General features: G+C 65.7%; 62 protein-coding genes, 2 tRNA genes and 2 pseudogenes (1 of these 66 only partly in view). 55 read left to right on the plus strand and 11 right to left on the minus strand.

The genetic code is table 11. From position 1 onward, the window contains the following. From ACYVHH_RS15475 to ACYVHH_RS15555, 17 genes are all read left to right on the plus strand, one after another. The coding region (locus tag ACYVHH_RS15475; protein WP_460566092.1) for an EF-Tu C-terminal domain-related protein at nt 1-104 on the plus strand (104 nt) is incomplete at its 5' end. 13 nt (nt 105-117) lie between these two features. Next, nucleotides 118-193, plus strand: a tRNA-Trp gene (locus ACYVHH_RS15480). Nucleotides 194-315: 122 nt separating this feature from the next. Next, nucleotides 316-696, plus strand: coding sequence for a preprotein translocase subunit SecE (secE, locus tag ACYVHH_RS15485; protein WP_460566095.1), 381 nt, complete (start codon nt 316-318; stop codon nt 694-696). A gap of 2 nt (nt 697-698) precedes the next feature. Next, nucleotides 699-1,277, plus strand: coding sequence for a transcription termination/antitermination protein NusG (gene nusG, locus ACYVHH_RS15490; RefSeq protein WP_460566096.1), 579 nt, complete (start codon nt 699-701; stop codon nt 1,275-1,277). A gap of 206 nt (nt 1,278-1,483) precedes the next feature. Then, nucleotides 1,484-1,915: a 50S ribosomal protein L11 gene (gene rplK, locus ACYVHH_RS15495; protein ID WP_070400499.1), complete on the plus strand. Its 432-nt coding sequence runs from the start codon at nt 1,484-1,486 to the stop codon at nt 1,913-1,915. Nucleotide 1,916: 1 nt separating this feature from the next. Then, nucleotides 1,917-2,612 (plus strand): 50S ribosomal protein L1, encoded by a 696-nt coding sequence (rplA, locus tag ACYVHH_RS15500; protein ID WP_460566097.1) that lies wholly within the window; start codon nt 1,917-1,919, stop codon nt 2,610-2,612. 237 nt (nt 2,613-2,849) lie between these two features. Then, on the plus strand, nt 2,850-3,350 hold the full coding sequence (rplJ, locus tag ACYVHH_RS15505) for a 50S ribosomal protein L10 (RefSeq protein WP_460566098.1): 501 nt from the start codon (nt 2,850-2,852) through the stop codon (nt 3,348-3,350). Nucleotides 3,351-3,390: 40 nt separating this feature from the next. After that, nucleotides 3,391-3,768, plus strand: coding sequence for a 50S ribosomal protein L7/L12 (gene rplL / locus ACYVHH_RS15510; RefSeq protein WP_460566099.1), 378 nt, complete (start codon nt 3,391-3,393; stop codon nt 3,766-3,768). 277 nt (nt 3,769-4,045) lie between these two features. Continuing rightward, nucleotides 4,046-8,161, plus strand: coding sequence for a DNA-directed RNA polymerase subunit beta (gene rpoB / locus ACYVHH_RS15515; RefSeq protein ID WP_460566100.1), 4,116 nt, complete (start codon nt 4,046-4,048; stop codon nt 8,159-8,161). A gap of 26 nt (nt 8,162-8,187) precedes the next feature. Continuing rightward, nucleotides 8,188-12,402 carry a DNA-directed RNA polymerase subunit beta' gene (rpoC, locus tag ACYVHH_RS15520; protein WP_460566101.1) on the plus strand — a complete coding sequence of 1,405 codons (4,215 nt, stop codon included), beginning with the start codon at nt 8,188-8,190 and terminating at the stop codon, nt 12,400-12,402. Between the two features lie 162 nt (nt 12,403-12,564). After that, nucleotides 12,565-13,158 (plus strand): LemA family protein, encoded by a 594-nt coding sequence (locus tag ACYVHH_RS15525; protein WP_460566102.1) that lies wholly within the window; start codon nt 12,565-12,567, stop codon nt 13,156-13,158. A gap of 8 nt (nt 13,159-13,166) precedes the next feature. Continuing rightward, nucleotides 13,167-14,186: a M48 family metalloprotease gene (locus ACYVHH_RS15530; RefSeq protein ID WP_460566103.1), complete on the plus strand. Its 1,020-nt coding sequence runs from the start codon at nt 13,167-13,169 to the stop codon at nt 14,184-14,186. Further along, nucleotides 14,161-15,492 carry a 16S rRNA (cytosine(967)-C(5))-methyltransferase RsmB gene (gene rsmB / locus ACYVHH_RS15535; RefSeq protein WP_460566104.1) on the plus strand — a complete coding sequence of 444 codons (1,332 nt, stop codon included), beginning with the start codon at nt 14,161-14,163 and terminating at the stop codon, nt 15,490-15,492. The genes ACYVHH_RS15530 and rsmB overlap by 26 nt, the downstream gene beginning before the upstream one ends. A 61-nt stretch (nt 15,493-15,553) precedes the next feature. Then, nucleotides 15,554-16,132 carry a DUF4390 domain-containing protein gene (locus ACYVHH_RS15540; protein WP_460566105.1) on the plus strand — a complete coding sequence of 193 codons (579 nt, stop codon included), beginning with the start codon at nt 15,554-15,556 and terminating at the stop codon, nt 16,130-16,132. Next, nucleotides 16,129-18,399 (plus strand): sensor histidine kinase, encoded by a 2,271-nt coding sequence (locus ACYVHH_RS15545; RefSeq protein ID WP_460566106.1) that lies wholly within the window; start codon nt 16,129-16,131, stop codon nt 18,397-18,399. Before ACYVHH_RS15540 ends, ACYVHH_RS15545 begins: the two co-directional genes overlap by 4 nt. A gap of 30 nt (nt 18,400-18,429) precedes the next feature. Further along, nucleotides 18,430-19,107 (plus strand): response regulator, encoded by a 678-nt coding sequence (locus tag ACYVHH_RS15550; protein ID WP_460566107.1) that lies wholly within the window; start codon nt 18,430-18,432, stop codon nt 19,105-19,107. A gap of 32 nt (nt 19,108-19,139) precedes the next feature. Continuing rightward, nucleotides 19,140-19,215, plus strand: a tRNA-Phe gene (locus tag ACYVHH_RS15555). Between the two features lie 264 nt (nt 19,216-19,479). On the opposite strand, the gene ACYVHH_RS15560 is transcribed toward ACYVHH_RS15555, so the two are convergent. Both ACYVHH_RS15560 and ACYVHH_RS15565 read right to left on the minus strand, forming a co-directional pair. Beyond that, the gene (locus ACYVHH_RS15560; RefSeq protein WP_019559508.1) at nt 19,480-20,445 is read right to left on the minus strand and encodes a hypothetical protein; all 966 of its coding nucleotides are present in this window, start codon (nt 20,443-20,445) and stop codon (nt 19,480-19,482) included. 1 nt (nt 20,446) lies between these two features. Further along, nucleotides 20,447-21,682: a hypothetical protein gene (locus ACYVHH_RS15565; protein WP_019559507.1), complete on the minus strand. Its 1,236-nt coding sequence runs from the start codon at nt 21,680-21,682 to the stop codon at nt 20,447-20,449. Between the two features lie 245 nt (nt 21,683-21,927). Between ACYVHH_RS15565 and ACYVHH_RS15570 the strand changes: the two genes are divergently transcribed. From ACYVHH_RS15570 to ACYVHH_RS15590, 5 genes are all read left to right on the plus strand, one after another. Continuing rightward, nucleotides 21,928-22,275, plus strand: coding sequence for a helix-turn-helix domain-containing protein (locus tag ACYVHH_RS15570; RefSeq protein WP_115044230.1), 348 nt, complete (start codon nt 21,928-21,930; stop codon nt 22,273-22,275). Beyond that, on the plus strand, nt 22,272-23,201 hold the full coding sequence (locus tag ACYVHH_RS15575; RefSeq protein WP_460566108.1) for an ImmA/IrrE family metallo-endopeptidase: 930 nt from the start codon (nt 22,272-22,274) through the stop codon (nt 23,199-23,201). Before ACYVHH_RS15570 ends, ACYVHH_RS15575 begins: the two co-directional genes overlap by 4 nt. 317 nt (nt 23,202-23,518) lie before the next feature. After that, complete coding sequence (locus ACYVHH_RS15580; RefSeq protein WP_460566109.1) at nt 23,519-23,992, plus strand: DUF2924 domain-containing protein; 474 nt, start codon at nt 23,519-23,521, stop codon at nt 23,990-23,992. Between the two features lie 50 nt (nt 23,993-24,042). Further along, the gene (locus ACYVHH_RS15585; protein WP_460566110.1) at nt 24,043-25,419 is read left to right on the plus strand and encodes a recombinase family protein; all 1,377 of its coding nucleotides are present in this window, start codon (nt 24,043-24,045) and stop codon (nt 25,417-25,419) included. Further along, nucleotides 25,416-25,904 carry a hypothetical protein gene (locus ACYVHH_RS15590; protein ID WP_143969674.1) on the plus strand — a complete coding sequence of 163 codons (489 nt, stop codon included), beginning with the start codon at nt 25,416-25,418 and terminating at the stop codon, nt 25,902-25,904. Before ACYVHH_RS15585 ends, ACYVHH_RS15590 begins: the two co-directional genes overlap by 4 nt. A 4-nt stretch (nt 25,905-25,908) precedes the next feature. Here the strand turns inward: ACYVHH_RS15590 and ACYVHH_RS15595 are convergent. Then, nucleotides 25,909-26,434 (minus strand): annotated as a pseudogene (locus tag ACYVHH_RS15595) (transposase zinc-binding domain-containing protein); the annotation flags it as partial. A gap of 183 nt (nt 26,435-26,617) precedes the next feature. Between ACYVHH_RS15595 and ACYVHH_RS15600 the strand changes: the two are divergent. Continuing rightward, complete coding sequence (locus ACYVHH_RS15600; RefSeq protein WP_460566145.1) at nt 26,618-26,833, plus strand: G5 domain-containing protein; 216 nt, start codon at nt 26,618-26,620, stop codon at nt 26,831-26,833. Nucleotides 26,834-27,122: 289 nt separating this feature from the next. Here ACYVHH_RS15600 and msrA read toward each other — a convergent pair whose 3' ends face one another. Further along, entirely contained in the window at nt 27,123-28,244 is a 1,122-nt protein-coding gene (msrA, locus tag ACYVHH_RS15605) for a peptide-methionine (S)-S-oxide reductase MsrA (RefSeq protein WP_460566111.1), read from the minus strand. Nucleotides 28,245-28,619: 375 nt separating this feature from the next. After that, nucleotides 28,620-29,477: pseudogene (locus ACYVHH_RS15610) on the minus strand (transposase); the annotation flags it as partial. Nucleotides 29,478-29,655: 178 nt separating this feature from the next. Here ACYVHH_RS15610 and ACYVHH_RS15615 point away from each other — a divergent pair. From ACYVHH_RS15615 to ACYVHH_RS15690, 16 genes are all read left to right on the plus strand, one after another. Next, nucleotides 29,656-29,919, plus strand: coding sequence for a helix-turn-helix transcriptional regulator (locus ACYVHH_RS15615; protein WP_008648927.1), 264 nt, complete (start codon nt 29,656-29,658; stop codon nt 29,917-29,919). Between the two features lie 11 nt (nt 29,920-29,930). Then, complete coding sequence (locus tag ACYVHH_RS15620) at nt 29,931-30,410, plus strand: hypothetical protein (RefSeq protein WP_460566112.1); 480 nt, start codon at nt 29,931-29,933, stop codon at nt 30,408-30,410. Between the two features lie 292 nt (nt 30,411-30,702). Next, complete coding sequence (locus tag ACYVHH_RS15625; RefSeq protein WP_083460479.1) at nt 30,703-31,308, plus strand: hypothetical protein; 606 nt, start codon at nt 30,703-30,705, stop codon at nt 31,306-31,308. Between the two features lie 10 nt (nt 31,309-31,318). Further along, the gene (locus ACYVHH_RS15630) at nt 31,319-32,173 is read left to right on the plus strand and encodes an ATP-binding protein (protein WP_054284889.1); all 855 of its coding nucleotides are present in this window, start codon (nt 31,319-31,321) and stop codon (nt 32,171-32,173) included. A 6-nt stretch (nt 32,174-32,179) separates the two neighbouring features. Further along, entirely contained in the window at nt 32,180-32,806 is a 627-nt protein-coding gene (locus tag ACYVHH_RS15635) for a hypothetical protein (protein ID WP_460566113.1), read from the plus strand. Between the two features lie 18 nt (nt 32,807-32,824). Beyond that, complete coding sequence (locus tag ACYVHH_RS15640; RefSeq protein WP_460566114.1) at nt 32,825-33,328, plus strand: DUF6511 domain-containing protein; 504 nt, start codon at nt 32,825-32,827, stop codon at nt 33,326-33,328. Beyond that, a complete protein-coding gene (locus ACYVHH_RS15645) occupies nt 33,325-34,071 on the plus strand; it encodes a hypothetical protein (RefSeq protein WP_460566115.1) in 747 nt (248 codons plus the stop codon). The genes ACYVHH_RS15640 and ACYVHH_RS15645 overlap by 4 nt, the downstream gene beginning before the upstream one ends. Next, on the plus strand, nt 34,038-34,322 hold the full coding sequence (locus tag ACYVHH_RS15650) for a helix-turn-helix domain-containing protein (protein ID WP_460566116.1): 285 nt from the start codon (nt 34,038-34,040) through the stop codon (nt 34,320-34,322). Before ACYVHH_RS15645 ends, ACYVHH_RS15650 begins: the two co-directional genes overlap by 34 nt. After that, the gene (locus ACYVHH_RS15655; RefSeq protein WP_460566117.1) at nt 34,306-36,618 is read left to right on the plus strand and encodes a phage/plasmid primase, P4 family; all 2,313 of its coding nucleotides are present in this window, start codon (nt 34,306-34,308) and stop codon (nt 36,616-36,618) included. The genes ACYVHH_RS15650 and ACYVHH_RS15655 overlap by 17 nt, the downstream gene beginning before the upstream one ends. A gap of 129 nt (nt 36,619-36,747) precedes the next feature. Then, nucleotides 36,748-37,221 carry a crossover junction endodeoxyribonuclease RuvC gene (locus ACYVHH_RS15660; RefSeq protein ID WP_460566118.1) on the plus strand — a complete coding sequence of 158 codons (474 nt, stop codon included), beginning with the start codon at nt 36,748-36,750 and terminating at the stop codon, nt 37,219-37,221. Nucleotide 37,222: 1 nt separating this feature from the next. Next, nucleotides 37,223-37,432, plus strand: a complete 210-nt coding sequence (locus ACYVHH_RS15665) for a hypothetical protein (RefSeq protein WP_460566119.1) — start codon at nt 37,223-37,225, stop codon at nt 37,430-37,432. After that, complete coding sequence (locus ACYVHH_RS15670; protein ID WP_460566120.1) at nt 37,425-37,817, plus strand: DUF6362 family protein; 393 nt, start codon at nt 37,425-37,427, stop codon at nt 37,815-37,817. The genes ACYVHH_RS15665 and ACYVHH_RS15670 overlap by 8 nt, the downstream gene beginning before the upstream one ends. Nucleotides 37,818-38,247: 430 nt before the next feature. Further along, entirely contained in the window at nt 38,248-39,672 is a 1,425-nt protein-coding gene (locus ACYVHH_RS15675; RefSeq protein ID WP_460566121.1) for a site-specific DNA-methyltransferase, read from the plus strand. After that, nucleotides 39,659-40,108: a D-Ala-D-Ala carboxypeptidase family metallohydrolase gene (locus ACYVHH_RS15680; protein ID WP_011886401.1), complete on the plus strand. Its 450-nt coding sequence runs from the start codon at nt 39,659-39,661 to the stop codon at nt 40,106-40,108. The genes ACYVHH_RS15675 and ACYVHH_RS15680 overlap by 14 nt, the downstream gene beginning before the upstream one ends. Then, on the plus strand, nt 40,101-41,363 hold the full coding sequence (locus ACYVHH_RS15685; RefSeq protein ID WP_011886400.1) for a site-specific DNA-methyltransferase: 1,263 nt from the start codon (nt 40,101-40,103) through the stop codon (nt 41,361-41,363). Before ACYVHH_RS15680 ends, ACYVHH_RS15685 begins: the two co-directional genes overlap by 8 nt. After that, a complete protein-coding gene (locus ACYVHH_RS15690) occupies nt 41,360-41,929 on the plus strand; it encodes a group I intron-associated PD-(D/E)XK endonuclease (RefSeq protein WP_011886399.1) in 570 nt (189 codons plus the stop codon). The genes ACYVHH_RS15685 and ACYVHH_RS15690 overlap by 4 nt, the downstream gene beginning before the upstream one ends. A 7-nt stretch (nt 41,930-41,936) precedes the next feature. On the opposite strand, the gene ACYVHH_RS15695 is transcribed toward ACYVHH_RS15690, so the two are convergent. From ACYVHH_RS15695 to ACYVHH_RS15720, 6 genes are all read right to left on the minus strand, one after another. Then, nucleotides 41,937-42,215, minus strand: coding sequence for a type II toxin-antitoxin system RelE/ParE family toxin (locus tag ACYVHH_RS15695; RefSeq protein ID WP_011886398.1), 279 nt, complete (start codon nt 42,213-42,215; stop codon nt 41,937-41,939). Continuing rightward, nucleotides 42,215-42,424, minus strand: coding sequence for a TA system antitoxin ParD family protein (locus tag ACYVHH_RS15700; protein ID WP_011886397.1), 210 nt, complete (start codon nt 42,422-42,424; stop codon nt 42,215-42,217). The genes ACYVHH_RS15695 and ACYVHH_RS15700 overlap by 1 nt, the downstream gene beginning before the upstream one ends. Nucleotides 42,425-42,485: 61 nt before the next feature. Beyond that, on the minus strand, nt 42,486-42,854 hold the full coding sequence (locus ACYVHH_RS15705; protein WP_460566122.1) for a hypothetical protein: 369 nt from the start codon (nt 42,852-42,854) through the stop codon (nt 42,486-42,488). Nucleotides 42,855-42,951: 97 nt separating this feature from the next. Then, on the minus strand, nt 42,952-43,530 hold the full coding sequence (locus ACYVHH_RS15710) for a DUF3489 domain-containing protein (protein WP_460566123.1): 579 nt from the start codon (nt 43,528-43,530) through the stop codon (nt 42,952-42,954). 96 nt (nt 43,531-43,626) lie between these two features. Then, nucleotides 43,627-43,824 carry a DUF6900 domain-containing protein gene (locus ACYVHH_RS15715; protein ID WP_131111594.1) on the minus strand — a complete coding sequence of 66 codons (198 nt, stop codon included), beginning with the start codon at nt 43,822-43,824 and terminating at the stop codon, nt 43,627-43,629. Between the two features lie 92 nt (nt 43,825-43,916). Further along, complete coding sequence (locus tag ACYVHH_RS15720) at nt 43,917-44,183, minus strand: hypothetical protein (RefSeq protein ID WP_131111593.1); 267 nt, start codon at nt 44,181-44,183, stop codon at nt 43,917-43,919. Between the two features lie 107 nt (nt 44,184-44,290). On the opposite strand from ACYVHH_RS15720, the gene ACYVHH_RS15725 reads away from it, so the two are divergent. The 16 genes from ACYVHH_RS15725 to ACYVHH_RS15800 form a co-directional block, all read left to right on the plus strand. Continuing rightward, entirely contained in the window at nt 44,291-44,836 is a 546-nt protein-coding gene (locus ACYVHH_RS15725) for an elements of external origin (protein ID WP_460566124.1), read from the plus strand. Between the two features lie 2 nt (nt 44,837-44,838). Further along, nucleotides 44,839-46,788, plus strand: coding sequence for a phage terminase large subunit family protein (locus tag ACYVHH_RS15730; RefSeq protein WP_460566125.1), 1,950 nt, complete (start codon nt 44,839-44,841; stop codon nt 46,786-46,788). Between the two features lie 36 nt (nt 46,789-46,824). Continuing rightward, entirely contained in the window at nt 46,825-47,316 is a 492-nt protein-coding gene (locus ACYVHH_RS15735) for a hypothetical protein (RefSeq protein WP_460566126.1), read from the plus strand. Further along, complete coding sequence (locus tag ACYVHH_RS15740; protein WP_460566127.1) at nt 47,316-47,708, plus strand: hypothetical protein; 393 nt, start codon at nt 47,316-47,318, stop codon at nt 47,706-47,708. The genes ACYVHH_RS15735 and ACYVHH_RS15740 overlap by 1 nt, the downstream gene beginning before the upstream one ends. Next, nucleotides 47,708-47,929 carry a phage head-tail joining protein gene (locus tag ACYVHH_RS15745; protein ID WP_460566128.1) on the plus strand — a complete coding sequence of 74 codons (222 nt, stop codon included), beginning with the start codon at nt 47,708-47,710 and terminating at the stop codon, nt 47,927-47,929. Before ACYVHH_RS15740 ends, ACYVHH_RS15745 begins: the two co-directional genes overlap by 1 nt. Beyond that, nucleotides 47,929-49,407, plus strand: coding sequence for a phage portal protein (locus ACYVHH_RS15750; protein WP_460566129.1), 1,479 nt, complete (start codon nt 47,929-47,931; stop codon nt 49,405-49,407). Before ACYVHH_RS15745 ends, ACYVHH_RS15750 begins: the two co-directional genes overlap by 1 nt. Nucleotides 49,408-49,412: 5 nt before the next feature. Continuing rightward, the gene (locus ACYVHH_RS15755) at nt 49,413-50,648 is read left to right on the plus strand and encodes a S49 family peptidase (RefSeq protein WP_460566130.1); all 1,236 of its coding nucleotides are present in this window, start codon (nt 49,413-49,415) and stop codon (nt 50,646-50,648) included. Between the two features lie 3 nt (nt 50,649-50,651). Next, on the plus strand, nt 50,652-51,029 hold the full coding sequence (locus tag ACYVHH_RS15760; protein WP_460566131.1) for a head decoration protein: 378 nt from the start codon (nt 50,652-50,654) through the stop codon (nt 51,027-51,029). Between the two features lie 66 nt (nt 51,030-51,095). Next, nucleotides 51,096-52,097, plus strand: a complete 1,002-nt coding sequence (locus ACYVHH_RS15765; RefSeq protein WP_460566132.1) for a major capsid protein — start codon at nt 51,096-51,098, stop codon at nt 52,095-52,097. A 13-nt stretch (nt 52,098-52,110) separates the two neighbouring features. Then, nucleotides 52,111-52,395 carry a head-tail joining protein gene (locus tag ACYVHH_RS15770; RefSeq protein ID WP_460566133.1) on the plus strand — a complete coding sequence of 95 codons (285 nt, stop codon included), beginning with the start codon at nt 52,111-52,113 and terminating at the stop codon, nt 52,393-52,395. Then, a complete protein-coding gene (locus ACYVHH_RS15775) occupies nt 52,392-52,817 on the plus strand; it encodes a hypothetical protein (protein WP_460566134.1) in 426 nt (141 codons plus the stop codon). Before ACYVHH_RS15770 ends, ACYVHH_RS15775 begins: the two co-directional genes overlap by 4 nt. 6 nt (nt 52,818-52,823) lie before the next feature. Further along, nucleotides 52,824-53,045: a DUF7210 family protein gene (locus tag ACYVHH_RS15780; protein WP_460566135.1), complete on the plus strand. Its 222-nt coding sequence runs from the start codon at nt 52,824-52,826 to the stop codon at nt 53,043-53,045. A 2-nt stretch (nt 53,046-53,047) separates the two neighbouring features. Further along, entirely contained in the window at nt 53,048-53,800 is a 753-nt protein-coding gene (locus ACYVHH_RS15785; RefSeq protein ID WP_460566136.1) for a phage tail tube protein, read from the plus strand. 11 nt (nt 53,801-53,811) lie between these two features. After that, entirely contained in the window at nt 53,812-54,234 is a 423-nt protein-coding gene (locus ACYVHH_RS15790) for a DUF6631 family protein (protein ID WP_232301100.1), read from the plus strand. Nucleotides 54,235-54,263: 29 nt separating this feature from the next. Next, entirely contained in the window at nt 54,264-54,428 is a 165-nt protein-coding gene (locus tag ACYVHH_RS15795; RefSeq protein WP_198150902.1) for a hypothetical protein, read from the plus strand. Beyond that, nucleotides 54,425-54,429 carry the start of a DUF6441 family protein gene (locus tag ACYVHH_RS15800; RefSeq protein ID WP_062196784.1) on the plus strand. Its footprint extends 637 nt past the window's final position, so only the first 5 of its 642 coding nucleotides appear in the window; it begins with the start codon at nt 54,425-54,427; its stop codon lies off the right edge, out of view. The genes ACYVHH_RS15795 and ACYVHH_RS15800 overlap by 4 nt, the downstream gene beginning before the upstream one ends.

The following is a 54,429-nucleotide window of genomic DNA, read 5'->3' on the forward strand; positions in this document are numbered from 1 at the left end:
TCAAGCTGATCGCTCCGATCGCCATGGAAGAAGGTCTGCGCTTCGCTATCCGCGAAGGCGGCCGTACCGTGGGCGCCGGCGTGGTTGCCAAGATCATCGACTGATCGTTGATTTCGTAGGGGTATAGCTCAATTGGCAGAGCGTCGGTCTCCAAAACCGAAGGTTGGGGGTTCGATTCCCTCTGCCCCTGCCACCTGATTGGGAAGATCGTCAAAAATCTTCCCGTCACGAGTGGATTCAAGAAGCCCGCCGAAGTCGTAAGACCTCTGGTGGGCTTGCGTTTCTGATGGCGCAAGATTGTTGAGTGCAGGATTCATGGCCACAACTGATGTAGAAACCGTTGGCTCGGGAGCCGACAAAGCCAAGCTCGTCGGCGCGGTGATACTCGCCTTGGCGGGCTTTGTGGCGTTTTACCTGCTGTCGGCCCGGGGGCCTATGGTTCAGTGGGGCGCGCTGCTGCTTGCTCTGGCCGCCGCCGTGGTGGTTTTTGCGGTGTCCGATTCGGGCAAGCGCCTTGCCGCCTACGGCAAGGATTCCGTCAAGGAAGTCAAGAAGGTCGTCTGGCCCACGCGCCGCGAGGCCATCCAGATGACGGCTTATGTGTTCGCCTTCGTGTTCGTGATGGCCCTGTTCTTGTGGTTGACCGACAAGACGCTCGAATGGGTGCTCTACGATCTGGTGCTGGGTTGGAGGTAAAGATGACGGAACAAACGGCAGTCGCTGAAATGAACGCGGCACCCGCTGAGGGCATGCGCTGGTATGTGGTGCATGCCTATTCCGGCATGGAAAAGGCAGCCGAGCGCAACATTCTTGAGCGTGTGCAACGCGCAGGCATGCAGAGCAAGTTCGGTCGCATCCTCGTGCCGACCGAAGAGGTGGTCGAGGTCAAGAACGGCCAGAAGCGCACCACCGAGCGCAAATTCTTCCCAGGCTACGTGCTGGTGGAAATGGTGATGGACGACGAAACCTGGCACCTGGTGAAAAACACCAGCAAGGTGACGGGTTTCGTTGGCGGCGCCCGCAACCGCCCCACCCCCATTTCCGAAGAGGACGTGCAGAAGATCATTGGTCAGATGCAGGAAGGCTCCGACAAGCCGCGTCACAAGGTCGAGTTCGTCATTGGCGAATACGTGCGTGTCAAGGAAGGCCCGTTCACCGACTTCAACGGCACGGTCGAGGAAGTCAACTACGAAAAGAACAAGCTGCGCGTGTCGGTCACGATCTTCGGGCGTGCCACCCCCGTCGAGCTGGAGTTCAATCAAGTCGAGAAGACCTGAGTTTGCGCGGAAGGCGCGCCTGCGTCTTGCGTAGCAGATCGATTTTCAGATAGAATTAAGAGTTTCGCCGGCGCGCGTTGTCGCTCCGGCGTTTTTCGCTGGCGGCATCGGCCCGACGTCAGCGGGTGAATCAAGCGGGTCTTCACCGCGAGGAGGTTGCGTCACCAAACAGGTGGCGGGCCGCATGAACTCGCAGGAGCTTAAACATGGCGAAGAAAATCGTCGGCTTCATCAAGCTGCAAGTGCCAGCTGGTAAGGCCAACCCCTCCCCCCCGATCGGTCCGGCGCTGGGTCAGCGCGGTCTGAACATCATGGAGTTCTGCAAGGCGTTCAACGCCCAGACCCAGGGCGTCGAGCCCGGTCTGCCGCTGCCGGTGGTGATCACCGCCTTCGCGGACAAGAGCTTCACCTTCATCATCAAGACTCCCCCGGCCACGACGCTGATCAAGAAGGCGATCAAGCTGGACAAGGGTTCTTCCGTGCCGAACAAGAACAAGGTTGGCAAGATCACCCGTGCTCAGCTCGAGGAAATCGCCAAGACCAAGATGAAGGACATGACCGCTGCCGATCTGGACGCTGCAGTCAAGACCATCGCTGGTTCCGCCCGTTCCATGGGCGTGATTGTGGAGGGCGTGTGACATGGCCAAGCTGACCAAGAAGCAAAAAGCTTTTGAAGGCAAGGTGGACTCCACCAAGCTGTACCCCCTGACCGAAGCTCTGGCTATCGTCAAGGAGTGCGCAAACGCCAAGTTCGACGAGTCGATCGACGTGGCTGTTCAACTGGGTGTGGATGCGAAGAAATCCGACCAGGTCGTGCGTGGCGCCGTGGTGCTGCCCAATGGCACTGGCAAGACCAAGCGCGTGGCTGTGTTCGCCCAGGGCGCCAAGGCTGAAGAAGCCAAGGCTGCTGGCGCTGACGTCGTTGGTTTCGATGATCTGGCCGCCGACATCAAGGCTGGCAAGATGGACTTCGACGTGGTGATCGCCTCTCCCGATGCGATGCGCGTGGTGGGTACCCTGGGTCAGATCCTGGGTCCCCGTGGCCTGATGCCGAACCCCAAGGTCGGCACCGTGACGCCCGACGTGGCCACGGCTGTCAAGAACGCCAAGGCTGGTCAGGTGCAGTTCCGCGTGGACAAGGCCGGTATCGTGCACGGCACGATCGGTCGCCGCTCTTTCGACGCCGACAAGCTGCAGGGCAACCTGGCAGCGCTGATCGAGGCACTGAACAAGGCCAAGCCGGCTTCGTCCAAGGGCCAGTACCTGCGCAAGGTGGCCGTGTCGTCCACCATGGGCGTGGGCGTGCGTGTGGACGTGGCTTCCATCGCGGCCTGATCGTGAGGAATCTCGGGCTGTCACTGCGGTGATGGCCCGACATGGTGGGCCCGCCGGTCGCAAGTCCGGTGGGGCCATCCAAGACCGCTGGTGCATTTTGTCCATATGGGCAGCTTGCTTAATCATCCAGCGCAGATGGCGATCCCGCCGCAGATGGATACTTTTCCAAAAACGGTTGATCGCTGCAAACAGGTGCATGGAACGGTTCGCTGAACCATGCTTTTTAAGGAGTAGACCTTGAGTCTGAATCGCAGTGAGAAGCAAGCCGTCATCGAAGAGGTGTCGGCACTCGCCGCTAAAGCTCAAACGCTCGTGATGGCGGAATACCGTGGCATCACGGTCGCCGACCTGACCAAGTTGCGTGTCGACGCTCGCAGCAAGGGTGTGAGCCTGAGTGTTCTGAAGAACACCCTGGCCCGCCGTGCTGTCGCTGGCACTGGCTTCGAGGCAGGCGCCGACCAGATGTCCGGTCCGCTGATCTACGGCTTCTCGGAAGACGCGGTCGCCGCCGCCAAGGTGGTGGCCGACTTCGCGAAAACCAACGACAAGTTGGTGATTCGCGGTGGCGTGTATTCCGGCAAGGCCCTGGACGCGAACGGCGTTAAGCAACTCGCAAGCATCCCTTCCAAGGAAGTGCTGCTGGCTCAGTTGCTGGGCTTGATGCAATCCCCCATCTCTCGCACCGCACGTGTGCTGGCCGCTCTGGCCGAGAAGAAAGGCGAGGCGCAGGCTGCCTGATTGCAGTCTGTTCCCAACCATCAGTTTTTAGGAAATCAAAATGGCATTCGATAAAGACGCATTTTTGACCGCTCTGGACAGCATGACGGTCATGGAACTCAACGACCTGGTGAAAGCCATCGAAGAGAAGTTTGGTGTGAGCGCTGCCGCCATGGCCGCTCCCGCTGCTGCTGGTGGTGGCGCCGCTGCTGCCGCTGCTGAAGAGAAGACCGACTTCGACCTGGTGCTGGCTGAAGCTGGTTCCAACAAGGTGTCCGTGATCAAGGCCGTGCGTGAAATCACCGGTCTGGGCCTGAAGGAAGCCAAGGATCTGGTTGACGGCGCTCCCAAGACCGTCAAGGAAGCCATGCCCAAGGCCGACGCTGAAGCCGCCAAGAAGAAGCTGGAAGAAGCTGGCGCCAAGGCCGAGCTCAAGTGATTCGGTGGGAGCTTGCGGGCTCCCATGCGAATGCTCCAAGGCTGGTTGCAAGACCAGCCTTTCGGCGTTTCTCGAAAACGCTGAAAAACTGATTGGAAACAGTCCGTTTTTCAGTGTCTTCTGACCCCGACTGCAGAAGACGGCTTGGTTCGGGCCTGTGTGCAACGCACGGGCCGTCCGCCACTGACTGGTAGAGGCCAGTCGCCAAGATCCAGGGGAGTGCGTTATCGCCCGCTCCTGTTGAACAGTCGCCGCAGACCTCAAGCCCGGAGATCTCATGGCTCAATATTCATTCACCGAACGCAAGCGCATCCGCAAGAGTTTTGGCAGCCGCGAAAACGTGCTGGAAATTCCCTACCTGCTGCAGATGCAGAAGGATGCCTACACCGCGTTCCTGCAAGCCGACATGGCGCCGCGCAAGCGTGCGTCCGAGGGTCTGCAGGCCGCGTTCGAGTCGGCCTTCCCCATCGTGTCCCACAACGGCTTCGTGGAAATGAAGTTCGTGGAATACAACCTGGCCAAGCCGGCCTTCGACGTTCGTGAGTGCCAGACCCGTGGTCTGACCTTCGCTTCGGCCGTCCGCGCGCGCGTGCAGCTCATCATCTACGACCGTGAATCCTCCACGCCGCAGTCCAAGGTGGTCAAGGAAGTGAAGGAGCAGGAGGTCTACATGGGCGAAGTGCCCCTGATGACCGACAAGGGCTCCTTCATCATCAACGGCACGGAGCGCGTGATCGTCTCCCAGCTGCACCGTTCGCCCGGTGTGTTCTTCGAGCACGACAAGGGCAAAACCCACAGCTCGGGCAAGCTGCTGTTCTCCGCTCGCATCATCCCCTACCGTGGCTCCTGGCTCGACTTCGAATTCGATCCGAAGGATCTGCTGTACTTCCGTGTCGACCGCCGCCGCAAGATGCCGGTCACGATCCTGCTCAAGGCCATCGGCCTGAACCCCGAGCAGATCCTGGCGAACTTCTTCGTCAACGACCATTTCCGCCTGATGGACAGCGGCGCCCAGATGGCGTTTGTGTCCGAGCGCCTGCGTGGCGAGGTGGCCCGTTTCGACATCACCGACAAGTCGGGCAAGGTGATCGTCGCCAAGGACAAGCGCATCACCGTGCGCCACACCCGCGAGCTGGAGCAGTCCGGCACGACCCACATCACCGTGCCCGAGGACTTCCTGCTGGGCCGTGTTGTTGCCAAGAACATCGTGGACCCCGACACCGGGGAAATCATCGCCAAGGCCAACGACGAGCTGACCGAGACTCTGCTCAAGAAGCTGCGCAGCGCCGGCATCCAGGAACTGCCCTGCCTGTACACCAACGAACTGGACCAGGGCGCCTACATCAGCCAGACCCTGCGTACCGACGAGACGACCGACGAGTTCGCTGCCCGCGTGGCCATCTACCGCATGATGCGCCCCGGCGAGCCGCCGACCGAAGACGCTGTTCAGGCCCTGTTCCACCGCCTGTTCTACAACCCGGACACGTACGACCTGTCGCGCGTCGGCCGCATGAAGTTCAACGCTCGTGTCGGGCGTGACGAGTCCACTGGCCCGATGGTGCTGTCCAACGAGGACATCCTGGCCGTGGTCAAGATCCTGGTGGATCTGCGCAATGGCAAGGGCGAGGTGGACGACATCGACCACCTGGGCAACCGCCGTGTGCGTTGCGTTGGCGAACTGGCCGAGAACCAGTACCGCACCGGTCTGGCACGTATTGAAAAGGCTGTGAAGGAGCGTCTGGGTCAGGCCGAGCAAGAGCCGCTGATGCCGCACGACCTGATCAACTCCAAGCCGATCTCCGCGGCGCTCAAGGAGTTTTTCGGCGCGTCCCAGCTGTCGCAGTTCATGGACCAGACCAACCCCCTGGCCGAGATCACGCACAAGCGCCGTGTCTCCGCCCTGGGCCCGGGTGGTCTGACCCGCGAGCGCGCAGGCTTCGAGGTGCGCGACGTGCACGTCACGCACTACGGCCGCGTGTGCCCTATCGAAACGCCTGAAGGTCCGAACATCGGTCTGATCAACTCGCTGGCGCTGTACGCCCGTCTGAACGAGTACGGCTTCATCGAGACCCCGTACCGCCGCGTGGTGGACGGCAAGGTGACCAACCAGATCGACTACCTGTCTGCCATCGAGGAAGGCAAGTACGTGATCGCCCAGGCGAACGCGACGCTGGATGCCGAAGGCCGCCTGACCGGCGAGCTGGTGTCTGCCCGCGAAAAGGGTGAATCCATCCTGACGGCGCCCGAGACGGTCCAGTACATGGACGTGTCGCCCGCGCAGATCGTCTCCGTGGCTGCTTCGCTGGTCCCCTTCCTGGAGCACGACGACGCGAACCGCGCACTGATGGGCGCCAACATGTCGCGCCAGGCCGTGCCGGTGCTGCGTCCCGAGAAGCCGATGGTGGGTACGGGCATCGAGCGCGTGGCCGCGATCGACTCCGGCACCGTGGTCACCGCCAAGCGCGGTGGTGTGGTGGACTATGTCGATGCCACCCGCATCGTGATCCGCGTGAACGACGCCGAAGCCGTGGCTGGCGAAGTGGGCGTGGACATCTACAACCTGATCAAGTACCAGCGTTCCAACCAGAACACCAACATCCACCAGCGCCCCATCGTCAAGAAGGGCGACAAGCTGGCCAAGGGTGACGTGATCGCTGACGGCGCATCCACCGACTTGGGCGAGATCTCGATCGGCCAGAACATGCTGATCGCGTTCATGCCCTGGAACGGCTACAACTTTGAGGACTCCATCCTCATCTCCGAGCGCGTGGTGGCCGAGGACCGTTACACCTCCATCCACATCGAGGAACTGGTGGTGATGGCCCGCGACACCAAGCTGGGTGCCGAGGAAATCACCCGCGACATCCCGAACCTGGCTGAGCAGCAGCTCAACCGCCTGGACGAGTCCGGCATCATCTACGTGGGCGCCGAAGTGCAGCCCGGTGACGTGCTGGTGGGCAAGGTCACGCCCAAGGGCGAGACCACGCTGACGCCTGAAGAGAAGCTGCTGCGCGCCATCTTCGGCGAGAAGGCGTCCGACGTGAAGGACACCTCGCTGCGTGTGGACCAGGGCTCCCAGGGCACCGTGATCGACGTGCAGGTCTTCACCCGTGAAGGCATCCAGCGTGACAAGCGCGCCCAGCAGATCATCGACGACGAGCTGAAGCGCTTCCGCCTCGACCTGAACGACCAGCTGCGCATCGTGGAGGCCGACGCCTTCGACCGAATCGAGAAGCTGCTGACCGGCAAGGTTGCCAATGGCGGCCCGAAGAAGCTGGCCAAGGGCACGACCATCGACAAGGCCTACCTGACCGACGTCGAGAAGTACCACTGGTTCGATATCCGCCCGGCAGACGAGACCGTTGCCGCGCAGCTGGAGTCCATCAAGAACGCGATGGAGCAGACCCGCCACAGCTTCGACCTGGCTTTCGAAGAAAAGCGCAAGAAGCTGACGCAAGGCGACGAGCTGCCCGCTGGCGTGCTGAAGATGGTCAAGGTGTACCTGGCCGTCAAGCGCCGCCTGCAGCCTGGCGACAAGATGGCCGGCCGTCACGGCAACAAGGGTGTGGTCTCCAAGATCACCCCGGTGGAAGACATGCCCCACCTGGCAGACGGTACGCCCGTGGACATCGTGCTGAACCCGCTGGGCGTGCCTTCGCGTATGAACATCGGTCAGGTGCTGGAAGTCCACCTGGGCTGGGCCGGCAAGGGCCTGGGCCAGCGCATTGGTGACATGCTGCAGCGCGAAGCCGCCACGGCCGAGATCCGCGAGTTCCTCGACCAGATCTACAACCGCGCGGGCCGCAAGGAAGAATTGGCTGCGCTGTCGGACGACGAGATCCTGGCCATGGCCAAGGAACTGACGTCTGGCGTGCCTTTCGCTTCGCCGGTGTTCGATGGCGCCTCGGAAGACGAGATCCGCGACATGCTGAAGCTGGCCTATCCGGACGACATCGCCAAGGCCAAGGGCCTGACCGCTACGCGTACCCAGGCGCAGCTGTACGACGGCCGCACGGGCGACGCGTTCGAGCGCGTGACCACCGTGGGCTACATGCACTACCTGAAGCTGCATCACCTGGTCGACGACAAGATGCACGCCCGCTCCACCGGCCCGTACTCCCTGGTTACCCAGCAGCCGCTGGGCGGCAAGGCGCAGTTCGGTGGCCAGCGCTTCGGTGAGATGGAAGTGTGGGCACTGGAGGCGTACGGCGCCTCCTACATCCTGCAGGAAATGCTCACCGTCAAGTCCGACGACGTGCAGGGCCGCACCAAGGTGTACGAGAGCATCGTCAAGGGCGAGCACGCCATCGACGCCGGCATGCCGGAATCGTTCAACGTGCTGGTCAAGGAAATCCGTTCGCTGGGTATCGACATCGAACTGGAACGTTCCTGATTCACTGAAGTAAAGGAAAGCCACACATGAAATCCTTGCTCGACCTGTTCAAGCAGTTCACGCCCGACGAGCACTTCGATGCCATCCGCATCGGCCTGGCCTCGCCGGAAAAAATCCGCTCCTGGTCCTTCGGTGAAGTCAAGAAGCCCGAGACCATCAACTACCGCACGTTCAAGCCCGAGCGCGACGGTCTGTTCTGCGCCAAGATCTTTGGTCCCATCAAGGACTACGAGTGCCTGTGCGGCAAGTACAAGCGCCTGAAGCACCGTGGCGTGATCTGTGAGAAGTGCGGCGTTGAAGTGACCCAGACCAAGGTGCGCCGCGAGCGCATGGGCCACATCGATCTGGCCGCGCCTTGTGCACACATTTGGTTCCTGAAGTCGCTGCCGTCGCGTCTGGGCCTGGTGCTCGACATGACGCTGCGCGACATCGAGCGCGTGCTGTACTTTGAAGCCTACGTGGTGGTGGACCCCGGCATGACCCCGCTGAAGAAGTTCAGCATCATGTCCGAGGATGACTACGACGCCAAGGTCAAGGAATACGGTGACGAGTTCATCGCCAAGATGGGCGCAGAGGGCATCAAGGAGCTGCTGGAGAGCATCGACCTCGACACCGAGATCGAGCGCCTGCGCAACGACCTGACCGGTTCCGAACTGAAGGTCAAGAAGAACGCCAAGCGCCTGAAGGTGCTGGAGGCGTTCAAGAAGTCTGGCATCAAGCCCGAGTGGATGGTGCTGGAAGTGCTGCCCGTGCTGCCGCCGGACCTGCGCCCGCTGGTGCCGCTGGATGGTGGCCGCTTCGCGACTTCCGACCTGAACGACCTGTACCGCCGCGTCATCAACCGCAACAGCCGCCTGAAGCGTCTGCTGGAGCTGAAGGCGCCCGAGATCATCGCGCGCAACGAAAAGCGCATGCTGCAGGAAGCCGTGGACAGCCTGCTGGACAACGGCCGCCGTGGCAAGGCCATGACGGGCGCCAACAAGCGCGCGCTCAAGTCCCTGGCCGACATGATCAAGGGCAAGAGCGGCCGCTTCCGCCAGAACCTGCTGGGCAAGCGCGTCGACTACTCCGGCCGTTCCGTGATCACCGTGGGCCCGACCCTCAAGCTGCACCAGTGCGGTCTGCCCAAGCTGATGGCGCTGGAGCTGTTCAAGCCCTTCATCTTCGCCCGTCTGGAGCAGATGGGTATTGCGACCACCATCAAGGCCGCGAAGAAGGAAGTGGAAGCCGGCACGCCCGTGGTGTGGGACATCCTGGAAGATGTCATCAAGGAGCACCCGGTGCTGCTGAACCGCGCACCGACGCTGCACCGCCTGGGCATCCAGGCCTTCGAGCCCATCCTGATCGAAGGCAAGGCCATCCAGCTGCACCCGCTCGTGTGTTCCGCGTTCAACGCCGACTTCGACGGTGACCAGATGGCCGTGCACGTGCCGCTGTCCGTGGAAGCGCAGATGGAAGCCCGCACCCTGATGCTGGCCTCCAACAACGTGCTGTTCCCGGCGTCGGGCGAACCCTCCATCGTGCCTTCGCAGGACGTGGTGCTGGGTCTGTACTACACGACCCGCGAGCGCATCAACGGCAAGGGTGAAGGCATGATCTTCACCGACGTGGCCGAAGTTCAGCGCGCCCTGGACGCTGGCGTGGTCGAGTTGACCGCCAAGATCAGCGTGCGCCTGACCGAGTACGTGAAGGACAAGGATACCGGCGAGTTCACGCCCGTGACCAAGGTGGTGGACACCACTGCGGGCCGCGCGCTGCTGTCCGAGATCCTGCCCAAGGGCCTGCCGTTCGAGAACCTGAACAAGGCGCTCAAGAAGAAGGAGATCAGCAAGCTGATCAACACCTCCTTCCGCAAGTGCGGCCTGAAGGACACCGTGGTGTTCGCCGACAAGCTGTTGCAGAACGGCTTCCGTCTGGCAACCCGCGCGGGTATCTCCATCGCCATCGACGACATGCTGGTGCCTGCCGAGAAGCACAGCATCATCGAGCGCGCCGAAGCCGAGGTGAAGGAAATCGCCCAGCAGTACGCCTCCGGTCTGGTGACCGCTGGCGAGCGCTACAACAAGGTGGTGGACATCTGGGGCAAGGCCGGTGACGAGATCTCCAAGGTCATGATGGAGCACCTGAAGAAGGAAAAGACCATCGACCGCACGGGCAAGGAAGTCGACCAGGAATCGTTCAACTCGATCTACATGATGGCCGACTCGGGCGCCCGGGGTTCCGCTGCCCAGATCCGTCAGCTCGCCGGTATGCGCGGTCTGATGGCCAAGCCGGACGGCTCCATCATCGAGACCCCCATCACGGCGAACTTCCGTGAAGGTCTGAACGTGTTGCAGTACTTCATCTCGACGCACGGTGCACGTAAGGGTCTGGCCGACACGGCGCTCAAGACCGCCAACTCCGGTTACCTTACCCGCCGTCTGGTGGACGTGACCCAGGATCTGGTCGTGACCGAGGACGATTGCGGCACCTCCAATGGCACGCTGATGCGCGCCATCGTCGAGGGCGGTGAGGTGATCGAGTCCCTGCGCGAGCGTATCCTGGGCCGCACCACGGCCGAGGAAGTGCTGAATCCCGAGAACCAGGCGGTGATCATCCCTGCCGGTCACATGATCGACGAGGACACCTGCGACCTGATCGAGTCCGTGGGTGTGGACGAGGTGCGCGTGCGCACCGCGCTGACCTGCGAGACCCGCTACGGCCTGTGTGCCAAGTGCTACGGCCGCGATCTGGGCCGTGGCGGCCTGGTGAACGTGGGCGAAGCCGTCGGTGTGATCGCGGCGCAGTCCATCGGTGAGCCCGGCACGCAGCTGACGATGCGTACCTTCCACATCGGTGGTGCGGCATCGCGTGCGGCCGTGGCCTCCAGCGTGGAAGCCAAGTCCAACGGTATCGTCGGCTTCAACGCCACGATGCGCTATGTGACCAACTCCAAGGGCGAACTGGTGGTGATTGCCCGCTCCGGCGAGATCATCATCCAGGACGAACATGGCCGCGAGCGCGAGCGCCACAAGGTGCCGTACGGCGCCATCCTGGCCATCAAGCCCGACCAGACCATCAAGGCTGGCACCATCCTGGCCAACTGGGACCCGCTGACCCGCCCCATCATCACCGAATTCGCCGGTCAGGTGAAGTTCGAGAACGTGGAAGAGGGTCTGACGGTTGCCAAGCAGGTGGACGACGTGACCGGCCTGAGCACCCTGGTGGTGATCGATCCGAAGCGCCGTGGCTCCACCAAGGTGGTGCGTCCTCAGGTGAAGCTGGTGGATGCGCAGGGCCAGGAAGTCAAGATCCCTGGCACCGACCACTCGGTGACCATCGGCTTCCAGGTGGGCGCGCTGATCCAGGTGCGCGACGGCCAGGACGTGGGCCCCGGCGAAGTGCTGGCCCGTATCCCTGTCGAAGGTCAGAAGACCCGCGACATTACCGGCGGTCTGCCCCGCGTGGCCGAACTGTTCGAAGCCCGCAGCCCGAAGGACAAGGGTGTGCTGGCCGAGATCACGGGTACCGTGTCCTTCGGCAAGGAAACCAAAGGCAAGGTTCGTCTGCAGATCACCGACCCGGATGGCAAGGTCTGGGAAGACCTGGTGCCCAAGGAAAAGAACATCCTGGTGCACGAAGGCCAGGTGGTCAACAAGGGCGAGAGCATCGTGGACGGCCCGGCCGACCCGCAGGACATCCTGCGCCTGCTGGGCATGGAAGAGCTGGCCCGTTACATCGTTGACGAGGTGCAGGACGTCTACCGTCTCCAGGGCGTGAAGATCAACGACAAGCACATCGAGGTGATCGTTCGCCAGATGCTGCGCCGTGTCGTGGTCGAGAACCCGGGCGACTCCAGCTACATCGCTGGCGAGCAGGTGGAGCGTTCCGAGATCCTCAACACCAACGACGCCCTGCGCAACGACGGCAAGGTGCCTGCGACCTACAGCAACGTGCTGCTGGGTATCACGAAGGCATCGCTGTCGACGGACTCGTTCATCTCTGCGGCTTCCTTCCAGGAAACCACCCGCGTGCTGACCGAGGCTGCCATCATGGGCAAGCGCGACGAGCTGCGTGGTCTGAAGGAGAACGTGATCGTCGGCCGCCTGATCCCGGCCGGTACGGGCATGGCCTTCCACGACGCGCGCCGCGTCAAGGAGCGCATGGACGACGAGGAGCGCCGCGCGATCGCCGAGGCAGACGCTGCTGCACTGGCAGCAGATCAGGCCGAAGCCAGCAGCGACACCGAATCGGCCGAATAACGAAGACTCCCAGCCGTCATTGACCGGCCGGGGCTTCGGCCAGTGAGCCCTCAGCCAGCGAAAGCTGGTTGGGGGTTTTTCTTTTGGGCTGGGGTAAAGTCGCTGGGGGTGGCCGCATACGTCTGGCGCCGTTTGGTCAGTTTTCGGTCGTAAGGAGTGAGCATGGATGGGTTCTTGTGGGTGTTCTTGGGTGGCCTGGCCGTTGTCATCTTCTGGGCCGTGGGGGCCTACAACCGCCTGATGCGGCTGAAGACCCAGGTGTCCAACGCGTTCGGGCAGATCGATGTGCAGCTCAAGCGCCGGTATGACCTGATCCCGAACCTGGTGGAGGTCGCGCGCAAGTACATGGCGCACGAAGCCCGCACGCTGGAAGCGGTGATTGCGGCCCGCAATCAGGCGGCGGCCATGGAGCAAAAAGCGGCGGCAAGTCCTCTGAGCCCTTCCGCACTGGGCGCACTGGCGGGCGCCGAGCAGGTGCTTGGGGGTGCGCTGGGGCGATTGTTTGCGGTCGTGGAGGACTATCCCGCGCTCAAGGCGGATGAAACGTTGCGCGAACTCAGCGAAGAGTTGACGCACACCGAGAACCGGGTGGGTTTTGCGCGTCAGGCCTATAACGATCAGGTGCTGGAATACAACCAGGCCGCGTTGCATTTCCCGACGTTGATCGTCGCGCGCACGTTGGGTTTTCTCCCCCTCGACATGCTGGCGTCCACGCAAAGTGAAGAGGAGCGTCAGGCGCCTCGGGTGCAGCTCTGACCCGGGCCATGCGGTTTTTCGAGTTCCAGCGACATGCGCGGGGCCAGACGCGCCGCCTGCTGTTCTGGTTCGCGGTCATGGTGCTTGCGCTTGTGGTGGTCATCAACCTGGTGCTGGCCCTGGCGTGGCAGGTGACCTGGGGCGGCGCCTTCGGCTACCCGCGGCATTTCTTTGCGGTGAACACCGGGGTGACGCTGTTGTTCGTCCTGGGTGGCTGGTGGGTGGAAACGTCGAGCCTGCGCGGCGGCGGGGTGGTTCTGGCGCAACGGCTGGGTGCGCGCGAGGTGCGGCCTGGCAACAGCCGTGACGAGCAGCGCTTCTTGAACGTCGTTACCGAACTGTCGATTGCCGCAGGCATGCGGGCGCCGCAGGCCATGGTTTTGCCCAGGGAGCAGGGCATCAACGCGCTGGCCACCGGTTGGGATGCCGAGGACGCCGTGGTTGCCGTGACGCAAGGCGCACTGGAGACGCTGACCCGTGAAGAGATGCAGGGTATCGTTGCGCACGAGCTGAGCCACATCCGTGAAGGCGACACACGTCTGAACATGCGCTTGGCAGGAATGGTCTTTGGCCTGGAGATGATCTACAGGCTGGGGCAGAGCCTGATGGTGCCGGACGAACAGGGGCGCCGCCACCTGGCTGCCGTGCTTGGCGCCGCCATCATGGCTGCAGGCTGGCTGGGCTGGCTGGCCGGGCACGCATTGCAGGCGGCGGTGTCCCGGCAGCGGGAGTTCCTTGCCGATGCGCGTGCGGTGCAATGGACGCGCAACAAGGAGGGCCTGGGCAGGGTGCTGCGCAAGGCGCTGGGGCAGGCGGGCGGCGACGCGCGCTCGCGGACTGGGGTGGGCAACCCTGTGGTGCAGCACATGTTGCTGGTGTCTGCGGAATCGGGCAGGTGGGGGCAATGGCTCGACGCGCATCCCCCTTTGGTTCAGCGCATAGAGCGCATATATGGTGGAAAGATGCCTGCGTTGGCCGCAACGGCAGGCCGAGAGGAATGGAATGACGCTTCAAGCGCCCTTGTGTGAACAACTCGCGTGGACTGCGCGCACGCTGTCTGCGGTGAACAAAGGCGGGTCGCTCACCGACGCCTTGCCCAAGGTGCCGCCTGCGCTAAGGCCCGGCGTGCAGGCGTTGACCTTCCATGCCCTGCGCCATTGGGGCGAGGCGACGGTGCTGCAGGGCCTGCTGGCCAAGCGCCCACCACAGCCTCTGGTGGCTGCATTGCTGGGCGCGGCCCTGACGATATTGCTCGACAACGATGACGAGGGTGTGCGCTATGAACCCCACACGGTCGTCGACCAGTGCGTGCGTGCGCTGGATGCACTCAAGGCGCCCAAAGCGGCCACGGGGTTCGTGAACGCCTGTCTGCGGCGGTTCCTGCGTGAGAAGAGTGCGTTGCTGGCCAGCGCCAGGAACGACCCTGTCGCACTCTGGAACCACCCCCTGTGGTGGGTGCAGCAGCTGAAGAAGGACCACCCGGCACATTGGCAGACCATATTGCAGGCGAGCCATCGTGCCGCACCCATGACCTTGAGGGTCAACCGCCGCAAACAGGCGCGCGACAGTTACCTGGCCCTGCTCGGCGCCCAGGGCATCGCGGCACTGCCCGTGGGTGAGGACGGCCTGATTCTGGCGCGTGCCCAGCCTGTGGAGGCGCTTCCTGGCTGGCAGGACGGCTGGGTCTCCGTTCAGGATGCTGCCGCGCAGCTGGCCGCCCCCCTGCTGGCCGCCGATGGCGGGTTACCAAACGGCGCGCGGGTGCTGGACGCCTGTGCCGCCCCGGGTGGCAAGACAGCGCATCTGCTGGAGCGTGCAGAACTGGACCTGCTGGCCCTGGACGTTGACGCCCAGCGCTGCCTGCGCATTGGTGACAACTTGCGGCGGCTCGGGCTGCAAGCGCAGGTTAGGGCTGCGGACGCCGCCGAGCCCGGCACGTGGTGGGACGGGCGGCCGTTCGACGCCATCTTGCTGGACGCCCCCTGCACGGCCTCGGGAATCGTGCGGCGCCATCCTGACGTGCGATGGCTGCGCCGCCCCTCCGACGTGCCCCGGCTGGCCGAGCAGCAACGCCGGCTGCTGGAAGCGCTTTGGCCGCTGCTGAAGACCGGTGGCCGACTGCTGTATTGCACATGTTCCGTCTTCAAGGCAGAGGGTGACCTTCAGGTGGAGGCTTTTCTTTCGCAGCACGCCGATGCAAGGCTGTCGCCATCGCCGGGGCACCTGTTGCCCGATCGTGCCGAGACAGGGGATGTTTCGGCGATGAACGACAATCCAAAGGGTGGAATGGATGGTTTCTATTACGCCTTGCTGCACAAGCTCCCTTCGGCCTGACCGCTCAGGCCGCGGGGCGTGGCCATTTGCCCGGGGGCTAGGTGGTCTCGGGCTCCGGGTCTTGCTGTTTGCGCTTGTGCTCTTGGGCGGCATGGCCAAGGCAGAAGGCGTGCCGCTGGAGTCACCGAGGGTGGAGGTGGAGCGGACGGCTGAAGGCATCCACTTGTCGGCCCGGATTCCGTTTTCTCTGCCCGACGGGGTGGATGACGTGCTCCACAAAGGGGTGCCCTTGCACTTCATCTGGCAGGCCGAGGTGCAGCGGCCCCGCTGGTACTGGGCCGATCAGAAGGTGGCCAGCGCCAGCCGCGTCGTGCGTCTGGCCTACCAGCCCTTGACCAGGCGCTGGCGCCTCAGTGTTTCGTCGGCCTTGCCCAGTGAGGCGGGAGCCGTCAACGCCCTGCACCAGAACGTGGACTCGCTTCAGGAGGCGCTGGCAATTGTGACGCGCACGTCGGGCTGGAAGCTGGTGGACGGCTCGATGCTTGCGCCGGACGTGACCTACCGGGTGCAGCTGCGTTTCCGGCTGGATGCGGGTTTGCTGCCCAAGCCTTTCCAGATAGGTGCCGCCGGCCAGGACGAATGGAAGCTTGACTTCACGCAAGTGCTGAGCGTGCCACCCATTGCCGACAACCAGCCATGAACATCCCGTCCCCCGCCTGGAAAAACAAGGCCGCGACACGGTGGGCGGTTGGGCTGGCCATGGTCTTCATGGTGGGTGTGGCCATGGTGCTGTTCTTCCTGCTCACACTCGCCACAGACCATCGTGCCTTCTACGAGGTGAATTACACGCGCCTTGTGCTGGTCAACGTTGCGGTCGCGGCGGTGCTGCTGCTGGTGATACTCTGGCTGTCGGTCAGGCTGGCCATCCGGCTCAAGCGCAAACGGTTCGGCAGCCGCCTGCTGCTGAAACTGGCCGCCATCTTCGGCCTGGTCGGCTTCTTCCCCGGTCTGCTGATCTACACGGTGTCCTACCAGTTCGTTTCCCGCTCGATCGAGTCGTGGTTCGACGTCAGGGTGGAGACAGCCCTGTCGGCAGGCCTGAACCTGGGGCGCACAACACTGGATACCTTGGCCGCCGATCTGGCGAACAAGACCCGCTCCGCCGCGCTCGCGCTGGGGGGCACGAGCGATGCTGCGGCAGGACTGGCACTGGAACGCCTGCGTGAACAGCTGCTGGCCAGCGACGTGGTGCTCTGGAGCAGTTCGGGGCAGGCGATCGCCAGTGCCGGTGAGTCGCGCTTCGAACTGACGCCCGATCGGCCGAGTCCTGTGCAACTGCGCCAGATTCGCAGCCAGCGGGTGGCCTTCAGCATCGAGGGGGTCGAGGAGCTGGAGTCGCTGCCCGACCCCAAAGTCCTGCTGGACATGCCGTCAGAAAAACTGCCCAGAGTGCGCGTGCTGGCCCTGGTCCAGCCTTCCAGCTTCGGTTTTGGTGCCGATTCGCGTGTCTTGCAGGTGAGTGCGCCGCTGCCCGCAGCGCTGCTGGCCGATGCGCTGGCCGTCCAGCAGGCGCATCGCGAATACCAGGAGCGTGCCTTGGCGCGCACCGGTTTGCGAAACATGTACATCGGCACGCTCACACTGGCCCTGTTCCTGGCGGTCTTTGGTGCCGTGCTGCTGGCCGTGCTGCTTGGCAACCAGCTGGTGCGGCCGCTGCTCGTCCTGGCCGAGGGCATGCGGGACGTGGCGCGCGGCGACCTCACGCCCAAGGTGTCGCTGCCCGCCCGGGATGAACTGGCCGGGCTCACACGAACCTTTGCACACATGACGCAAGAACTCTCGGATGCCCGGCAGGCCGTTCAGCAGAGCATGGTTCAGGTGGATGCTGCGCGCTCGAACCTGCAGACCCTGCTGGACAACCTGACGGCAGGTGTGGTGGTGCTGGATACCGGGCACCGTGTGCTCAGTGCCAACCCCGGTGCCACGCGCGTCTTGCGGGTCCCACTGGCTGCCTACCTGGGGCGCCCGCTGCGCGAGGTGCCCGGGCTGGAAGCCTTCGGCGCCGCGGTCGCGCAGCATTTCGACAGGTTCGGCGCAGACGTTTCCTCGGCCGAAGGCGGGCACTGGCAGCAATCGTTCGAACTCCACTCCGGCCATGCGGACGTGATGCACGCATCGGGGATCGTGACCTTGATCGCCCGCGGGGCCCTGTTGCCTAACGGCGAACATCTGCTGGTGTTCGATGACGTCTCCGAAATCATTTCGGCCCAGCGGGCCCAGGCCTGGGGTGAAGTGGCGCGCCGCCTTGCACATGAGATCAAAAACCCCCTGACGCCGATTCAGCTGTCGGCCGAACGGCTGGCCATGAAACTGGAGCCCAAGCTGGAGGGCAGTGAGTTGGCGGTTCTCCAGAAATCGGTGAGGACCATCGTCGATCAGGTCGATGCCATGAAGCGCCTGGTCAACGAGTTCAGGGACTACGCGCGCCTGCCCGGTGCGCAGCTGGTCCCGCTCGATCTGAACGTGCTGGTCACCGACATCGTTGCCATCTACGACGCCTCGGACGTGCCCGTGAGGCTGGACCTGGATCCGGCATGCCCGCTGGTGGCTGCGGATGCCCAGCAGGTTCGCCAGGTGGTGCACAACCTGGTCCAGAACGCCCAGGACGCCACGGGGTCCAGGGGCGCTCCAGTGGTGTTGCAGACCCGCGTTTCAGAGAGCGGGCGCTGGGTGCGCCTGCACGTGCTGGACAGTGGCCCGGGATTTGCTGAGGCCATTCTGAAGCGAGCGTTTGAACCTTACGTGACGACCAAGAGCAAAGGCACTGGGCTGGGGCTGGCGGTGGTCAAGAAGATCATGGACGAGCACGGTGGCCGGGTGGACCTGGCACAGCGCGTGGAAAGTGGCCAGGTGTGCGGGGCACAAGTGTCGCTATCATTCAAGGTTGCAAATACGCAACAGAGTTGAGCTGATCAGAGAGGACGCAAGCGCAACGTCATGGCGAACATATTGGTGGTTGACGATGAACTCGGCATTCGGGATTTGCTGTTTGAAATCCTGAACGACGAGGGCCATGCTGTCGAACTGGCGGAGAACGCGGCGCGTGCGCGTGAACTGCGGGCCAGTTACCGGCCCGATCTGGTGCTGCTGGACATCTGGATGCCCGACACCGACGGGGTGACCCTGCTCAAGGAGTGGTCTGCCAGCGGTCTGTTGACCATGCCGGTGATCATGATGAGCGGCCACGCCACCATCGACACCGCTGTCGAGGCCACCCGCATCGGCGCCATGGCTTTCCTGGAAAAGCCCATCACCTTGCAGAAATTGCTGCAGGCCGTTGAGAAAGGGCTCAACAAGGTGGTCGCGCGCACGCTGCCGTCGCAAAGGGCGCCCGCCGTGTCCATGCCTTCTGTTGTCGTGGCGCCAACACCGGGCGTCGTGCTCGACGCCGAAGCGCAGACAGACAGCGCTGCCGTTCAGACTTTCGATCTGGACGTGCCGCTGCGGGACGCGAGGGATGCCTTCGAGAAAGCCTATTTCGAATTCCATCTGGCCAAGGAAAACGGGTCCATGACCCGCGTGGCCGAGAAGACCGGGCTGGAGCGCACGCACCTGTACCGCAAGCTCAAGCAGCTGGGGGTGGATTTGTCGCGGTCCAAACGCAACGGTAGCTAACGGGCAAAAAACTCTGCTATAATTTAAGTCTTGGCCCGGTAGCTCAGTTGGTAGAGCAGCGGATTGAAAATCCGCGTGTCGGTGGTTCGATTCCGCCCCAGGCCACCACCATTCAGCGCCCAACCGTTCTCGGTTGGGCGTTTTCATTTGCGGGTTCCGCGACACCATGCGGGGTTTGGCGGCGTTCCGCGTGTGCCACGCGGTAGTGGCAGGGTGGCCGGAAGTCGCCCGGTTCGACTCTCTTTCGCCCTCTTTTCTCTCGAAATCCGCGCCAACTTCTTTGCGGAAGCGCACGCAAATGGCCTTGTGGCCCAGTGACTTGCACGTGCGTCACTGCCATCGGTTGTCCATCGTGCTTGGATGAGCAAGGCATCAAGCCTGCACGGGGCTCAATGCTGCAGCACAGGGCATCGAGTACAGCCCCGGGCGCCCCTGCACGACCTGGACGAGGGCCCGGTATGCAACGAGTGGCCCTTCGGCTTCCGGCTTGCCCTTGTCGCGCGTCTTGACCTTGAACACGTCGATGGGCTTGGCGCTGTCGAGCCCGGCACGCCGCATGACCTGTTCGGCGGTGCGGGGCTCCCCCTTGAACGACCACAGGGCCTCGAACACTGCTGCCTGAGCCTCGGTCAGCCGGATCGGGCCGTGCGGCCAGTCGGGCAGCGTGACCCAGCGGAAATCCGCCGAGAAAGGCCCCTTCACTGGCGTCGTTGGATCGCTGGCCTGCGGGTCTGGCGGCTCACCCGGCAGGCCGATGAGCGCGATGCCGCCACCGTAGAGGGTGAAGCGATCTTCCAACGCCCACCACTGCACGCCCGGCCCGAAGGGCGCACCGCGCGTTTCGCGCGGTTTGGGTGTAATCACCCGAACGTCGCCACCGGTCACGCGCACCCGATCCAGCAGCGCTGGTTCTTGCCACAGCCTCACGATGTCGCGTGCGAGCAGCACCGGCGCGCGCCGGGATTCGCCCAGCCGCCACACGCCGTCACCAAGGTCGTCGATGCCGTCGCGGCTGTCGATCGCAAGGGCCAGGCGCAGCTTCTGGCGCAGCCAGTCCTCGTTCAACCGCAGCGCTGCGCCGTCCTGCGGCGAGACCGGCACCGGCCCGCAGTCCGGGCAGCGGCACAAGCGTCCGCCGCGCCCGTCGCCGAACACCGGCGCCCGATGCAGCGCACAATGCGGGCACAGCACGCAAGATTGATCAGTCACGGCCGCCTGGATCGCGCGGCCCAGGTGCGGCAGCAGCGCCACCTCGCGCGGCGACAGGGTGGCGCGCAGCACCGGCATGCCCGCGGCGAACAGCCGGCAGACGAACTGCCAGCCCTCGTGTGCCGACATCTCACGCGTCCTCGGGAGTCGTCGCCCTGACCGTGCCCGCGGCGAAGGGTGCCTCCTGTGCGCTCAAGGTCTGGCCGGGGCGCAGGATGCCGATGCGTACCAGGTAGCGCTCCAGCTGCGCTTGCAGCTTGGCATCGAACTGGTGCAGGTTGAGCCGCCCGCGGCTCGTGACCTCGATGGGCACCACGCGCGCCCGGGTGCGCCCTGGCTCGGGAGGGTAGTACAGGTTGATCTGAGCCGCCAGCACCGCCCAGCGGCCTTCCAGCGGGCCCGGCAGTTGATCGCGCAGCAGTTCATGCACCGAGCGGTGCTGACTGGCCTGCATGGCCGTGCACTCGATTTTCAGATCTCCCTCCGGACTCAGCAGCGTGAGCGACTTCAGCTGCACCAGCGAGAAGCCGTCCTCGAACACCTCCGGCACATCGAAGCCCGTGCGCAGCGCCGACAAGTCCAGCGCCGGGGCCTTGATACGCTCGGGCGTGGCCTTCACCCCGAGCACATGCTCGGCGAAGGCCTCCACCAGCATCTGCTGCACCTTGTGACCGCCGCGCGCCAGGGTGCGCACCACGCCCGTGGCTTCGGCGTACTCCAACACCATGTGGATGTTCGGGTTGCCCACGCGCTGCTTCAACACCACGCCCTCGAACTCCAGGCGCAGCTCGGCCAGGTCTTTGACGTGCACCGTCAGCAGGTGGATGCCGGGGCTCCTGGGCACGAGATAGGCCACACAGCCCTCGCCGCACTGGCGCTCGCGCTGGTAGTAGGCCGAGATCGCTCGACGCAGACCGGCCAGTGCGGCGTCCGTCGGGATCGCAGGGCGCCGCACTCCCAAGTCGTATTGCTGCGCCTGGGCGCTGTGGTGCGCCCAGAAATCGAGATCGCTGGCGCGTTCGAACAGCGCCCGGTGCCGCACGTACAGCCAGAACGAGCGATGCAGGTCGCTCTGGCACAACGCCAGGCCCGTCACCACGGCGGGATCGGACAGCGCCGCCTCGAACATCGCCTGGCCGCCCGCGGCATCACCCAGCGCGACGCTGGCCACCAGCTCGGCCGTCAGCCGGTCGCGCGCCGAGGTGTCGCCCCACGTCATGATGGCTTCAATCACGGCCCGGTTCGGCGGCTCGTGCGGCTGTGCATCGAGCGCTGGCGGCACCGCCAGCCCATGGCTGGCGAGAAACTGGTGCAGCGTCTCATCCGGCGGCAGCGCCTGCAGCACGTCGACATAGGTCTTCTTCATCGCGTCTCGGTCCTTTCCTTGAGGTGACGTCGGAGGTCTGCTGACCGAGGCTTCGGGCACGCGGGCCGGCGACGGCTGACTGAACTTGTGTCACGCCAAAGTAAAGCAGCGTGATACAGCGCGATTGTGTCCCGGCCTGATCCGCTTGTCAAACTGCATGGCACATCTAGCGGCGTTTGGTATCACAGGGCTATACTGTCGGATCGCATTCCAACACTTCCCGTGATTCGAGACGGGGCATCGCCATGGCTTCCGCGTTTGGATCTCGCCTGCGGCGATTCCGCGAGGCGAAGAAATTGACCCTGCAGCAGGTGGCCGACGCGGTCGGCTGCACCAAGGCTTACATCTGGGAACTGGAGATGAAGGAGGGCCAACGCCCCTCGGCCGAGCGCGTGCAGGCGCTGGCCAGGGTGTTGGGCGTCACGATGGAGGACATCATGGGTGAGCCCATGCCCCAGGTCCCCGAGGCCAGCCCCGAGGATGTGGCCTTCTTCCGGGCGTACGCCGGCATGACCGAAGCTGAGAAGGACCGGGTGCGCCAAGCGCTGAAGATCATCTTCCCGGACAAGGATCTGCCGGAAAGCAAAAGGTGAACACGCCCCCGGCCCTCAACGGCGCGATCGCCGCCAACAAAGTCCACCACTGGTTGCGGGCTTGGTATGGCGCGGACGTGCCCGAGGCCGTCGATCTCGATGTCGTGCGGCAGATGCTGCCGACCACGCCCTACGGCAAAGGGGTTCGGGAGATTCGTCCGCCGGTGCAGTTCAACGACGATGCCTTCGAGGGCCTGCTGGCGCGGGACCCTGATGACCCTGAAGTCTGGGGTATCGCCTACAACGGCACGGTCAGCCCGCAGCGCCAGCGATTCACCATCGCTCACGAGCTCGGGCACTTCGTCCTGCACCGCGACCGGCAGCAGCGCTTCAACTGTGACAAGGAAAGCGTCCACTCCAGCCACGAGACCATGCGCCTGATCGAGCGCGAGGCCGACGACTTCGCCAGCAATTTGCTGATGCCCGGCGATCGGCTGCGCGAGTGGATCTCGAACGGACGCATCGATCTGCACGTCCTCAGCGCCATTGCCAAGCGCTTCCAGGTCTCGTTCGAGGCGCTGTGCATCCGCTTCATCAAGTTCACCCCGCAGCGCGCGATCCTGGTCTACTGGGACAACGGCTACGCGAAGTACGAATGGCGCAGCAGCAGCGCCGTGAGAACCCGGGCGCGCATCCGGCGCACCGCCGATCCGCAAGAGCCCTTACCCGGCACGCTCGCCGCCGACGCGAGCGTCGAGCAGGCATGGGATGGCGTCGAGATGTCCGCCGCGATCTGGTGCCCGGAGGAAGCCCCCCACATGAAGCTGCGCGAGTTCAAGCACAGCTACGCCTCGAGAGATCGCGTCCTGACCCTGCTGCTGTTGGAAAGCGCCGAGCCGCGCGCTTGGGATCGATCCTGGCAGGACGGCGAAAGCAACGACTGCGATGACCGGTTCATCTCGACAGGCCAGCACCAGGTGCGATGACGCAGGGCGCCGTCGCCCGCGCATCCCCGCCAGAACCCGTTACGCGGAGCCCCTCGATTCCTAGCATGGTCGGCGTTCTCCATCGAAACGCCGACCATGCACGAACCCGAACCCTTCGTCCTGGCTCCCGAGGCCGATCGGCCTCGGCACGCGCACCAAGAGATCGTCGATCTGTTGGCCTGCGCCCTGCTGCGGCTGCGCGCACGCCCCTATCCGCCATCTGGCCGTCCCGCCACCGACAGCGACTCGGTTGGCCTTGGCTTGTGCGGTCCACAGCGCGTGAATGCGAACCCCGATGACCACCAAGGAGTTCGCTGATGACGACACACGCACGCCCTGCAGACCCAGCCACCGTCGCCGCCCGTATCGCCCAGCTACCCGATTTGTCCATGGAGGACCTCTGGGCGTTGTGGGACGAGTATTTCGATGAGCGCCCGAAGCACCACCATCGCACCTGGCTGGAGAGCCGGCTCGCCTACCGGATCCAGGAGCGCGCCTTCGGCGGACTGAGGCCCGCGACGCGTCGCAAGCTCGAGCAGATCGGTGAAACAGGCCTGCTGCCGCGCGGGCTGCGCCGCGAGGCGAGCCGGCTGCTGCCGGGCACGGTGCTCACGCGCATCTTCGACGACGTCGAGCACCGGGTGCTGGTGCGCGGATCCAACGATTTCGAGTATCAGGGGCAGCGGTTCAAGAGCCTGACGGCGATTGCCCGCCACATTACCGGCACGCCGTGGTCGGGACCCGCGTTCTTCGGCTTGAAGGCCAAGGATGGCCAGAAGGAGATGGCATGAGATCGCCACGGCCCGTGCCCACCTCGTCCATCCAGGCCCCACATCCAGTGATGCCGAAACGACGCTGCGCGGTCTACACGCGCAAGTCCAGCGACGAAGGACTCGACCAGGAATACAACAGCCTGGAGGCCCAACGCGACGCCGGGTTGGCCTACATCGCCAGCCAACGCCACGAGGGCTGGATCGCCGTCGAAGACGGCTATGACGACGGCGGCTACTCCGGCGGCAACCTCGACCGCCCGGCGCTCGAGCGGCTGCTGGCCGACATCGAGGCCGGCAGGATCGACATCGTGGTCGTCTACAAGATCGACCGCCTCACGCGCAGCCTCGCCGATTTCGCCAAGCTGGTAGAGGTGTTCGACCGCAACGGCGTCTCTTTCGTGGCGGTCACGCAGCAGTTCAACACCACCACCTCGATGGGGCGGCTCACGCTCAACATCCTGCTGTCCTTCGCCCAATTCGAGCGCGAGGTCACCGGCGAGCGCATCCGCGACAAGATCGCCGCCTCCAAGGCCAAGGGCATGTGGATGGGCGGCATGCCGCCGCTGGGCTATGACGTCGTCGATCGCAAGCTCGTCGTCAACGAGCGCGAGGCCGCTCTCGTGCGTGACATCTTCCGGCGCTACGCCGAGCATGGCTCGGCTGCACGGCTGGTGCGGGAGATGGCGGTCGAGGGGCACACCACCAAGGCCTGGGTGACCCAAGGCGGGCGCCAGCGCACGGGCCGACCCATCGACCAGCAATACATCTTCGCGCTGCTGCGCAACCGCATCTACCTGGGTGAGATCCGCAACCACGGCACGTGGTATCCCGGCCAACACGAAGCGATCGTGCCGCAAGACCTGTGGGACGCCGTGCACGCGTTCATCGCGCGCCGCAAGCAGGCGCCGCGTGAACACCGGGCCCAACACCCGGCGCTGCTCGCGGGGCTGCTGTTCGCGCCCGATGGCCAGCGCATGTTGCACACCTTCGTCAAGAAGAAGAACGGGCGCATGTATCGCTACTACGTGCCCTACCTGCACAAGCGCCGTAACGCCGGTGCGACGCTGTCGTCCGATGCGGTCGATGTCGGGCACCTGCCCGCGGCCGAGATCGAGAACGCGGTGCTGGCGCAGATCCACGCGGCGCTCTCGGCGCCGGAGGTGCTGATCGGCACCTGGCGTGCGTGTCAGCGACACCCGGCGGGTGCCGCCCTCGACGAAGCGCAGGTGGTGGTGGCGATGCGACGCATCGGCGACGTGTGGGCGCAGTTGTTCCCGGCCGAGCAGCAACGCATCGCGCGGCTGCTGATCGAGCGGGTGCAACTGCATGAGCACGGACTCGACATCCTCTGGCGTGAAGACGGCTGGCTGGGATTGGGGCCCGAGATCGGCGCGCATCCCTTGGTCGACGAATGCCGCGCGAGCGCCGAAGAGGCTTTGGCATGACCCGGTCGCCTCCCGATCCGACTGCGAACTCCCGCCGTCGCGCGATCCGGGTCGAGATCGGCAACGACGCACGCAGCTACGTCAGCGACAGGCAGCGGGTGACCCTGGTGCCCCTGACGATCAAGCGCCGGCAAAACCGCAAGCTCCTGATCCCGCCGACGCCCGAGTCCGCAGCCTCAGCCGCGGGAGGACTGGACGCGTCGATGATCAAGACGCTCGGCAAGGCCTTCTACTGGAAGCGGCTGCTCGAGGAGGGGCGCTATCCCACGACGACCGACCTGGCCCGCTCCCTGAAGTTGGAACCCGGCTGGGTGGCCGAGGTGCTGCGCCTGACCCTGTTGGCCCCCGACATCGTCGAGGCCATCCTGGACGGGCGCCAGCCCCGCCATCTGAACCTGCAGACCCTGCGTGGCCGGCACGATCTGCTGCCCCGCGACTGGGCCGAACAGCGCCGGCTGCTGGGTTTTCCGCCACCGGCCCAGTGACCGGCCGCACGGGTGCGGTGCAGGCGCGGCTTGCGCTGCGGACGCTCGGTGGTGTCCTCGTACACGCCGTCGAGCCACAGCATGTGGAAGTGGATGTTGAGATTCAGCGCGCTGCCGAAGCGCTGGATCAGGGTCACCGCACCGCATTGCGCCGTATCCCGCGGCACGCCGGCCTGATCGGCAAGCCAACCGGCGATCACACGATGCACGATGCCCAGCACCGGGCCGATCGCCTCAGGCTTGCTGGCGAACAGGAAGCGCAACGGGTACGGGAAACTCAGCACCCATTGCCGCACCGGCCGCGGGCCGAACACCTCGTCCACCAGATGCCGCGCCGACTCGGCCATGCGCCGTGCGCCGCAGCTGGGGCAGAAGCCGCGCTTCTTGCAGGAATACGCCACCAGCCTCTCTGCACGACAGTGCTCGCAGACCACGCGCAGGAAGCCGTGCTCGAGCACGCCGCAGCGCAGGTAGGTCTCGAACTCCTCGCGCACATACTCGGGCAGCGGGCGGTCTTCGGCCTCAAGCCGAACTCCCCGGACGAGTGGGAGCTGGACCTGAAGTTCGTCAACCCGACCGATTCCTGGATGCTGGTCGAGATGTCGACGTGGAACGACGTCGCCACCTGCTATCTCTACGGGCCGGAGCTGAACCGCGAGGTCGAGATCTCGCAGCCGAAGATCAGCGACCCGATCGAGCCCGACCCGCCCAAGATGCGGGTGGACAGCAAGCTCCAGAAGGGCGAGAAGCGCCAGGTACAGACGGCGCAGCCCGGCTACGAGGTGACGGTGACACGGACCGTCCGCGAGAACGGCGAGGTGATCCTGGAGGACACCTTCCACAGCCCGTACCAGCCGCAGCAGGAGATCTGGGCCGTTGGCCCCGGCACCCCCGGCGCCGAGGAGGCGGAGGCCACCGGCACGCCGTAGCCGGATCGGCCGAGCATCGGCGGGGAGGGAGGCCTCGGCCTTCTTCGCGCGGCGGTGCAGCCATTCACCCAATGGATGTGACTTTTCCGTACGGTCGGCCACAAGGGTCCACCGTACGAAGCGATGCGCAATCCACTCTCAGCGGCTTGCGGGAAGCCCTTGCGTAACGGATGAGCGAAGACGCCTGTGAATCCGTCCTGGGGGCCTCCACCTTCCCGACACACGGCACCGCCCCGGTCCGCATGGACCGGGGCGGTGCCGTGTGTCGGCCACGATACCCGAGGCCGAGTCAGCGCTTGTCGAGCTCGATCGCGACCGAGTTCATGCAGAAGCGCTGGCCGTTCCACGTCCGCGGGCCGTCGTCGAAGACATGCCCCAGATGCGAGTGACACCGCGCGCAGCGAACCTCAGTGCGGATCATCCCGTGCGAGCGGTCCTCCAGGTACTCGACCGCGCCCGGCAGCGCCTCGCCGAAGCTCGGCCAGCCGCAGCCGTGGTCGTACTTCGTGCTGCTGTCGAAGAGCGGGTTGCCGCAGGCCTTGCAGCGGTAGATGCCGTCGTCCCAGACCGCGTTGTAGAACCCCGTGAAGGGCCGCTCGGTGCCCGCCGCGCGCAGCACCCGGTACTCCTCCGGGCTCAGGATCTGCCGCCACTCCTCTTCCGACTGCGGCAGCGGGCGCAGCTTCGGGTCCTCCGTCGCCGTGTCATCGCCACCGCGGACCGGGGCGATCTCGCGCTCATCCAGCGAGACGGGGCTACGGTGCGGCATGGCGCAGGTCACACCGGTGCCGCCGAGGCCGCAATAGCCGTCCGGCACCTTGTGCAGGTACTGCTGGTGGTACTCCTCGGCGTAGTAGAACGGGCCGGCCGGGACGATCTCCGTCGTGATCGGCGGGTAGCCGGCCTTGCGCAGCGCCTGGTCGTACGAGGCGCGCGCGTTCTCGGCGATCTGCCGCTGCTCGTCGGTGTGGTAGTAGATCGCCGACCGGTACTGCGTGCCGACATCGGCGCCCTGGCGCATGCCCTGCGTCGGGTCGTGCGCCTCGAAGAAGGCCTTCACCAGCGCGGCGTAGGTCACCTTCCGCGGGTCATAGACGACGCGCACGACCTCGGCATGGCCGGTCCGGCCGGTGCAGACCTCCTCGTAGGTCGGGTGGGGCGTGTACCCGCCGCTGTAGCCGACGAACGTGCTCCAGACACCGTCCATCTGCCAGAAGAGCCGCTCCGCGCCCCAGAAGCAGCCGAGGGCGAACGTGGCGGTCTCCATCCCCTCGGGGAAGGGCGGCTGGATCCGATGGCCGTTGACGGCATGCGTCTCCGGAACATCGAAGGCGTACGTCTCCCGGCCCGGCAGCGCCTCTTCCGGTGTAGGCATCTCGAGTTTCTTGCCGAACAGTCTGTCAAGCACCATAGCTGGTTCTCCACGACGATGGGTGCGGGCCAGAGCGGCCGTCACTCATACATTCTAGCCGATGGGTCAACGACGCGTTGGCCGCCAGAATCGGCGTCGCTGCTCGATACTACCCATTCGCGTATAGGAAGTTCAACCGCCCTTTTTTGCGAGTCTGGCGGGTAGGAAGCGGCCGCGCAAGCGCCGCTTTGGGCACAGATCGGGCACAGATCGGGGGTTCATGCGTGGGTTTTCGACATCGCGGGGCCACGCAGCGGCTCAGTGCGTAGCCATTTCTCACCGAATCCCAGCACAGGGCCGAGCGCAGCCCTGCGGGATCGTGGCCGCATCGGCTCGGATTCCGGTTTCGCCGTCGGCTGTGCAGCCGGCACCTCGTCACGCGGCCGGCGGCGGGGCGCGCGCTGCGGGCCGGTAGTGCGCTTGCTCCAGCGCGCCGTGCTTCTCGAAGTGGGCGAGGATGGCGCGGATGGCGGTGGGTTCCTCGATGCTGGCGACGATCCGCACCGCGCCGCCGCAGTGGGCGCAGGTGGTGACGTCGATGGAAAAGACCCGCTTGAGCCGTTGCGCCCAGCTCATCGCACGGCGCTTCTGCTCGGGGCTGCGCGGCTCGTCGTGGGCGCTTGCGTCAACCGGCGCCGCATCGCCCGCAGGCCGCCTGCCGCGCCCCGAGGGCGTCAGCTGCGCGCGCAGGTTTGCATTCGGGGCGAATACGCCGTGGAAGCGGGTGAGATGCGCGCGAGGTGGCGGGACCAGTGCCGCCAGCTTGGCGATGAAGTCCACCGCATCCCATTCGACATGCGTGGTGCCATTGCGCCACGGCGTCTTGAGCTGATACCGCACCCTGCCCTGCGGTGAGATCGACAGCCGCTGCTCGCTGATCGCCGGGCGCGTGATGTAGCGGCACAGCTTTTCGAGCTTGTGGCTCTCGTGTGCTTCCGCGGCCACGCCGGCATGCAGCGAGAAGCCGCCGACCTTGCCGGCATCGCCCTCCAGCGAGCCTGCGTCACCGGGCAATGTTTGCAGCGTGACGACCTTGCGGCCAGCGTCGCGACCGGTGGCGATGCGGTAGGTCATCGAACTCATCCGCAGCGCGTCCATGCCGTCGTCGCTACCCGCGCTGTCGGACAGGAACACGGATTCGTCTTCGCCTTCCAGCCAGCCTTTGCGCGTCAGGTGCCGGCACACGCGATGCGCGATGGTGTTGGCCAGTTCCGTCAGTTGCGCCGATGTGGGCCGCTGACCATCCCCCTGTCCCCAAGAACGGCGAGCCGCGTGCTCGCCGTTTTGGCATGGACGCGTGCGGATTGGCGAACCCGAAGTTTGCGCGTGGTTCGCCATTGCGTCCCTCGTATGTTCGCCACCCGAAGCCTGCAATGACACCTGTTCCTCAACAGCGTCATAGGAGGCTTCCATGCCGACAACGGCAAGCACCATCACCCGGTCGCCGGTCGATGCGATCAACGGTCTGTCTCCCGGCGATCGTCGGGTCCTCAACGAGAACGAGCTCGCGCAGCGCTGGGGCCTGAGCCCCAAGACCCTGCAGCGCTGGCGCAGCGAAGGGCGCGGCCCGCGCTACCTGAAGCTGTCCAAGCGCGTCAGCTACCCCCTGGAGTCGGTCATCGAGTTCGAGCGTGGCGCCCTGCACGACTCGACCTCCGAGCGCGCGGCGCGCTGAAGGGGGATGCGATGAGCGATTTGACCCTCTACCCCGCCGACATCGCCGCGATGTCCGTCGGCCAGCTGGCCGCGCTGCCGCCCGCCCAGAAGGCGCAGATCAGCCGCAACCTCGACGAAGCACTCGCCTGGCTCAAGCAGGCCCGCGCGAAGTTCGACGCCGCGCTGGAGGCCGCCTACGGCGAGCAGGCCCGCGCCGCGCGCCTCGAGGCCGGCAAGGACTTCGGCGTCGTGCATCTCACCGACGGCGCACTGCGCGTGACCGTCGATGTCCCGAAACGCGTGGCCTGGGACCAGGCGCAGCTGTCGCAGATGGCCCGGCGCATCGCCGCCGCCGGCGAGCGCGTCGAGGACTACCTCGATGTCGAGTACTCGGTGTCCGAGTCCCGCTTCAACCACTGGCCCGCGGCGCTGCGCGCGCAGTTCGAGCCGGCGCGCACCGTCAAGCCCGGCAAGCCGACGTTTCGGCTGACCTTGACCTCGGAGGACTGAACCATGCCCACCGAACTGAAAGTGAAAGAGAAGGGCCGGAATTCGATTCCGCCCCGTGTCGCCGAGCGGCTGAAGGAGGTGGCGTGATGACGCCCCTTCATCCTCGTGACGTCCTTGATCTTGGCAAGCCAATGGCCGGGTTGTGCTCGGCGCGCTGTGGCATGGCATGGCGGGGCAAGCCGCGGCAAGGCCCAAGCGAACTGTGACTGGGCTCGGTTCGGACTGGCTTGGCGTGGCTAGGCAAGGCTGGGCCCGATGTGGCAAGGAACTTTCGATTTCTGGAGATTCGACGATGAAAACCCTTTTGAGAAACGAGGATGCGCTCGGCAACGGTGCCGAGTCGGCGGTCCTGACGGGGGCGCCGTACAGCGTCCGTGTCGTCATCGAAGGCGTGGCGGACTTGTTGTTCCACCGCTGGAACTGCGAGGCCGTCGACGCCAAGGCCAAGGCCACCAAGAACAGCGCCGCCAAAAAAACCGACGACATCGAGAGCTACGTCTATCGCGACAACCAGGGCCAGTTGTGCCTGCCCGGGGAGTATCTGCGACAGGCGCTGATCGGTGCGGCCAAGTTCAAGCAGGACCCCAGGAGTCCACGCAAATCGGCGCAGGACATCACCAAGGCCGGCGTGGTTTCGCTCACCCACCTGGCCAGCCTGGGGACCGACCGCTGGGATTACGAAGACCGCCGCCGCGTGGTGGTGCAACGCGCGGGCGTCAATCGGGTGCGGCCTGCCATGCGTGCGGGTTGGCGCGCCGAGTTCGATCTGATGGTGGTGCTGCCCGAATACCTCGACCGTGCCTGGATCAAGGACAGCCTGGACATGGCAGGCCGACTCATCGGCGTGGGTGACTTCCGTCCCACCTTCGGCCGCTTCACGGTCGTCTCGTTCGAATGAGGAGTCGGCCATGCCATTGCCTATCGTGACGGCCAACGAAAGACTCGTCGAAAAACGCTGCGCCAAGGTCGCCCTCGTCGGTGCGCCCGGGGTGGGCAAGACCTCCCAGATCCGCACGCTCGATGCCGAACGCACCTTACTGGTGGACACCGAGGCCGGCGATCTGTCCATCCTCGACTGGGGCGGTGACACCCTGCGCCCGCGCACCTGGCCGGAGTTCAAGGACCTGGTGGTGTTCCTGGCAGGACCCAGCCCGAGCGCCACACCCGAGCAGGCCTTCTCGCAGGCCCACTTTGATCACGTCTGCCAGAAGTACGGCGACCCGGCGCAGCTGGCCAAGTACGACACCTACTTCGTCGATTCCTTGACCGTGCTCTCGCGGATGTGCCTGGCCTGGTGCAAGACCCAGCCGGCCGCATTCTCCGAGAAGACCGGCAAGCCCGACACCCGGGGCGCTTATGGCTTGCTCGGCACCGAGATGATCGGCGCCCTCACGCACCTGCAGCACGTGAGGGACAAGCACGTCATCTACGTCTGCATCCTGGAAGAGAAGCTGGACGATTTCAACCGCCGCATCTACCAGCTGCAGCTCGAAGGCGCCAAGACCTCGGCCGAGCTGCCTGGTGTGCTCGATGAAGTCATCACGCTGGCCATCTTGAAGGCCGACGACGGCACGCCATACCGCGCGTTCGTCACCGGCGCGGACAACCCCTGGGGCTTCCCGAGCAAGGACCGCTCGGGACGGCTTGCCCCCATCGAAGAACCCCACCTCGGAAAGCTCATTGCCAAGTGCCTCGGCCGCACTGCCGCAGCACACGCCAGCGCTTTGTCGCATTCAACCGACCTCAACGCATTCAAGGAGTGATCCGCCATGACCGCTTGGAACGATTTCAACGACGCGCAGCAGCAGCAAAGCTTCGACCTCATCCCCAAAGGCACGCTCGCCAAGGTACGCATGACCCTCAAGCCCGGGGGCTTCGATGACCCGGCGCAGGGCTGGACGGGCGGCTGGGCCACGCAGAGCTTTGAGACCGGCGCGGTGTATCTGGCCTGCGAGTTCGTGGTGCTGGAAGGCGAGTACGCCCGCCGCAAGCTCTGGAGCAACATCGGCCTGCATTCCCCGAAGGGCCCGGCCTGGGGCCAGATGGGCCGCAGCTTCGTGCGCGCCATCCTCAACAGCGCGCGCAACGTCCATCCCCAGGACAACGGGCCGCAGGCCGCCGCCGCGCGGCGCATCCAGGGCTTCCACGAGCTCGACGGCATCGAGTTCCTCGCCCGCATCGACGTCGAGAAGGACGGCCGCGGGGAACTGAAGAACGTCGTCAAGAGCGCCGTCGAGCCCGACCACCCGGACTACGCCCGGCTGATGGGCGTGCCGCCCAAGACCCCGGGCAGCGGCTCCTCCGGCGCGCCAGCGGCGGTGGTTCCGCCCCATGCGATGCCGCCGGCCGCCCTGCAACCCCCCGCCGTGCCGGGCAAGCCCGCCTGGGCGCAGTGAGAGGAGGCCGCGGCGTGAATGAAATGCTGGATTTGCAAACGACAGGCGCGCGGCTACGGCCACGCGGACCTTCGGCATCCGGTGGGCGACGCCAGGCGCTATCCCATCGACTGGGTGTTCTGCTCACAGCGCTGCCAGCAGGCGTTTCACGCGCTCTACGGCCAGTGGCGGCGCGTGCAGGAGGGTTACATCGACAAGCGGGAGGTCGCGATGATCGATCCGTCTGAGGTCGAACGGGCCGCGATGCGGGCTTGCCTCAAGGCCTTCGGCGCGGCCGCCGAGGCCATCGGCTTCGACAAGCCCCTCGGCGCGTATTCCGAGGCCGAGGCGCTGCAGGTCATCGACGCCATCGTCACCGGCTACACCGAGGCGATGGTCGCGCACCACGAGGCGACCAAGTACCCGCCGGTGCGCGGGCTGAAGCACCCGGTGTCCGATCCCTTCGCCGATCTCGAGGACGACCTGCCGTGGGAGGAGCCGGAGTCGGCCTCCAAAGCGCCACGGAAGGAGGCGCAGCGATGATGGACTTCAACGCCTGCAAGAGCTTCTCGGGCCAGGTCACGGCGCTGATCGACGCCGGGCTGCAGCAGTCTCGCGCGGCCCAGCCGCGCCGCACATACCTGGGCGCATCGCGCCTCGGGGCCGCCTGCGAGCGCGCGTTGCAGTACGAGTTCGCGGACGCGCCGGTCGATCCGGGCCGCGAGACCGACGGCCGCCTGCTGCGCATCTTCGAGCGCGGCCATGTGATCGAGGCGTGCATGGTCGGCTGGCTGCGCGCGGCGGGCTTCGATCTGCGCACGCGCGACGACGCGGGCGAGCCCTTCGGCTTCTCGGCGCTCGACGGGCGTCTGCAGGGGCATGTCGATGGCGTCCTCGTCGCCGGACCGGATCTGGGGCCGGGCTTTGGCTACCCCGCGCTGTGGGAGAACAAGTGCTTGAGCGCGAAGTCCTGGCGGGAGCTCGAGAAGCACCGGCTCGCGGTCGCCAAGCCCATCTACGCCGCGCAGGTGGCCGTCTACCAGGCCTATCTCGGCCTGCACGAACAGCCGGCGCTGTTCACGGCGATCAACGCCGACACGATGGAGCTCTACGCCGAGCGTGTGGCCTTCGATGCTGCGTTGGCGCAGCGCATGTCGGACCGCGCCGTCAAAGTGATCTCGGCCACCGACGCCGGCGAACTGCTGCCGCGCGGCTTCGCCGATCCCACCCACGTCGAATGCCGGATGTGCCCGTGGCAGGACCGGTGCTGGAGGGCTGCGACATGAACGACACACCGCTGACGCAGGTGCTCGGCGAGCGACTGATCGATGCACGCGAGGCGGCGCTTGCGCTGAATCTGCCGCTGTACTGGCTCACCCATGCCAAGGAGCGTCGGCGTTTGCGCCTGCCGCACTACCGCGTCGGCAAGCTCCTGCGCTTCAAGCTGAGCGAACTGATCGCGTGGATGGAGGAGCGCCAGGCCCTGCTCACGGCCGACGCAGTACTCGAGGAGGAGGCGGATGCTGGACTTCAATGACACCGTGCCAAAGTCCGAGATCCCGGCGTCCGAGCGCCGCGAAGCCCTGCGCGCTGCGCTGCTCTCGCGGCTGGATTCGGTGCTGTTCATCCTGTTTCCGGCCGGCAGAAAGCGCAGGGGCAAGTTCCTGATCGGCGACGTGCTCGGCAGCCCTGGCGACAGCCTGGAAGTGGTGCTCGATGGCGAGAAGGCCGGGCTATGGACGGATCGTGCCACGGGCGACGGCGGCGACGCCTTCGACCTCATCGCCGCCCACCACGGCCTCGATGCCAAGCGCGACTTTACCCGCGTCCTCGACCTGGCCGAGGACCTCGTCGGCCGCGCCCCCACCACAGCGGTGCACAAGCGCCACAACAAGGAACTCCCGACCGACGATCTAGGCCCTGCGACCGCCAAGTGGGACTATCTCGATGCGCAGGGGCGGCTCATCGCCGTCGTCTACCGCTACGACCCGCCCGGACGCAAGAAGGAGTTCCGGCCCTGGGATGCCAAGCGGCGCAAGATGGCGCCGCCCGAGCCGCGGCCGCTCTACAACCAGCCGGGGATGAGCCACGCCGCACAAGTGGTGCTGGTCGAAGGCGAGAAATGCGCGCAGGCCTTGATCGACGCCGGCATCGTGGCCACCACCGCGATGCACGGCGCCAACGCACCGGTGGACAAGACCGACTGGTCGCCGCTCGCAGGCAAAGCCGTGCTGATCTGGCCCGACCGCGACAAGCCCGGCTGGGAATATGCGATGAACGCGGCCGAGGCGGTCATGGCGGCCGGCGCGCATCATTGCGCAGTGCTGATGCCACCAGCCAATCCAACGGCGGATGCGCCGCAGGGCGCTGCGGATGGGTGGGATGCAGCCGATGCACTTGCCGACGGCTTTGATGTGCAGGGCTTCCTTGCCGGTGGCGAGCGCATTCAGTTTCAGCCATCGACCCCCGAGTCTGCACAAGCGGCAGATCCGACCGAGCAATCGGTCTGGGCGACGGAAGACGCGCTGGCGTTGACCTTCTCCGGTCGGTACGCACAGGACTGGCGCTATGTTGCGCTGTGGGGCAAATGGGTGTTCTGGACCGGCAAGCGCTGGCAAACCGAGGAGACCTTGGCTGCGCACCACCTGATGCGGCAGATCTGCCGTGAGGCGGCACTCAAGGCCGATTCGCACCGGGTGGCGGCCAAACTCGCCAGCAGCGGTACCGTGGCCGGGCTTGAACGACTCGCGCGTTCGGATCGGCGTCATGCGGCAACGGCTGACGAATGGGACGCCGACCCCTGGTTGCTGAACACGCCGGGCGGCGTGATGAATCTCAAAAATGGCGTGCTGAGCCAGCACGATCGCCAGGATCGGCTGACCAAGATCACGACCGCCACACCATCGGGTGATTGCCCCACGTGGCGGCAATTCCTGAATGAGGTCACGGGCGGCGATCAGACCCTGCAGGCGTATCTGGCACGCATGGCGGGGTATGCATTGACCGGATCGACCCGCGAACACGCCTTGTTCTTTCTCTACGGCACCGGTGCCAACGGCAAGTCGGTGTTCGTCAATACCTTGGCCACCATCCTGGGTGATTACGCGACCAATGCACCCATGGACACGTTCATGGAAACCCGCACGGACCGGCATCCGACCGATATGGCCAGCTTGCGCGGGGCACGCTTTGTTGCAGCGATCGAGACCGAGCAAGGCCGCCGCTGGGCCGAATCCAAGGTCAAGAGCCTGACCGGTGGTGACAAGATCTCTGCCCGCTTCATGCGCCAGGATTTCTTCGAGTTCATGCCGCAATTCAAACTGATCGTGGCCGGCAATCACAAGCCGGCGATCCGCAACATCGATGAGGCCATGAAGCGGCGACTGCACCTGATCCCGTTCACGATCACCGTGCCACCCGAAAAACGTGACAAGCATCTGCAGCAAAAGCTGCTCGCGGAACGCGATGGAATTCTGGCTTGGGCCGTTCAAGGCTGTCTGGACTGGCAGCGCTTGGGGCGCCTCGATCCGCCGCAGCAGGTGCTCGATGCCACCGACGAATACTTCGAAGAGGAAGACGCCATTGGCGAGTTCCTGGACGAGGACTGCCAGCAGTCGCCTGTGGCGCGCGAGGCGATCTCCGCAATCTATCAGCGCTGGCGTGAGCGGGCAGAGCGGCGCGGTGAGTACGTGGGCACCAGTCGCTGGCTGACCCAGCAACTCATCAACCGAGGGTTTGCCCGCACACGCCTGCATGGCGGGGCCAAGGCCTTGTCCGGCCTCTCACTCAAACCCCGCGATCCGGGCGGCTACATGCCCTATCGCGATGACTGACCCGAATGGGTGACCGAAAGTGACCGGCATCTCGTTATCTCTCTACACGTGTACGCGCGCAGGCGCGAGCGGTTAACGAGAAACGGGTCACCTTCGGTCACCAGATGCCAAAAACACATGGAGTGACCAATGAACACAATGACCATACTCGCCCTCGATCTGGGCACCCAAACCGGCTGGGCACTGGCCAGCTGCGACGGCAGCATCACCAGTGGCAGCCAATCCTTCAAACCGCAACGCTTCGAAGGCGGCGGCATGCGCTTCCTGCGGTTCAAGCGCTGGCTCACCGACATCAAGCAGTGCAACGACGGCATTGACCAAGTCGTCTTCGAAGAGGTCCGTCGCCACGTCGGCGTCGACGCTGCACACGCCTACGGCGGCTTCATGGGCCAACTGACCGCCTGGTGTGAGCACTATCAGATCCCGTACCAGGGCGTCCCGGTCGGCACGATCAAGAAGCACGCCACTGGCAAAGGCAACGCCAGCAAGGACGAGATGGTGGCATCCGTCCGTGCACGTGGCCACGCCCCTAAGGATGACAACGAGGCCGATGCCATCGCCTTGCTCTACCTGGCCCGTGAGATGGCCGCAGAGGGGGTGTGACATGAAAGTGCCGCAATACCGCTACCGCTGCCCCCTGGGCAATCTGCAGCCGACCACGCCCGACCTGGATGCCGTCAAGCGCGAAGGCTGGCGCAACGACCACATCCTGGTGGTCTCCGAGCACGACGACCGACTGGACTGGGTGGAGAAGCAGTTCGTGCGCAGGCTGGGCGAACGTCTCTACGGGGATGGAGGCAAGCGCCATGACTGAGACACGAACCGAATGGACAGTCGAAGACGTGGCAGTTCGCTTTGCCGAGGCGGCCGAGACTGCGCACAAGCTGCCCCGAGTTCGCCCTGGCGGCTACTTCAACCCCTGGATGACGCTGGCCTTCCAAGTGCCCGAGCGTTACCCCGACCCCGATCGGCTGTACCGGCCCATGCCGCCCAGCCCACAAGCGGTGGAGAGGATGCTCGAGACCATGCGCTGGGTGCAGTGGCTGGAGGTAGAGCAGCGCCACTTGGTCTGGATGCGCTCGAACCGGTATCGCTGGGAGCAGATCGGTCGGCGGTTTGCCTGCGCTGCCCGCACTGCTCAGCGCCGCTTTGATGCCGCCATCCATCTTGTCACCCTGCACCTGAACCGAGGCCATTGAGTGAAGTCGCGGCAAGTTGATGGCCTGCGCGGGGTGACGCGGGATGGTGATGACGGATGCCAAAACATCCCCTGTCGCGTTTTACCCGGTTTCGGCCTACAGTTTCAGCTATGGTCAGGACAGCGGTGTGGGCAGCGGGCATGATCTTCAGACTGCAACCTCCCACGCCAACAAATGCGAAGCGATGCGAACGCATGATGGCTGGTGCCAATCAGGTGATTGCGGAGTCCTGCGGAAAATCGATGGGTCCTTCCTGGCCAAAACGGTATGCGGGGGGCAACAGCGCGAGATTTCGATAGCGTCTGCCCTGAAAAACAGGTTACCACCCGGCCAGGTTACCGGCCTGTGGTTACCACCACCCCAGACAGTTACCACCCCCTGAATATTTCCCACCCGCCCGGCGGCAACGCTCGGCGGGTTTTTCAATTCCATGACGCCCAACCTGCAGATCGAATACCGGCCGATCGATGCGCTGCTGCCGTACGCGCGCAATCCGCGCACGCATGCGCCAGCCCAGATCGCCAAGATTGCGGCCAGCATCGTGGAGTTTGGCTGGACGCAACCCATCCTGGTCGATGGCGACAACGGGATCATCGCGGGCCATGGCCGCTTGGCGGCCGCGCGCAAACTGGCACTGGCCGAAGTCCCAGTCATCGAGCTGGCCCATCTGAGACCGGCGCAGAAGCGCGCCTACGTGATCGCCGACAACCGCCTGGCGCTGGACGCCGGTTGGGACGATGAACTGCTGGCACTGGAACTGGCGGAGTTGTCCGAGGCCGGTTACGACCTGCTGCTCACCGGTTTCGAGGATGAAGAGCTGGCCAAGATGCTGGCTGATCTTGGTGACGGGGATGCGCAAGCGCCGGATGAGGATCCGGCCAGCGAAGAGGACGACGATGTCCCGGAGCCGCCCAAGCAACCGATCAGCCGCCCCGGTGATGTCTGGCAGTTGGGTCCGCATCGCTTGATCTGCGGTGACGCTTCCGATCCGGCCACCATCGCCACCCTGATGCAGGGCGAACAGGCGAGCCTGTGCTTCACCTCGCCACCCTATGGCAACCAGCGCGACTACACCTCCGGCGGAATCGCCGACTGGGATGGCCTGATGCGCTGCGTGTTCGCCCAACTACCCATGGCCTCCGATGGCCAGGTCCTGGTCAACCTCGGCCTGATCCACCGTGACAACGAGTTCATCCCGTATTGGGATCAGTGGCTCGACTGGATGCGCAGCCAAGGCTGGCGACGTTTTGCCTGGTACGTCTGGGACCAGGGGCCAGGCATGCCCGGTGACTGGCAAGGTCGCCTGGCACCGAGTTTCGAATTCATCTTCCACTTCAACCGGCAAACGCGCAAACCCAACAAGACCGTGCCCTGCAAGTTTGCCGGTCAGGAAACGCACCTGCGCGCCGACGGATCCTCGACCGCGATGCGTGGCAAGGATGGCCAGGTCAACGGCTGGACCGCTGCCGGCCAGCCGACGCAGGACTGCCGAATTCCCGACTCGGTCATCCGGGTCATGCGCCACAAGGGAAAGATCGGCAAGGACATCGATCACCCGGCCGTCTTTCCGGTGACGCTGCCGGTGGAGGTCATCGAGGCCTACACCGATGAAGGTGAGGTCGTGTTTGAGCCCTTTGGCGGCAGCGGCACCACGCTGATGGCCGCCCAGCGGACAGGGCGTATTGGCCGCGCGGTGGAGATCGCGCCCGAATACGTCGACGTGGCGCTGCTCCGTTTCCAACAGAACTTCCCTGGCGTGCCGGTCACCTTGGCCGCCACCGCAGAACCCTTTGAGGTTGTTGCTCAACAACGCAAAGCCGAGCATCGACAAGAGAGCGAACATGCAACTGTCTGAACATTTCGAACTGGCCGAGTTTCTGGTCTCAGAAACGGCGGCTCGCCGTGGCATTGCCAACGAGCCCACACCCGAGGTCATCGAGAACCTGCGTCGGCTGTGTCAATCGGTACTGCAGCCGCTGCGCGTTCACCTCAAGCGCCCGGTGGTGATCACCTCCGGCTACCGCTCGCCAGCGCTGAACCGCGCCATTGGGGGCAGTCCGACCAGTCACCACATGCAAGGGCGTGCGGCTGACCTCATCGTGCCAGGTATGACGCCGTTGCTCGTGTGCCAAGCCGCCCACCAGTTGAAGCTGCCCTGCGTGCAGATCATTCACGAGTTCGGACGGTGGACCCATCTGGCAGTGGCGATCTCGAATGAGCGCACCCAGTTGCTCACGGCCAAGCTGAACCAGGGCAAGACCGTCTATGAAACGGGGTTGGTCCATGTCTGAACCCTGGCTATCCACCCATATCGAGCGCTGGCCCACCGAGAAACTGGTGCCCTACGCCCGCAATGCCCGTACCCACTCAGAGGAGCAGGTGGCGCAGATTGCGGCATCCATCGTCGAGTTCGGGTTCACCAATCCGATCCTGGCGGGGTCCGATGGCGTGATCGTGGCGGGCCATGGACGTCTCGCCGCCGCGCAAAAGCTCGGTCTGGATACCGTGCCGGTGGTCGTCCTCGATCATCTGACACCCACCCAGCGCCGCGCGCTGATCATTGCGGACAACCGCATTGCAGAAAACGCCGGCTGGGACGACGCCATGCTGCGCATCGAGTTGCAGTCGCTGCAGGAAGATGGATTCAATCTCGACATCACCGGCTTCGATGCCGACGCGCTGGCCGAGATCATGGCGGGCGAAGAGACCACGGTCGATGGCAATACAGATGAGGATGCCATTCCAGAACTGAGCGAAACAGCCATCAGCCGACCCGGTGACGTGTGGATTCTTGGCAATCACCGGCTGGTTTGCGGTGATGCTACGCAGCCATTCAGCTACGAGCAGTTGCTCGCCGGGCAACGCGTTCAGATGATCTGGAGCGACTTGCCCTACAACGTCAACTATGCCAATAGCGCGAAAGACAAATTGCGTGGTAAGCACCGACCTATCCTGAATGACAACTTGGGCGAGGGTTTTTATGACTTCGTCTTCGATGCGCTCTCGCTGATGTTGCCCCACTGCGATGGCGCGGTCTACATTGCGATGTCCTCCAGCGAACTTGACACGCTACAAGCCGCGTTTCGCGCGGCCGGTGGAAAGTGGTCTACGTTCATCATTTGGGCCAAGCACACCTTCACCCTGGGCAGAGCGGATTACCAGCGTCAATACGAACCGATCCTGTATGGCTGGCCGGAAGGCAGCAGTCGGCATTGGTGTGGCGATCGCGATCAAGGTGACGTCTGGAATATCAAGAAACCTGCCCGCAACGATCTTCATCCCACGATGAAACCTGTCGAGTTGATGGAACGTTCAATCCGCAATTCGAGCCGACCAGGCGATGTGGTCCTCGATTGCTTTGGCGGATCCGGCAGCACGCTGATCGCCGCTGAGAAATCGGGGCGCCGCTGCTTCATGATGGAGTTGGAGCCGAAGTACTGCGATGTCATTGTTCGCCGTTGGCAGGAATTCAGTGGCGGCAAGGCTATCTCTGAATACAGCCAACGCGTCTTCGACGAGGTCACAATCCAGGAGGCTCCGGCGTGATCAGGCAGCTCAGCTTCTTGGATGTGGCTGAGCCCAAGGACCACGGCTTGATCGACGAAAGTGCTGTTGTTCGGCACCACAACCTGCGGGTCAGCGCCGAAATGGAGATTGGCCGAGCGGGTGAGTATTTGGTGATGGCAGATTTGCTGCTCAATGGTTGGGTAGCGTACCCGACATCACAAGGCGTGCCGTATGACATTGCTGTTGACATCGGCCAGCGGGTGATCCGGGTTCAGGTGAAATCCACCAAGACGCCCAAGACACCCGGTTCGCTCAACCGCGGCTCTCCGCTGTATGTGTTTCACACCCGTCGAGCTGGAAAAGGTGGGCGACGGCGGTACAGCAGCGATGATTTTGATGTGCTGGCATTGGTCGCCCTGGATCGCCGGCTGATTGCCTACTATGCATTGGCCGATACCCACAACGATTGCATTGCGCTGCGCGTACCCGGGGTCCGCTATGGTGATGGTGGCGTCAAGTGCCGCTACTTTGAGGATGCGAAATTCGAATTCGCCCTGGATAGCGTTTTGATGAGACAACGACAGGAGGCATTGTTCGCCTCCTGAGTCCATGTCAATGCTCGGTGCGTTTGAGGTCGCGGTAGAAATTCTCGTGCGGGCCAACCATCAGCAACTTGAGCGTGTTCTCATCCAGAATGCGGTAGGCAAGCAGGCACAGCAGGTTGCCCATGCGGAACTTGTAAACCTGCACGCCAGCCAGATCGCCGACTTTGGTTTCACCGGCTTCCGGCTGGCCGACAATGGTTCGAACTGCCTCGTCAAGCGCGGCTTTTTGCTGCTTGTGCAGCTTTTTAACGGCGCGCTCGAAGGTCGGTGTGACAAGGACGCGCATCAGCCGAACTGGTACTCACCCACGGGTTCTTCCTGGTCAGCGATCAGGATGTCGCGGATGACGCTGAACGGAAGATCGGGGTTTTCTGCGGCGATCTTGCCGATCTGAGACCAGTATTCGATTTGCTTGGGCACCGAGCGGTGCTCGATGGTGCCATAGCGCTTGGCGGTCTCAACCAAGGCTTCGGGCAGTTTGACATTGATGGCCATACGAACCTCCTTTGAATGGGTCTATGATAGCCCATAAGGGACCAAAATGGAACATGTGCTGTCAGTCGGCCAGGGCCTCTTCGACAATCTCGCAGTGAATCACAAAGCCCGTCAGGTAAGGCAAGCCCTTGGGAATCCCGTGCTGCTTGCTGGTCAGGCGACCGATGCTCCAGCCCATCCAGCGTTGGGTGGCGGCGTGGATCGCCTCCTGCAGATTGGCGCCGGCGTGCAGACCGTTGAGCACATCGTCGGCAAAGTGGCGGCCGTGGACGCTGTCGAGGAAGGCCCGCACCGACTCCAGCGGCTGGCTAGTGGCGTCCGAGACGGCGCTCATTGCCAGGGTCCAGGCGGCCTGGGCGTATTCGCCCATCGTGCCCCAGAAGCCCCAGGCTTCGTTGCGGGTGGTGGGGATCGGTGTGGTGGTGCTCATCTCGGGCTCCTTCGGGTGGATCGTGGCGACACCCGTATGAACGCGCTGTTCGATCGAGAAGCCAAGCGCCGCTTGGCCTCTTTCTCGATCTTGTTGCTCAATTGATGCGGTACACCCGCTCGCCGCCCTTGGGTTTGTCGGAGACGATCGTCAGGCCCAGTTTCTTCTTGAGCGCTCCGGCCAGGGCGCCGCGCACGGTGTGCGCCTGCCAGCCGGTGACGTCCATGATCTGGTGGATCGTGGCGCCCTCAGGACGACGCAGCATTGCGATCACCTGCGCCTGCTTGCTGTCGGCACGGGTGCGACGCGGCGCATCGTCCTTCGCCTGCGTCCACGTGGCTTCGGCAGCGGTCACGGCCGCCTCCAACTCGGGATCGCTCGCAGCGGTTGCCTGCTCCGCGTTGGCGATGATCCGATCGAGCTGGGCTTCGAACGAGCCCACGCGCGGTGTCTTCGCGCCCGGGCGTGGGAGCCCCAGGACGGCGTAGCCCTCGGCGGCGACGAACCAGTCGGTCCCCGCGGGGGCGATCAGGGCACGGTTGGCAAGGCCTTCCAGCACCTTCTGGCGCGCGCCGCCCTTGATGTGCTCGGGGAACCAGTCGATCTTGCCGCCGCTGTGCTCGATGGCGTAGGCCAGGATGGCGTGCTGGGTCGGGGTCAGGGCGATGGTGGTCATGGGCTTGCTCCTTCGCAGGGGTGGATCGGGTGACGGGATGAACGCGCTGTTCGGGGCCCAAGCCAAGCGTTTCGGCTTGGCATGGGCCTTTCGCAATCAGCGGTTGGCCTCATCCGGCGACTTGGCACGGCGACCTTGTTCGAGTCCCGCGTTGAAGGCCGCTTCCAGCGCGGCGCGGATGTTCCACACCGCCAGGTCGTGGAAATCCAGGCTGTCCGAGTGGCGGGTTTGCAAGGTCTCGATGCCGAGATGCTGCTGGGCGATCTGGGTGAGGAGGGCGTCGATGGGGCGCATGGCGGGTTCCTCTCGGTGTGGTTGGCGTGCCGTGATGAACGCGCTGTTCGGCAGTGAAGCCAAGCGCTTTCTGCTTGGCTTGACGCGGTGAGTCAGGCCTTGCGCAGCACCGCGATGCCGGCTTGCGCGAGTTCCAAGGCCGCGGCATGGAACGCCATCTCGCCGACCCAGGGGGCGGCGCGGGCGTCGTCGAGCAACTGGTCGATGACCGGCCTGGCCTTGGCGCGCATCGCCGCGCAGGCGGCCTCCAGGTCGTCGCGGCTGGCGGCCGCCACCTCGGTGCGGCAGCTGCGCACCAGGATGGTCAGCGCCGCTTCGGCCAGCTTCGTGGCCAGGGTATCGAGGGTGTTGGCGTTCATCGGGGATCCTTTTGATGGTGGTTGGCGTGCCGTGATGAACGCGCTGTTCCCGAGGAAAGCCAAGCTCGATCTGCAAAGAAACGAACAGATGTTGGAAGACGGCGACGATGGGACTGTCGATACGCGCCTACGCGCGCCACCGGGGCGTGTCGCACGTGGCCGTGAAAAAGGCCATCGACACCGGGCGCATCACGCCGCTGCCCGACGGCACGATCGACCCCGAGACGGCCGACGCGCAGTGGGCGCGCAACACCGTGCAGCCGCGGCGAGCGCCTGAAGCGCAGAAGTTCGATACCAAGAAGCCGCAGGCCCGGCCCGAGCGCCAGATCCCCGACCCGGTCTCCCCGCCGTTGCCCAGCGGCGGCACGTCGCTGCTGCAGGCGCGCACGGTCAACGAGGTGCTCAAGGCCCAGCTCCACAAGGTCGAGCTGGCGCAGCGCAAGGGCGAGCTCGTCGACCGCGCGCAGGCGGTGGCGCATGTGTTCAAGCTTGCGCGCACCGAGCGCGACGCGTGGCTGAACTGGCCGGCGCGCATCTCGGCGCAGATGGCCGCGCGGCTTGGCGTCGAGCCCCACGCGCTGCACGTGGCGCTCGATGCGGCCGTGCGCGAGCACCTGCAGGAACTGGGCGAACTGCGGCCACGCGTGGACTGACGATGATCGACTACGACGGCGCCGACGCGATCGAGCGCGCCTGGCGCGAAGGGCTCACGCCCGATCCGCCGCTGACCGTCTCCGAGTGGGCCGACCGCCACCGGGTGCTGTCCAGCAAGGCCTCGAGCGAGCCGGGGCGCTGGCGCACGAGCCGCACGCCTTACTTGCGCGAGATCATGGATTGCCTGTCGCCCAGCTCGCCCATCGAGCGGGTGGTGTTCATGAAGGGCGCGCAGCTGGGCGCCACCGAAATGGGCAGCAACTGGATCGGCTATGTGATCCACCATGCGCCGGGGCCGATGATGGCGGTGTGGCCCACGGTGGAGATGGCCAAGCGCGCCTCCAAGCAGCGCATCGACCCGCTGATCGAGGAGTCGCCGGTGCTCTCCGAACTCATCGCCCCGGCGAGGAGCCGGGATTCGGGCAACACGATCCTCGCCAAGGAGTTTCGCGGCGGCGTGCTGGTGATGACCGGCGCCAACAGCGCGGTGGGCCTGCGCTCGATGCCGGTGCGCTACCTGTTCCTCGACGAGGTGGACGGCTACCCGCTCGACGTCGAGGGTGAAGGCGATGCGATCTCGCTGGCGGAAGCCCGCACCCGCACCTTCGCGCGGCGCAAGATCTTCATCGTCTCGACGCCCACCATCGCGGGGTCCTCGGCCATCGAACGCGAGTACGAGGCCAGCGATCAGCGCCGCTACTTCGTGCCCTGTCCGCACTGCGGCCACCGGCAATGGTTGCGTTTCGATCGGCTGCGCTGGGAGAAGGGCCGCCCGGAGACGGCGGCCTACGTCTGCGAATCCTGCGAGGCGCCCATTGCCGAGCACCACAAGACCTGGATGCTCGAGCACGGCCAGTGGCGCGCGACGGCGCAGGGCAAGACGGCGGGCTTTCACCTGTCGTCGCTGTACAGCCCGGTGGGCTGGCGCTCATGGCGCGAGATTGCCGCCGCATGGGAAGCCGCCGTGAGCAAGGAAACCGGATCGAGCGCCGCGATCAAGACCTTCAAGAACACCGAGCTGGGTGAGACCTGGGTCGAAGAAGGCGAGGCACCCGACTGGCAGCGCCTGCTGGAACGGCGCGAGGATTACCGCATCGGCACGGTGCCGACGGGCGGCCTGCTGCTGGTCGGCGGCGCCGACGTGCAGAAGGATCGCATCGAGGTCTCGATCTGGGCCTTCGGGCGCGGCAAGGAATGCTGGCTCGTCGAGCACCGGGTGTTGATGGGTGACACGGCCCGCGATGCGGTGTGGCAGCGCCTGGCCGAGCTGGTCGCCGAGACCTGGACCCACGCCTCGGGCGCGGCGATGCCGCTGGCCCGCTTCGCGCTGGACACCGGCTTTGCGACCCAGGAGGCCTATGCCTTCGTGCGCGCCTGCCGCGATGCGCGCGTGATGGCGGTCAAGGGGGTGTCGCGCGGAGCAGCCTTGATCGGCACGCCCACCGCGGTGGACGTCTCGCTCGCTGGCAAAAAGCTGCGCCGGGGCATCAAGGTGTATTCGGTGGCGGTGGGGCTGGCCAAGCTGGAACTCTACAACAACCTGAGGAAGAGCGCCGATGTTGGCGAGGACGGCTCGACCCCGGTCTATCCGGCCGGATACGTCCATCTGCCCAAGATCGACGCCGAGTTCATCCAGCAACTCTGCGCCGAGCAACTGATCACCCGCCGCGACCGCAACGGCTACCCGGTGCGCGAGTGGCAGAAGATGCGCGAGCGCAACGAAGCCTTGGACTGCTACGTGTATGCCCGCGCGGCGGCCAGTGCCGCCGGGCTGGACCGCTTCGAGGAGCGCCACTGGCGCGAGTTGGAGCGGCAACTGGGGCTGGACAGTCTGCCAGCCCTTGAGACAACCACCGAATCCATCAACAAGGCCACCCATCGAGGTGGCATCAAAGTTTCTGCAACCCGAAACACCGGCCGGCGTGTGATCCGCAGCCCTTGGCTGCGCTGATCCCTCCTGGCCGATCTGACGCCACAAGGAGAACCCATGAGTCTGGCCACCCGCCTCGAGAGCCTGGTCATCCGCGTCGCGCAGGAGTTCAACGACGTCCGCGCCAAGGCCGGGAATCTCGCCAACCTCACCACCACCGACAAATCCAGCCTGGTGGCGGCCATCAACGAGCTCAAGGCCGCGGTGCTGGCATCGGGCGCGATCGACGACAGCCAGATCGCCACCACCAGCACCTATTCGTCCAGCAAGATCGTCACGCTGCTCGATGCGCTCAAAGCCGAGATCCTGGGCGGGGCGGACGCCGCCTTTGATACCCTGCTGGAGATCCAGCAGCTGCTGCAAAACGGCACCAGCGGCCTGGATGCCTTGCTGGCGGCGGTCAACAACCGGGTGCGCTTCGATGCGGCGCAGACGCTCACCGCCGCCGAAGCCGCGCAGGCGCGCAGCAACATCGGCGCGGTGGCCGCCAGCGATGTGGGCGACACCGACACCGACTTCGTCGCCGTGTTCGAAGGGGCGCTGCTCTGATGAGCCTGGCCGCGCGCATCGCCGCCTTGGCCAGCCGCATCGGGATCGAGGTTCGTACCAAGATCGATGCCGGCCATCCGGGGCTGGCGCGGGCCTGGGTGTGCTTCGGTTGGGCCGGCAACCAGATCGTCGTGCGGGCCGCGCACAACGTCGCCGCGGTGACCCGCATCGCAGCCGGCCGCTACCGCGTGAGCTTTGCCACACCGATGCCGGATGCCGCCTACTGCTGGGTGGGTGTGGCCCGCAGCAACACCAACACGGGCACGCAGCGGCTGCTGATCGTGCGCTCGACCTTGGATGAGAAGACGCCGACGCACGTCGATGTGGGCTGCGCGACCACCGCGGCGTCCTTCGCCGACTCCCCCGAAATCAACCTCGTGGTCTACCGCTGATGGCCTATACCCAAGCCCATCTCGAAGCCTTGGAAGCGGCGCTGGCCAAAGGCGAAAAACGCGTGACCTTCGGCGACAAGACCGTCGAGTACCGCAGTGTCGAGGAACTGCAGGCTGCGATCGCGGCGGTCAAGCGCGACCTGTTCGAGCAGGCGGCGGCCACGGGACTGTGGCCCGGCGCGCCGCGGCAGATCCGCATCACCACCGCCAAGGGGACGTGATGGGCTGGTGGCACACCCTCAAGCGCCGGCTGCTGGGCGCGAGCCCTACCTACGACGGCGTGGGCGGCGGCCGCCGGGCTGTGGCCTGGCAGGTCGGCAACCCCGGGGCGGTCGCGGCGCTGGCCTACACGCAACACGAACTGCGCGCCAAGAGCCGCGATCTCGCCCGGCGCAACGCCTGGGCGGCCGCGGGCATCGAGGCATTCGTGGCCAATGCCATCGGCACCGGCATCAAGCCGCAGAGCATGGTGGCCGACGCTCGTCTGCGCGAAGCCATCCACGCGTTGTGGTGGGACTGGGTGGAGGAGGCCGACGCGGCGGGCCTGACCGACTTCTACGGCCTGCAGGCGCTCGCCTGCCGGGCCATGCTCGAAGGCGGCGAGGCGCTGGTGCGCCTGCGCTGGCGCCGCGCCGAGGACGGTCTGCCGGTGGGTCTGCAGCTGCAGGTGCTGGAGCCCGAGCACCTGCCGACCACTTTGAACCGGGACCTGCCCTCGGGCCACGTCATCCGCGCCGGCATCGAGTTCGACCGGCTCGGCCGGCGCGTGGCCTACCACCTCACCCGCTCGCACCCGGGCGACGGCAGTCTTGCGCCGATGTCGGGCACGGGTGGCATGGAGACCGTGCGGGTGGGTGCCTCCGAGGTGATCCACCTGTTCCGGCCCTTGCGACCGGGACAGATCCGCGGCGAGCCGTGGCTCGCGCGCGCGCTGGTCAAGCTCAACGAGCTGGACCAATACGACGACGCCGAGCTCGTGCGCAAGAAAACCGCGGCGATGTTCGCCGGCTTCATCACCCGGCTCGCTCCCGAGGACACCCTGATGGGCGAGGGGCTGCCCGACGCCCAGGGAGTGGCGCTCGCGGGGCTCGAGCCTGGCACCTTGCAGATCCTGGAGCCGGGCGAGGACATCAAGTTCAGTCAGCCGGCCGACGTGGGTTCGAGCTACGGCGAGTTCATGCGCCAGCAGTTCCGGGCGGTGGCTGCCGCCATGGGCATCACCTACGAGATGCTCACCGGTGATCTCACCCAGGTGAACTACTCCAGCATCCGTGCGGGGCTGTTGGAGTTCCGCCGCCGCTGCGAAGCCATCCAGCACGGGGTGATCGTGCACCAGCTGTGCCGCCCGGTGTGGCGGGCCTGGATGGAGCAGGCGGTGCTGGAAGGCGCCCTGTCGCTGCCGGGCTTTGCGCGCCGGCGCCGGGAGTTCCTCGCTGCCAAGTGGATCCCGCAGGGCTGGCAGTGGGTCGATCCGCTCAAGGAGTTCAACGCCTTGAAGCTCGCGATCCGCGCCGGGCTGATGAGCCGCTCGGAGGCGATCTCGGCCTACGGCTACGACGCCGAGGACATCGACCGCGAGATCGCTGCGGACAACGCACGAGCGGACGACCTCGGGCTGGTCTTCGACTCGGATGCGCGGCACGACCAACCATTGAGGCCGGTGCCGACACCTGCGCCCGACACCGACCTTCAGGACTGACACCGATGCTGCCTCATCTCGCCGCCCGCCTGTTCGGCACGCCCTTGCTCGTGCAGCGCGCCAAGCTCGACCTGATCCTGGCCGTGCTCTCCGACCGCCTGCATCTCGCCGCGCCGGACGTCGAACTCGCGCCGCCACTGCCGAAGGCTTCCAACCCTGCGGCATTTCCGGAGCATTCGATCGCCGTGATCCCGATCCACGGCACCCTGGTCAAGCGCACCCTGGGGCTGGAGGCGGCCTCGGGGCTGATGAGCTACGCCGAGATCGGTGCGCGCTTGGAGGCGGCACTTGGAGATCTGCAGGTGGCCGGCATCGTACTCGACATCGACTCGCCCGGTGGCGAGACCGGCGGCTGCTTCGAGCTTGCCCGCCGCGTGCGCGAGGCGGCGGCCGTGAAGCCCATCTGGGCGGTGGCCAACGACGCCGCCTTCTCCGCGGCCTACGCCATCGGCTGCGCCGCCGAGCGGCTCTTCGTCACCGAGACCGGCGGCGTGGGCTCGATCGGCGTGATCGCGCTGCATGTCGATCAGTCGGTCAAGGACGCCCAAGAGGGCTTGCGCTACACCGCGATCACCGCGGGCGCGCGCAAGAACGACTACTCGCCGCACGCGCCGCTGGCCGATGCCGCCCGCGCGGCGCTGCAGGCCGAAGTGGACCGGCTCCACGCGCTCTTCGTCGCGCATGTGGCGGCGATGCGCGGCCTGGCCGAAGACGCGGTGCGTGCGACCGAAGCGGCGCTGTTCTTCGGCCCGCAGGCCGTCGAAGCGCATCTGGCCGACGGCGTGGCCACGCTGCCCGCGGTGCTCGCCGAGTTCGACCGACATCTTGCTGCCGCGCGGCGTCCGTCTTCCCCGCCGCGCCAGATCACGACCGGGAAGGCGACCTTACTGCGAGGAACCCCCACCATGACCGATTCCCCCTCCGATGCCGCGCCCGAGCCCCTCGGCGCGGATGAGGCCGCCGCCCTGGTGGCCGAGGCCCGCCGCGAAGTGGCGCAGTCCGCGCAAGCCATTGCCGAGCTGTGCCTGATCGCCGGCTGCCCCGAGCGTGCCGCCGAGTTCATCGCCGCCGGCCGCACCGAAGATGAGGTGCGCCGTCTCCTGCTCGAGGCGCGCGCCGCCCACAGCATGGAGTCCGCCGTGCGCTCGACCCACGTGCCCCAGGATTGGGCCGCCCCCGGCGCCGATCCGGCCTCTTCGCCCGTGGTCGCCGCCGTCAAGAAACTCGTGACCCGGGAGTAAGCCATGCCCACGCTCACCCAAGCCACCAATCTTGGCGACCTCTTGAAATACGAGGCGCCGAATCTCTACTCGCGCGAGCGCTCGACCGTGGCCGCGGGGCAGCACCTGCCGCTGGGCGCCGTGGTCGGCCTGGAGGCGGCCACGGGCAAGCTCAAGGCCCTCGACCCCAGCGCGACCGACGGCACGGAAGTGGCCGCAGGCGTCCTGGGCAATGCGGTCGATGCGACGCTGATCGACCGTGAGGACGCGATCCTGATCGCCCGCCACGCCATCGTCGCGCGAGGCGCGCTCGTCTGGCCCGCAGGGATCACGGCCGTGCAGAAGGCCGCCGCCATCGCCCAGCTGGAAGCGCGCGGCATCGTGGTGCGCGACAGCGCCTGATCGAGTACTCATCGAGCCCCCTGTTCAGAACCCGCCGCTGGCGGGTTCTGTCGTTTGGAGACCCCCATGCTCAACCCCTTCGACTCCCCCGGCTTCTCGATGGCGAGCCTCACGGCGGCCATCAACCTGATCCCCAACCGCTACGGGCGGCTGGAAGCCTTGAACCTGTTTCCGGCCAAGCCCGTGCGCACGCGCCAGGTCGTGATCGAGGAGTACGCCGGGCGCCTGAACCTGCTGCCCACCCGGCCGCCCGGCTCGCCGGGCACCGTGGGCGAACGCGGCCAGCGCTCCTTGCGTTCCTTCGTCGTCCCGCACATCCCGCACGACGACGTGGTGCTGCCCGAGGAGGTCCAGGGCATCCGGGCCTTCGGCTCGGAGACGGAAATGGAGGCCGTCGCGGGCGTGCTGGCGCGGCACCTGGAGACCATGCGCAACAAGCACGCGATCACCCTCGAACACCTGCGCATGGGGGCGCTCAAGGGCCAGATCCTGGACGCCGACGGCAGCACGATCTACGACCTGTTCGACGAGTTCGATCTCAGGCAGACCACCATCGCCTTCGATCTGGCCAATGCCGCGAGCGACGTCAAGGGCCACTGCTACGAGGTGCTGGCCCACATCGAGGAGAACCTCAAGGGCGAGTTCATGACCGGCGTGCACGTCCTCTGTTCGCCCGAGTTCTTCCGTCAGCTCACCGGCCACAAGTCGGTCAAGGAGGCCTACGCGCAGTGGCAACAGGGCGCGATCCTGATCAACGACGTGCGCGCGGGCTTCGTCTTCGCCGGCATCACCTTCGAGGAGTACCGCGGCCAGGCGACCGACGCCCACGGCAACGCGCGCCGCTTCATCGCCGCGGGCGAGGCCCACGCCTTCCCGCTGGGGACGGTGGACACCTTCGCCACCTACTTCGCCCCGGCCGACTTCAACGAGACCGTGAACACCCTGGGCCAGCCGCTCTACGCCAAGCAGGAGCCGCGCAAGTTCGACCGCGGCACCGATCTGCACACCCAGAGCAACCCGCTGCCGATGTGCCACCGGCCCGGCGTGCTGGTGAAGCTCACCGTCTGAGGGTGCCTGTCCGATGGTCCGTGTGGAGGATCTGTACGACGCCGCCGAGCGCGCGGGACTCTTGACGCCCGTCGTGGTGGGCGCCGCCACCGTGCACTGTGCGTTCCGCGCGCCGGACGAGACGGTGCTCGACGGCCTGGCGCTCTCGCGCGACTTCGAGATCGAGTACGCGGCCTCGCGCCTCGCGCTCGCCCCGGGCGACGTGGTCACCATCGCCGGCGAGCCCTACCGCGTGCGCGAGGTGCGAGCGCTCGGCGACGGCCGCGAGTGCCGGGCCCAGCTTGCGAGGCTGCCATGAACTCGGTCCGCGAGCGCCTGCTGCGCACCCTCGTCGATCGGCTCAAGGCGGCCCTGGCCCCGGCACCCGTGCTGCGCCAGCCGGCCACACCGCTGCCCCGCGAGGCCGGCCCGGCCTTGCTCGTCTTCGTCGAGGGCGACGCCCTCACCGCGCACGCCAACCGGCTGGTGGACCGCTCGCTCACCGTGCGCCTGGTCGCGCTCGCGCGCGGCACGGACGCCTTCGACGCGGCCGACCGGCTGATCGTCGCCGCCCACGCCGCCGTGCTCGCGGACCCGAACCTGGGCGGCCTGGCGCTCGCCGTGCGCGAGCTCGACGCCGACTGGGACGCCGACGAGCTCGATGTCGGCACGGTGATGCTGCCGGCGCGCTACGAGATCCGCTACCGCACCACGCTGACCGACCTCACGACCCCGGGATGACCCCCCATGCCCATCGAATTGCTCCAAGCCCACACCCACGCCGGTCAGCGCTTCAGCGCCGGCGCGCGGCTGGACCTGCCCGAGGCCAGCGCCCGCTGGCTGATCGCCCAGGGCGCGGCCCGGCCCGTCACGCCGGACTCCCCGGCGCCGGCCGCATCCCTCAAACCCTCGCGCCGTGACGGTCCCGCCGCCGCGGCCCCGTCCACGCCCACCCCCACGGGAGACTGACCATGGCCTACTTCTCCGGACAAGGGCGCGTCTACATCGGCGCGCGCGATGCGGCCGGCAACCCCGCCGGCCTCACCTTCGTCGGCAACGTGCCGGAACTGAAGGTGTCGCTGTCGGTGGAGACGCTGGAACACCAGGAGGCGCAGTCCGGCCAGCGCCTCACCGACCTGCAGCTCATCAAGACCAAGAAGGGCGAGTTCGCCTGCACGCTGGAGGAGCTCAGCAGCGGCAACCTCGCGCTCGCCCTCTACGGCCACTCGACCACGGTGGCACCGGGCACGGTCACGGGCGAGGCGCTGCCCAACCCGGTCACCGCGGGCAGCCTCTATCCGCTCGCACACCAGAACGTCTCGGCGGTGCAGATCCAGGATTCCGACAGCCCGCCCAAGCCCCTGCCGGCGGCGCAGGTCCAGGTGCATGCCAAGCACGGCTCGGTGCTGATCCTCGACGCCACGACCGGCGGCCCCTATGTCGAGCCCTTCACCGTGGATTACGCCTATGGCGCCGCGCAGAGCACGGCGATGTTCACCCGGCCGCTGCCTGAGCGCTGGATCCGCTTCGAGGGCCTCAACACGGCCGACGCCAACCGCGAGGTGGTGATCGACCTCTATCGCGTGGCGATCAACCCGGCCAAGGAGCTCTCGATCATCACCGACGAACTGCTGAAGTTCGAACTCTCCGGCCAGGTGCTGGCGGATCTTTCCAAGCCCGCCGACGGCGAACTGGGCCAGTTCGGCCGCCTGGTGCTGCTGTGAAGGAGGGTGCGATGAAGGAGGGTGCGATGACCCCAGGCAGCGACGACTTCACGACCTTCCCGCCCGTGCCCCGGGTGGTCACGGTGGCGGGCACCGCCGTGGAACTCACGCCGATCCGGCTGGGCGAGTTGCCCCGGATCCTCTCCGCGGTGCGACCCATCGCCGCCGATCTCTCGGCCGAGCCGGATTGGCTCGACCTCTTGGCCCGGCACGGCGAGGCGGTGCTGGAGCTGCTGGCCATCACCACCCGGCGCGAGCGGGCGTGGATCAACGATCTGTCGCTGGAGGATGCCGTGACGCTCGCGGCAGCTGTGTTCGAGGTGAACGCGGATTTTTTCGTGGGGCGGGTGGTGCCGGCGATCCAGGGCGCGGCGCAGCATCTGGCGCCGATCCTGGAGCAGATGCAGGCTGGGACCAGGCGGTTGCCCGCCTGATCCGCGCCGGGCACCGGCTCGATGAGGTGATGCGCTACACGCTGCCGCAGGCGCGGGCCTTGCTGGAGGCCGACGCACGGGTCGAGCGGCAGCAGCTCGCCCTGCGGCTGGCCCTGCACGCCGTGGCCGCCCAGGGCGACCGGGCGGCCATCGAGCGGTTGCAACGCGAGTTGTGGGAGGACGTGCGGCCATGAA

The organism is Hydrogenophaga aquatica, assembly GCF_054780915.1.

Bases quoted from the DNA above. Each gene is read 5' to 3' on its own strand.
- ACYVHH_RS15530 (WP_460566103.1), top strand. From the start codon at position 13,167: ATGCGGTTTTTCGAGTTCCAGCGACATGCGCGGGGCCAGACGCGCCGC.
- ACYVHH_RS15670 (WP_460566120.1), top strand. From the start codon at position 37,425: ATGACTGAGACACGAACCGAATGGACAGTCGAAGACGTGGCAGTTCGC.
- ACYVHH_RS15760 (WP_460566131.1), top strand. From the start codon at position 50,652: ATGCCCACGCTCACCCAAGCCACCAATCTTGGCGACCTCTTGAAATAC.
- ACYVHH_RS15780 (WP_460566135.1), top strand. From the start codon at position 52,824: ATGCCCATCGAATTGCTCCAAGCCCACACCCACGCCGGTCAGCGCTTC.
- ACYVHH_RS15640 (WP_460566114.1), top strand. From the start codon at position 32,825: ATGAAATGCTGGATTTGCAAACGACAGGCGCGCGGCTACGGCCACGCG.
- ACYVHH_RS15585 (WP_460566110.1), top strand. From the start codon at position 24,043: ATGCCGAAACGACGCTGCGCGGTCTACACGCGCAAGTCCAGCGACGAA.
- ACYVHH_RS15680 (WP_011886401.1), top strand. From the start codon at position 39,659: ATGCAACTGTCTGAACATTTCGAACTGGCCGAGTTTCTGGTCTCAGAA.
- ACYVHH_RS15630 (WP_054284889.1), top strand. From the start codon at position 31,319: ATGCCATTGCCTATCGTGACGGCCAACGAAAGACTCGTCGAAAAACGC.
- ACYVHH_RS15725 (WP_460566124.1), top strand. From the start codon at position 44,291: ATGGGACTGTCGATACGCGCCTACGCGCGCCACCGGGGCGTGTCGCAC.
- ACYVHH_RS15705 (WP_460566122.1), bottom strand. From the start codon at position 42,854: ATGAGCACCACCACACCGATCCCCACCACCCGCAACGAAGCCTGGGGC.
- ACYVHH_RS15765 (WP_460566132.1), top strand. From the start codon at position 51,096: ATGCTCAACCCCTTCGACTCCCCCGGCTTCTCGATGGCGAGCCTCACG.
- ACYVHH_RS15615 (WP_008648927.1), top strand. From the start codon at position 29,656: ATGCCGACAACGGCAAGCACCATCACCCGGTCGCCGGTCGATGCGATC.
- secE (WP_460566095.1), top strand. From the start codon at position 316: ATGGCCACAACTGATGTAGAAACCGTTGGCTCGGGAGCCGACAAAGCC.
- rpoB (WP_460566100.1), top strand. From the start codon at position 4,046: ATGGCTCAATATTCATTCACCGAACGCAAGCGCATCCGCAAGAGTTTT.
- rpoC (WP_460566101.1), top strand. From the start codon at position 8,188: ATGAAATCCTTGCTCGACCTGTTCAAGCAGTTCACGCCCGACGAGCAC.
- ACYVHH_RS15700 (WP_011886397.1), bottom strand. From the start codon at position 42,424: ATGGCCATCAATGTCAAACTGCCCGAAGCCTTGGTTGAGACCGCCAAG.
- ACYVHH_RS15685 (WP_011886400.1), top strand. From the start codon at position 40,101: ATGTCTGAACCCTGGCTATCCACCCATATCGAGCGCTGGCCCACCGAG.
- ACYVHH_RS15695 (WP_011886398.1), bottom strand. From the start codon at position 42,215: ATGCGCGTCCTTGTCACACCGACCTTCGAGCGCGCCGTTAAAAAGCTG.
- ACYVHH_RS15770 (WP_460566133.1), top strand. From the start codon at position 52,111: ATGGTCCGTGTGGAGGATCTGTACGACGCCGCCGAGCGCGCGGGACTC.
- ACYVHH_RS15720 (WP_131111593.1), bottom strand. From the start codon at position 44,183: ATGAACGCCAACACCCTCGATACCCTGGCCACGAAGCTGGCCGAAGCG.
- ACYVHH_RS15740 (WP_460566127.1), top strand. From the start codon at position 47,316: ATGAGCCTGGCCGCGCGCATCGCCGCCTTGGCCAGCCGCATCGGGATC.
- ACYVHH_RS15745 (WP_460566128.1), top strand. From the start codon at position 47,708: ATGGCCTATACCCAAGCCCATCTCGAAGCCTTGGAAGCGGCGCTGGCC.
- ACYVHH_RS15570 (WP_115044230.1), top strand. From the start codon at position 21,928: ATGGCTTCCGCGTTTGGATCTCGCCTGCGGCGATTCCGCGAGGCGAAG.
- ACYVHH_RS15775 (WP_460566134.1), top strand. From the start codon at position 52,392: ATGAACTCGGTCCGCGAGCGCCTGCTGCGCACCCTCGTCGATCGGCTC.
- ACYVHH_RS15715 (WP_131111594.1), bottom strand. From the start codon at position 43,824: ATGCGCCCCATCGACGCCCTCCTCACCCAGATCGCCCAGCAGCATCTC.
- ACYVHH_RS15550 (WP_460566107.1), top strand. From the start codon at position 18,430: ATGGCGAACATATTGGTGGTTGACGATGAACTCGGCATTCGGGATTTG.
- ACYVHH_RS15645 (WP_460566115.1), top strand. From the start codon at position 33,325: ATGATGGACTTCAACGCCTGCAAGAGCTTCTCGGGCCAGGTCACGGCG.
- rplA (WP_460566097.1), top strand. From the start codon at position 1,917: ATGGCCAAGCTGACCAAGAAGCAAAAAGCTTTTGAAGGCAAGGTGGAC.
- ACYVHH_RS15730 (WP_460566125.1), top strand. From the start codon at position 44,839: ATGATCGACTACGACGGCGCCGACGCGATCGAGCGCGCCTGGCGCGAA.
- ACYVHH_RS15755 (WP_460566130.1), top strand. From the start codon at position 49,413: ATGCTGCCTCATCTCGCCGCCCGCCTGTTCGGCACGCCCTTGCTCGTG.
- ACYVHH_RS15795 (WP_198150902.1), top strand. From the start codon at position 54,264: ATGCGCTACACGCTGCCGCAGGCGCGGGCCTTGCTGGAGGCCGACGCA.
- ACYVHH_RS15675 (WP_460566121.1), top strand. From the start codon at position 38,248: ATGACGCCCAACCTGCAGATCGAATACCGGCCGATCGATGCGCTGCTG.
- nusG (WP_460566096.1), top strand. From the start codon at position 699: ATGACGGAACAAACGGCAGTCGCTGAAATGAACGCGGCACCCGCTGAG.
- ACYVHH_RS15625 (WP_083460479.1), top strand. From the start codon at position 30,703: ATGAAAACCCTTTTGAGAAACGAGGATGCGCTCGGCAACGGTGCCGAG.
- ACYVHH_RS15750 (WP_460566129.1), top strand. From the start codon at position 47,929: ATGGGCTGGTGGCACACCCTCAAGCGCCGGCTGCTGGGCGCGAGCCCT.
- rplL (WP_460566099.1), top strand. From the start codon at position 3,391: ATGGCATTCGATAAAGACGCATTTTTGACCGCTCTGGACAGCATGACG.
- ACYVHH_RS15660 (WP_460566118.1), top strand. From the start codon at position 36,748: ATGAACACAATGACCATACTCGCCCTCGATCTGGGCACCCAAACCGGC.
- ACYVHH_RS15545 (WP_460566106.1), top strand. From the start codon at position 16,129: ATGAACATCCCGTCCCCCGCCTGGAAAAACAAGGCCGCGACACGGTGG.
- ACYVHH_RS15525 (WP_460566102.1), top strand. From the start codon at position 12,565: ATGGATGGGTTCTTGTGGGTGTTCTTGGGTGGCCTGGCCGTTGTCATC.
- ACYVHH_RS15560 (WP_019559508.1), bottom strand. From the start codon at position 20,445: ATGTCGGCACACGAGGGCTGGCAGTTCGTCTGCCGGCTGTTCGCCGCG.
- rsmB (WP_460566104.1), top strand. From the start codon at position 14,161: ATGACGCTTCAAGCGCCCTTGTGTGAACAACTCGCGTGGACTGCGCGC.
- ACYVHH_RS15620 (WP_460566112.1), top strand. From the start codon at position 29,931: ATGAGCGATTTGACCCTCTACCCCGCCGACATCGCCGCGATGTCCGTC.
- ACYVHH_RS15635 (WP_460566113.1), top strand. From the start codon at position 32,180: ATGACCGCTTGGAACGATTTCAACGACGCGCAGCAGCAGCAAAGCTTC.
- ACYVHH_RS15790 (WP_232301100.1), top strand. From the start codon at position 53,812: ATGAAGGAGGGTGCGATGACCCCAGGCAGCGACGACTTCACGACCTTC.
- rplK (WP_070400499.1), top strand. From the start codon at position 1,484: ATGGCGAAGAAAATCGTCGGCTTCATCAAGCTGCAAGTGCCAGCTGGT.
- ACYVHH_RS15580 (WP_460566109.1), top strand. From the start codon at position 23,519: ATGACGACACACGCACGCCCTGCAGACCCAGCCACCGTCGCCGCCCGT.
- ACYVHH_RS15735 (WP_460566126.1), top strand. From the start codon at position 46,825: ATGAGTCTGGCCACCCGCCTCGAGAGCCTGGTCATCCGCGTCGCGCAG.
- ACYVHH_RS15590 (WP_143969674.1), top strand. From the start codon at position 25,416: ATGACCCGGTCGCCTCCCGATCCGACTGCGAACTCCCGCCGTCGCGCG.
- ACYVHH_RS15710 (WP_460566123.1), bottom strand. From the start codon at position 43,530: ATGACCACCATCGCCCTGACCCCGACCCAGCACGCCATCCTGGCCTAC.
- ACYVHH_RS15665 (WP_460566119.1), top strand. From the start codon at position 37,223: ATGAAAGTGCCGCAATACCGCTACCGCTGCCCCCTGGGCAATCTGCAG.
- ACYVHH_RS15785 (WP_460566136.1), top strand. From the start codon at position 53,048: ATGGCCTACTTCTCCGGACAAGGGCGCGTCTACATCGGCGCGCGCGAT.
- ACYVHH_RS15600 (WP_460566145.1), top strand. From the start codon at position 26,618: ATGCGGGTGGACAGCAAGCTCCAGAAGGGCGAGAAGCGCCAGGTACAG.
- ACYVHH_RS15565 (WP_019559507.1), bottom strand. From the start codon at position 21,682: ATGAAGAAGACCTATGTCGACGTGCTGCAGGCGCTGCCGCCGGATGAG.
- ACYVHH_RS15655 (WP_460566117.1), top strand. From the start codon at position 34,306: ATGCTGGACTTCAATGACACCGTGCCAAAGTCCGAGATCCCGGCGTCC.
- msrA (WP_460566111.1), bottom strand. From the start codon at position 28,244: ATGGTGCTTGACAGACTGTTCGGCAAGAAACTCGAGATGCCTACACCG.